This window comes from Pseudomonas sp. NBRC 111139 (assembly GCF_001753955.1).
GTDB classification, from domain to species: domain Bacteria; phylum Pseudomonadota; class Gammaproteobacteria; order Pseudomonadales; family Pseudomonadaceae; genus Aquipseudomonas; species Aquipseudomonas alloputida.
The window spans coordinates 1-57,671 of sequence record NZ_BCBP01000041.1 but is presented as its reverse complement, the minus strand read 5'-3'; the positions used below and the strand labels follow the sequence as shown (position 1 = coordinate 57,671).

At 64.1% G+C, this 57,671-nt stretch carries 46 protein-coding genes and 4 tRNA genes (1 of these 50 running past the window's edge); 20 read left to right on the top strand and 30 right to left on the bottom strand.

Annotation, left to right across the window (positions count from 1 at the left end):
- The 5 genes from mtlD to BJQ17_RS16770 form a co-directional block, all read left to right on the top strand.
- Window positions 1–953, top strand: partial view of a bifunctional mannitol-1-phosphate dehydrogenase/phosphatase gene (gene mtlD / locus BJQ17_RS16790; RefSeq protein ID WP_070096355.1) — the 3' portion only. The gene continues 1,192 nt to the left of window position 1, outside the view; the window shows 953 of its 2,145 coding nt (coding positions 1,193–2,145); the start codon falls outside the window, past its left edge; the stop codon is at window positions 951–953.
- 513 nt (window positions 954–1,466) lie between these two features.
- Window positions 1,467–2,249, top strand: coding sequence for an aldolase (locus BJQ17_RS16785; protein WP_004577435.1), 783 nt, complete (start codon window positions 1,467–1,469; stop codon window positions 2,247–2,249).
- A 44-nt stretch (window positions 2,250–2,293) separates the two neighbouring features.
- On the top strand, window positions 2,294–3,181 hold the full coding sequence (locus BJQ17_RS16780; protein ID WP_070096354.1) for a dihydrodipicolinate synthase family protein: 888 nt from the start codon (window positions 2,294–2,296) through the stop codon (window positions 3,179–3,181).
- 148 nt (window positions 3,182–3,329) lie between these two features.
- Window positions 3,330–4,544 (top strand): benzoate/H(+) symporter BenE family transporter, encoded by a 1,215-nt coding sequence (locus BJQ17_RS16775; protein WP_070096353.1) that lies wholly within the window; start codon window positions 3,330–3,332, stop codon window positions 4,542–4,544.
- Window positions 4,545–4,603: 59 nt separating this feature from the next.
- The gene (locus BJQ17_RS16770; RefSeq protein WP_070096352.1) at window positions 4,604–5,821 is read left to right on the top strand and encodes an MFS transporter; all 1,218 of its coding nucleotides are present in this window, start codon (window positions 4,604–4,606) and stop codon (window positions 5,819–5,821) included.
- 35 nt (window positions 5,822–5,856) lie between these two features.
- Here the strand turns inward: BJQ17_RS16770 and BJQ17_RS16765 are convergent, their stop codons facing one another.
- On the bottom strand, window positions 5,857–7,167 hold the full coding sequence (locus BJQ17_RS16765) for a DUF2235 domain-containing protein (protein WP_033725200.1): 1,311 nt from the start codon (window positions 7,165–7,167) through the stop codon (window positions 5,857–5,859).
- A gap of 227 nt (window positions 7,168–7,394) precedes the next feature.
- On the opposite strand from BJQ17_RS16765, the gene BJQ17_RS16760 reads away from it, so the two are divergent.
- From BJQ17_RS16760 to BJQ17_RS16720, 9 genes are all read left to right on the top strand, one after another.
- Entirely contained in the window at window positions 7,395–8,354 is a 960-nt protein-coding gene (locus tag BJQ17_RS16760; protein WP_003247242.1) for a MoxR family ATPase, read from the top strand.
- A 4-nt stretch (window positions 8,355–8,358) separates the two neighbouring features.
- Window positions 8,359–9,303 (top strand): DUF58 domain-containing protein, encoded by a 945-nt coding sequence (locus tag BJQ17_RS16755; protein ID WP_070096361.1) that lies wholly within the window; start codon window positions 8,359–8,361, stop codon window positions 9,301–9,303.
- The gene (locus BJQ17_RS16750; protein ID WP_003247240.1) at window positions 9,300–9,794 is read left to right on the top strand and encodes a DUF4381 domain-containing protein; all 495 of its coding nucleotides are present in this window, start codon (window positions 9,300–9,302) and stop codon (window positions 9,792–9,794) included. The genes BJQ17_RS16755 and BJQ17_RS16750 overlap by 4 nt, the downstream gene beginning before the upstream one ends.
- Window positions 9,787–10,863 carry a VWA domain-containing protein gene (locus BJQ17_RS16745; protein WP_070096351.1) on the top strand — a complete coding sequence of 359 codons (1,077 nt, stop codon included), beginning with the start codon at window positions 9,787–9,789 and terminating at the stop codon, window positions 10,861–10,863. Before BJQ17_RS16750 ends, BJQ17_RS16745 begins: the two co-directional genes overlap by 8 nt.
- On the top strand, window positions 10,860–12,578 hold the full coding sequence (locus tag BJQ17_RS16740; RefSeq protein ID WP_003247238.1) for a tetratricopeptide repeat protein: 1,719 nt from the start codon (window positions 10,860–10,862) through the stop codon (window positions 12,576–12,578). The genes BJQ17_RS16745 and BJQ17_RS16740 overlap by 4 nt, the downstream gene beginning before the upstream one ends.
- Window positions 12,575–14,206 (top strand): BatD family protein, encoded by a 1,632-nt coding sequence (locus BJQ17_RS16735; RefSeq protein WP_070096350.1) that lies wholly within the window; start codon window positions 12,575–12,577, stop codon window positions 14,204–14,206. Before BJQ17_RS16740 ends, BJQ17_RS16735 begins: the two co-directional genes overlap by 4 nt.
- Before the next feature lie 152 nt (window positions 14,207–14,358).
- A complete protein-coding gene (locus BJQ17_RS16730; RefSeq protein WP_003247235.1) occupies window positions 14,359–15,597 on the top strand; it encodes an exonuclease SbcCD subunit D C-terminal domain-containing protein in 1,239 nt (412 codons plus the stop codon).
- Window positions 15,594–19,238, top strand: coding sequence for an AAA family ATPase (locus BJQ17_RS16725; protein ID WP_070096349.1), 3,645 nt, complete (start codon window positions 15,594–15,596; stop codon window positions 19,236–19,238). Before BJQ17_RS16730 ends, BJQ17_RS16725 begins: the two co-directional genes overlap by 4 nt.
- Complete coding sequence (locus BJQ17_RS16720) at window positions 19,235–19,828, top strand: glutathione S-transferase (RefSeq protein ID WP_003247233.1); 594 nt, start codon at window positions 19,235–19,237, stop codon at window positions 19,826–19,828. Before BJQ17_RS16725 ends, BJQ17_RS16720 begins: the two co-directional genes overlap by 4 nt.
- A 72-nt stretch (window positions 19,829–19,900) precedes the next feature.
- Here the strand turns inward: BJQ17_RS16720 and BJQ17_RS31690 are convergent, their stop codons facing one another.
- The 11 genes from BJQ17_RS31690 to BJQ17_RS16670 all read right to left on the bottom strand — a co-directional run bounded on the left by BJQ17_RS31690 (window position 19,901) and on the right by BJQ17_RS16670 (window position 31,963).
- Window positions 19,901–20,077, bottom strand: coding sequence for a hypothetical protein (locus BJQ17_RS31690; RefSeq protein WP_003247232.1), 177 nt, complete (start codon window positions 20,075–20,077; stop codon window positions 19,901–19,903).
- 122 nt (window positions 20,078–20,199) lie between these two features.
- Window positions 20,200–21,330: a lactonase family protein gene (locus BJQ17_RS16715; RefSeq protein ID WP_256559769.1), complete on the bottom strand. Its 1,131-nt coding sequence runs from the start codon at window positions 21,328–21,330 to the stop codon at window positions 20,200–20,202.
- Window positions 21,296–21,586 (bottom strand): DUF5629 family protein, encoded by a 291-nt coding sequence (locus tag BJQ17_RS16710; RefSeq protein ID WP_003247229.1) that lies wholly within the window; start codon window positions 21,584–21,586, stop codon window positions 21,296–21,298. Before BJQ17_RS16710 ends, BJQ17_RS16715 begins: the two co-directional genes overlap by 35 nt.
- A gap of 151 nt (window positions 21,587–21,737) precedes the next feature.
- Window positions 21,738–24,137, bottom strand: coding sequence for an RND family transporter (locus BJQ17_RS16705; protein WP_003247228.1), 2,400 nt, complete (start codon window positions 24,135–24,137; stop codon window positions 21,738–21,740).
- Window positions 24,134–25,174, bottom strand: a complete 1,041-nt coding sequence (locus tag BJQ17_RS16700) for a YCF48-related protein (RefSeq protein WP_003247227.1) — start codon at window positions 25,172–25,174, stop codon at window positions 24,134–24,136. The genes BJQ17_RS16705 and BJQ17_RS16700 overlap by 4 nt, the downstream gene beginning before the upstream one ends.
- 271 nt (window positions 25,175–25,445) lie before the next feature.
- The gene (pepN, locus tag BJQ17_RS16695; RefSeq protein ID WP_003247226.1) at window positions 25,446–28,103 is read right to left on the bottom strand and encodes an aminopeptidase N; all 2,658 of its coding nucleotides are present in this window, start codon (window positions 28,101–28,103) and stop codon (window positions 25,446–25,448) included.
- A 13-nt stretch (window positions 28,104–28,116) separates the two neighbouring features.
- Window positions 28,117–28,947, bottom strand: a complete 831-nt coding sequence (locus BJQ17_RS16690; RefSeq protein ID WP_070096347.1) for a DUF2797 domain-containing protein — start codon at window positions 28,945–28,947, stop codon at window positions 28,117–28,119.
- A complete protein-coding gene (locus tag BJQ17_RS16685) occupies window positions 28,944–29,204 on the bottom strand; it encodes a YeaC family protein (RefSeq protein WP_003247224.1) in 261 nt (86 codons plus the stop codon). Before BJQ17_RS16685 ends, BJQ17_RS16690 begins: the two co-directional genes overlap by 4 nt.
- Before the next feature lie 13 nt (window positions 29,205–29,217).
- Complete coding sequence (locus tag BJQ17_RS16680; protein WP_003247223.1) at window positions 29,218–30,105, bottom strand: rhomboid family intramembrane serine protease; 888 nt, start codon at window positions 30,103–30,105, stop codon at window positions 29,218–29,220.
- Entirely contained in the window at window positions 30,102–31,073 is a 972-nt protein-coding gene (locus BJQ17_RS16675) for a metallophosphoesterase (protein WP_003247221.1), read from the bottom strand. The genes BJQ17_RS16680 and BJQ17_RS16675 overlap by 4 nt, the downstream gene beginning before the upstream one ends.
- Window positions 31,073–31,963 (bottom strand): NAD(+) kinase, encoded by an 891-nt coding sequence (locus tag BJQ17_RS16670; RefSeq protein ID WP_003247220.1) that lies wholly within the window; start codon window positions 31,961–31,963, stop codon window positions 31,073–31,075. Before BJQ17_RS16670 ends, BJQ17_RS16675 begins: the two co-directional genes overlap by 1 nt.
- Here BJQ17_RS16670 and BJQ17_RS16665 point away from each other — a divergent pair.
- Window positions 31,962–32,984, top strand: a complete 1,023-nt coding sequence (locus BJQ17_RS16665) for a DUF1853 family protein (RefSeq protein WP_070096346.1) — start codon at window positions 31,962–31,964, stop codon at window positions 32,982–32,984. The two genes, BJQ17_RS16670 and BJQ17_RS16665, sit on opposite strands and share 2 nt — an antisense overlap.
- 162 nt (window positions 32,985–33,146) lie before the next feature.
- Window positions 33,147–33,692 (top strand): cytochrome b, encoded by a 546-nt coding sequence (locus BJQ17_RS16660; protein ID WP_003247218.1) that lies wholly within the window; start codon window positions 33,147–33,149, stop codon window positions 33,690–33,692.
- Here BJQ17_RS16660 and BJQ17_RS16655 read toward each other — a convergent pair.
- Window positions 33,683–34,576 carry a 1-aminocyclopropane-1-carboxylate deaminase/D-cysteine desulfhydrase gene (locus BJQ17_RS16655; RefSeq protein WP_019752186.1) on the bottom strand — a complete coding sequence of 298 codons (894 nt, stop codon included), beginning with the start codon at window positions 34,574–34,576 and terminating at the stop codon, window positions 33,683–33,685. The two genes, BJQ17_RS16660 and BJQ17_RS16655, sit on opposite strands and share 10 nt — an antisense overlap.
- A 236-nt stretch (window positions 34,577–34,812) precedes the next feature.
- Window positions 34,813–36,849 carry an NADPH-dependent 2,4-dienoyl-CoA reductase gene (locus BJQ17_RS16650; protein ID WP_070096345.1) on the bottom strand — a complete coding sequence of 679 codons (2,037 nt, stop codon included), beginning with the start codon at window positions 36,847–36,849 and terminating at the stop codon, window positions 34,813–34,815.
- A 326-nt stretch (window positions 36,850–37,175) separates the two neighbouring features.
- Here BJQ17_RS16650 and BJQ17_RS16645 point away from each other — a divergent pair, with 326 nt between their 5' ends.
- The 4 genes from BJQ17_RS16645 to BJQ17_RS16630 all read left to right on the top strand — a co-directional run bounded on the left by BJQ17_RS16645 (window position 37,176) and on the right by BJQ17_RS16630 (window position 42,430).
- Window positions 37,176–38,408 carry a TULIP family P47-like protein gene (locus BJQ17_RS16645; protein ID WP_256559753.1) on the top strand — a complete coding sequence of 411 codons (1,233 nt, stop codon included), beginning with the start codon at window positions 37,176–37,178 and terminating at the stop codon, window positions 38,406–38,408.
- Between the two features lie 25 nt (window positions 38,409–38,433).
- Window positions 38,434–40,077, top strand: coding sequence for a TULIP family P47-like protein (locus tag BJQ17_RS16640; protein ID WP_003247214.1), 1,644 nt, complete (start codon window positions 38,434–38,436; stop codon window positions 40,075–40,077).
- 189 nt (window positions 40,078–40,266) lie between these two features.
- Window positions 40,267–41,385 (top strand): nitrilase-related carbon-nitrogen hydrolase, encoded by a 1,119-nt coding sequence (locus tag BJQ17_RS16635; RefSeq protein WP_003247213.1) that lies wholly within the window; start codon window positions 40,267–40,269, stop codon window positions 41,383–41,385.
- Window positions 41,386–41,389: 4 nt separating this feature from the next.
- Window positions 41,390–42,430: an AraC family transcriptional regulator gene (locus tag BJQ17_RS16630; RefSeq protein WP_070096343.1), complete on the top strand. Its 1,041-nt coding sequence runs from the start codon at window positions 41,390–41,392 to the stop codon at window positions 42,428–42,430.
- A gap of 290 nt (window positions 42,431–42,720) precedes the next feature.
- Here the strand turns inward: BJQ17_RS16630 and BJQ17_RS16625 are convergent, their stop codons facing one another.
- From BJQ17_RS16625 to BJQ17_RS16550, 16 genes are all read right to left on the bottom strand, one after another.
- A complete protein-coding gene (locus BJQ17_RS16625) occupies window positions 42,721–43,545 on the bottom strand; it encodes a DUF2242 domain-containing protein (RefSeq protein ID WP_047604529.1) in 825 nt (274 codons plus the stop codon).
- A gap of 200 nt (window positions 43,546–43,745) precedes the next feature.
- Window positions 43,746–43,822, bottom strand: a tRNA-Asp gene (locus BJQ17_RS16620).
- Between the two features lie 141 nt (window positions 43,823–43,963).
- Window positions 43,964–44,040: transfer RNA gene (locus tag BJQ17_RS16615), tRNA-Asp, on the bottom strand.
- A gap of 99 nt (window positions 44,041–44,139) precedes the next feature.
- Window positions 44,140–44,216, bottom strand: a tRNA-Asp gene (locus tag BJQ17_RS16610).
- Window positions 44,217–44,281: 65 nt separating this feature from the next.
- A tRNA-Val gene (locus BJQ17_RS16605) sits at window positions 44,282–44,357 on the bottom strand.
- Window positions 44,358–44,576: 219 nt separating this feature from the next.
- A complete protein-coding gene (locus BJQ17_RS16600; RefSeq protein WP_014859298.1) occupies window positions 44,577–45,350 on the bottom strand; it encodes an SDR family oxidoreductase in 774 nt (257 codons plus the stop codon).
- Entirely contained in the window at window positions 45,347–46,558 is a 1,212-nt protein-coding gene (locus tag BJQ17_RS16595; RefSeq protein ID WP_004574899.1) for an O-succinylhomoserine sulfhydrylase, read from the bottom strand. The genes BJQ17_RS16600 and BJQ17_RS16595 overlap by 4 nt, the downstream gene beginning before the upstream one ends.
- 16 nt (window positions 46,559–46,574) lie before the next feature.
- A complete protein-coding gene (gene purF / locus BJQ17_RS16590) occupies window positions 46,575–48,080 on the bottom strand; it encodes an amidophosphoribosyltransferase (RefSeq protein ID WP_003247207.1) in 1,506 nt (501 codons plus the stop codon).
- A 42-nt stretch (window positions 48,081–48,122) separates the two neighbouring features.
- Complete coding sequence (locus tag BJQ17_RS16585) at window positions 48,123–48,680, bottom strand: CvpA family protein (protein WP_003247206.1); 558 nt, start codon at window positions 48,678–48,680, stop codon at window positions 48,123–48,125.
- A 197-nt stretch (window positions 48,681–48,877) separates the two neighbouring features.
- Window positions 48,878–49,528, bottom strand: a complete 651-nt coding sequence (locus BJQ17_RS16580) for an SPOR domain-containing protein (RefSeq protein ID WP_054889705.1) — start codon at window positions 49,526–49,528, stop codon at window positions 48,878–48,880.
- Complete coding sequence (gene folC / locus BJQ17_RS16575) at window positions 49,512–50,819, bottom strand: bifunctional tetrahydrofolate synthase/dihydrofolate synthase (RefSeq protein WP_070096342.1); 1,308 nt, start codon at window positions 50,817–50,819, stop codon at window positions 49,512–49,514. Before folC ends, BJQ17_RS16580 begins: the two co-directional genes overlap by 17 nt.
- Window positions 50,819–51,712 carry an acetyl-CoA carboxylase, carboxyltransferase subunit beta gene (accD, locus tag BJQ17_RS16570; RefSeq protein ID WP_004574892.1) on the bottom strand — a complete coding sequence of 298 codons (894 nt, stop codon included), beginning with the start codon at window positions 51,710–51,712 and terminating at the stop codon, window positions 50,819–50,821. Before accD ends, folC begins: the two co-directional genes overlap by 1 nt.
- Before the next feature lie 220 nt (window positions 51,713–51,932).
- On the bottom strand, window positions 51,933–52,553 hold the full coding sequence (locus BJQ17_RS16565) for a phosphoribosylanthranilate isomerase (protein WP_003247201.1): 621 nt from the start codon (window positions 52,551–52,553) through the stop codon (window positions 51,933–51,935).
- A 61-nt stretch (window positions 52,554–52,614) separates the two neighbouring features.
- Window positions 52,615–53,475 (bottom strand): tRNA pseudouridine(38-40) synthase TruA, encoded by an 861-nt coding sequence (gene truA / locus BJQ17_RS16560; protein WP_033726402.1) that lies wholly within the window; start codon window positions 53,473–53,475, stop codon window positions 52,615–52,617.
- Window positions 53,476–53,612: 137 nt separating this feature from the next.
- On the bottom strand, window positions 53,613–56,342 hold the full coding sequence (locus BJQ17_RS16555; RefSeq protein WP_070096341.1) for a FimV/HubP family polar landmark protein: 2,730 nt from the start codon (window positions 56,340–56,342) through the stop codon (window positions 53,613–53,615).
- A gap of 71 nt (window positions 56,343–56,413) precedes the next feature.
- On the bottom strand, window positions 56,414–57,418 hold the full coding sequence (locus BJQ17_RS16550; protein ID WP_070096340.1) for an aspartate-semialdehyde dehydrogenase: 1,005 nt from the start codon (window positions 57,416–57,418) through the stop codon (window positions 56,414–56,416).
- Window positions 57,419–57,671: the final 253 nt, after the last annotated feature.

The following is a 57,671-nucleotide window of genomic DNA, read 5'->3' as shown; positions in this document are numbered from 1 at the left end:
TGCAAAAGACCCATTTCGCCGAAACGGTGGTCAGCCGCATCGTGTCCAAACTGGGCAATGACGCGCTGGTGCGGCAACTGCGCATCAAGTCGCAGATGTTCCAGAACAGCCTGGAAGACGAGCCCGCAAGCACCTGCAAACCTTCAACGCCGCTACCAGAGTACGAACGGCTGATCGGCCACTTCAGGCCCTTTGCACAGCCCAGCAGCGCCATGAGCCAGCTGCATCTGGTGCTGTTCAACAGCGAAGCCGACATGCCGCTTTACGCCGAACGCGGCAGCGATCTGCTCGAACGCCTGCGCCAGGTGAAGACAGTGCCAGACATCGCCCAGATCCAGATCATCAAGAACCGCCTGTGGAACGGCCCGCACGCCATCGTGGCCTGGTACGCCAGCCTGCTGGGCCATGCCTGGGTCGGCCAGGGCATGGGCGATGCGCGGGTGAGTGAACTGGCCGAGCGCCTGATTCGCCAGGAGGTCGCGCCCGCACTGGTGGCCGAATACCCACAGATGGCCGAGGTGGTCACCCGCTTTGCCGAGGCATTTCTCGAGCGCTGCAAAACCTCGTTCAAAGACCCGTGCGCCCGAGTAGGCCGCGACCCCTTGCGCAAGCTGCAACGCAACGAACGCATCCTCAGCAGCATCGACCTTGCCCGCAAGCACGGTATTGCAACCCCGGCCCTGGCGTTTGGCGCGGCCCTCGCCATTCACCATGCCCTGCAATGCGAGGACGACAAGGATCAGGAAGCCCGGGCGATCAGGCAGGTTTATCGGGATAACCACACCAGCGTTGAGGCCGTGCTTACGCATGACAGTGACTGTAATGGCAAGCGTTTTCCAGGGCTGGACCCGATCACGGATGCGCAGCTGATCACCGCCATTTCAGATGCTTTCCGGCAGTACCCGCAAAGGGATATGGCCACCCGACGGGATGACCTTTGCATAGGCGCATGAGGTACTGCATATGCCTGAAACCATCGCGGTGAATGGCACCGGCTCCGTCGATGTTTGCGGGGCAAGCCCGCGCCCAACTTGATCGCGCTAGCTTTCAGGTGTTGTGCAAGACCGTTGTCCCCACAGGTATTGCATCAGCCTCAAGCCTGCGCGATACCTGTAGGAACGGGCTTGCCCGCGAAGAATCCAGCGCGGTGAATGGCACCGGCTTCGCCGGTGTTCGCGGGGCAAGCCCGCGCCCAACTTGATCGCGCCAGGTTTCAGCATCTCGTGGTTTTGCTAACAGAACGTACCACGCATGCCTGCATGCCCGAATCCTGCATTCAACCTCTGCCGCAGCCGCTGCGGCATGGACAGCCTGAACACTCCATTCCCCATGACGCCTGCCGACCTTCACTTGATATGACACAAGGCTTGCTAATGACACAAGGTGTCATTAAGATCGCTGTGTGTCCTGGCAGCGCCATCACGACGATCAGCCAGCGCCCGCCCTTTTCCCTGCAGGTACCGCCCATGACGACCACCATGCACACCCCCAAGGACCAGCTTGTCAAACTCGCCCAGCAACAGATGCTGACGGCGCTGACCGACAACACCTACACCGTACGACAAAAGCTCGCCCTCACCTGCCGCATCCTGTTCGACGGCGGCCACGACTCTGGCCTGGCCGGGCAGATCACTGCGCGTGCGCAGGAACCTGGCACCTACTACACCCAACAACTGGGGCTTGGCTTCGACGAAATCGCTGCCTCCAACCTGCTGGTGGTGGACGAAGACCTGACGGTGCTGCAAGGCCGTGGCATGGCCAACCCGGCCAATCGCTTCCACAGCTGGCTGTACCGCGCCCGCCCCGACGTCAACTGCATCATCCACACCCACCCGCTGCACAGCGCCGCCTTGTCGATGCTGGAAGTTCCGCTGGCCATCTCGCACATGGACCTGTGCCCCCTGTTCGACGACTGTGCATTCCTCAAGGAATGGCCCGGTGTGCCGGTGGGCAACGAAGAAGGCGAAATCATCGCGAACGCGATTGGCGACAAGCGCGCAATCCTGCTTTCCCATCATGGCCTGCTGATCGCTGGGCGTTCGATCGAGGAAGCCTGCGTGCTCGCCCTGCTGTTCGAGCGCGCAGCAAAGATGCAACTGCTGGCCATGGGCGCCGGTGACATCCGCCCCATCCCCGAAGCACTGGGCAAAGAGGCCCACGACTGGATTTCCACCCCCAAACGTCACGGTGCCGCCTTCAGCTACTACGCGCGCCGAGCCTTGCGTGCCCATGGCGACTGCCTGGGCTGATCGAAGCTGTACTCTTCCCTCAACAACGGCAAAGGTGCCTGGTCATGTCTACACCTGTAATTCGCGGCGTTATCGGCTACACCATCACTCCCTTCACGGCAGACGGCTCACTCGACCTGGATGCCCTGGGCACGTCCATCGATAGCCTGATCGCAGACGGCGTGCACGCCATCGCGCCGCTGGGCAGCACCGGCGAAGGGGCTTACCTGTCCGACAGCGAATGGGAAACCGTGGTGCGCTTCAGCCAGGTACGCATTGCCGGGCGCGTACCCAGCGTGGTCAGCGTCTCCGACCTGACCACCGCCCGCACCGTGCAGCGTGCCCGCCTGGCACAGGCCTGCGGTGCTACGGCGGTGATGGTGCTGCCCATCTCTTACTGGAAGCTCACCGAAGCCGAAGTGATCGCCCACTACAAGGCGGTCGGCACCGCCATCGACATTCCGATCATGCTCTACAACAACCCGGGCACCAGCGGCACCGACCTGTCGGTGGAGCTGATCCTGCGTATCCTCGGCGAAGTGCCCACTGTGACCATGGTCAAGGAAAGCACCGGTGACATCCAGCGCATGCACCGCCTGTTCACGGCTACAGATGGTCAGGTGGCGTTCTACAACGGTTGCAACCCGCTGACCCTGGAAGCCTTGGTGGCCGGCGCCACGGGCTGGTGTACCGCCGCGCCCAACCTGATCCCTGCACTCAACCTGGCACTGTGGGACGCCGTACAACAAGGCGATCTGGCCGAAGCCCGTGCGTTGTTCTACCGCCAGTACGAGCTGCTGGAGTACATCACCCGCCGTGGCCTGCCGACCACCATCAAGGCCGGCCTGAAAATGCTCGGCCAGGAGGTCGGCGCCCCACGCCTGCCCCTGCAGCCGCTGGATGCGCAAGGCAGCAACCACCTGAAAAACCTGCTGGTGGCGCTGACCAACTGATGCACAAACCTGCCCGGCAGCCTGTCGCTGTCGGGCAGCCTTTTTTTCAGGAACAGCCTTGGGCTGCGAAAGGGCCAATGACGCTGCAGTCGGATTACCCCTTCGCCGCACAAAACTGCTCCTCATCTGACCATTACCAGAGGCAACCATGGACGCGCCTGCTCAAAGCTCTGCAACGCCGCTCAGGCTGACAGACATCCTTCACCCGGTGATTGCCGGAATCGTTTCGGTGATCGTCAACTACGGCGGCACGTTCATCCTGGTGTTCCAGGCGGCCAAAGTGGCCGGGCTGAGCCCGGAGCTGACGTCGTCGTGGGTCTGGGCGGTGTCGATCGGCGTCGGCCTCAGCGGCCTGGCACTGTCCTGGTACAGCCGGGAGCCGGTCATCACAGCCTGGTCCACGCCAGCCGCCGCCTTCCTGGTCACCGCCCTGGCCAGCGTGCCCTACAGCGAGGCCATAGGTGCCTACCTGCTGTCGGCCGCCGGCTTCGTGGTGCTGGGGCTGAGCGGGTGCTTCGAGCGCCTGGTGCGCGTCGTGCCCGGCGGCATTGCCGCCGGCCTGCTGGCCGGCATCCTGCTGCAGTTTGGCATCGGTGCCTTTGCCAGCCTGTCGGTCGACCCCTCCCTCGCCGGACTGCTGATTGCAGCCTATGTGGCCTTCAAACGCTTCACCGCCCGTTACGCCGTGGTCGCCATATTGCTGCTGGGCCTGGGCTACCTGTTGCTGCAGGGGCAAGTCGGCCTGACCACGTTGCGGCTGGAATTCGCCTCACCGGTTTTCACCGCGCCCACCTTCTCCCTCAACGCGGCCCTCAGCGTGGCCCTGCCATTGTTCCTGATCACCCTCACCGGCCAGTACATGCCCGGCATGCTGGTGCTGCGCAACGATGGTTTCAAGACCAGCGCCAACCCGATTGTCGCCGTCACCGGCATCGGCTCGTTGCTGATGGCGCCCTTCGGTTCACACGCGTTCAACATCGCTGCCATCACCGCGGCCATCTGCACCGGCAAGGAAGCCCATGAAAACCCGGACAAGCGCTGGGTGGCGGGCATCGCTGCCGGTGTCTGCTACATCCTCGTCGGGGTGTTCGGGGTCACGCTGGCGAGTGTCTTCATGGCCCTGCCGGGCACCTTTATCACCACCCTGGCGGGCCTTGCCCTGCTGGGCACCATCGGCGCCAGCCTGGCCAGCGCCCTGGCCGATGCCCGTTCACGCGAGTCAGCACTGATCACCTTCCTGGCGGCGGCGGCCAACATCAGCCTGCTGGGTATTGGCGGGGCCTTCTGGGGCCTGGTCATTGGTCTGCTGGCCCATGTTGTCCTGAACGGTCGCCTGCCCGGTTTGCGGGGCGCCTCCCGCTAAGCGGGCTTTCCACCACCTTGCCGTGCGCCAGGGGCGCACGCTGTTCAACAGGTATCGACATGCCCCACGCTGGCCCCAAGCTGCTGACCCAAATTGCTGCCGTGCACTTCGTCAGCCACGTGCACATCATGCTGATCCCGGCGCTACTGCCCGTGCTGCCCGGCCTGCTGGGCGTGGGCTTCGTAGAGCTGGGCGTAGCCCTGGCGGTGTTCAACATCGTCTCCGCGCTGGTACAGGCCCCGCTGGGTTACGCCGTCGACCACTATGGTGCACGTAAAGTGCTCAAGGCTGGGCTGTTGCTGGGCAGCCTCAGTTTCGTGCTACTGGCGGCCAGCCCCGGGTATGCGGTATTGCTGGTGGCGATGGCCATGGCGGGCCTGGCCAATGGTGTGTACCACCCGGCCGACTATGCGCTGCTGGCCAACGGCATCGAGCCCGCACGCCTGGGGCGGTCGTTCTCTATTCATACCTTTGCCGGCTTCCTCGGTTCAGCCGTTACCCCAGCCGTATTTCTCGGCATCGCCGCGGCGCTCGGCACGCGGGCAGCCCTGGCGGCGGGCGCGGTATTCGGGGTAGCCGCGCTACTGCTGATATCGATACCCGGCAGTGGCGTTTACCGGGTCGCCAGGCCTGCCAACAAACAAGACACAGGCCCGGCCGCAGCAAAAGGCCGCGTACGTTTGTTCACCCCCATGATCGGCGTGCTGACGGTGCTGTTCATCCTGCTCAACCTGAGCACCAGTGCCATCGAGAAGTTCTCCGTAGCCGCCCTGGTCCAGGGCCAAGGCCTGACACTGGCCTGGGCCAACGCCGCGCTCACCGCTTTCCTGCTGAGCAGCGCAGCCGGCGTGCTGTGCGGGGGCGCTTTGGCCGACCGTACCCGGCGCCATGGCCTGGTGGCGGCACTGGCCTTCGCGCTGGCGGCTGCGCTGACTGCACTGGTGGCGCTGGGGCTGCTGCAGGGCTGGGCATTGGTGGTCGTACTGGGTGCCATCGGCTTGCTCACCGGGGTCATCGCCCCATCACGGGACATGCTGGTCAAGGCGGCGGCGCCACCCGGGGCCGAGGGCAAAACCTTCGGCCTGGTGTCGACCGGGTTCAACATCGGTGGCGCCATCGGGCCGGTAGCGTTCGGCTGGATGCTCGATCAGCGCCTGCCCAACGGGATTTTCATCGCATCAGTGGTATTCATGCTGCTGACGGTGCTGCTGACCCTGGCACAGGAGACGTATTCAGCCAGAAGGCGCGCGACTGAACAGCTGGCGCGCGCCCTGTAGGCCCGGTGCAGCATTGCCAGGCCACGATCAATCACTCATTGCGCCGGGTTGGCATGCATCACTCGCCCGCCTGCCCCCGGCCGATTGACGAACAGCACATCCAGCACACTGTTGCGCAAGCCCTTCACTGCATTCCAGTTCGCTGACGCATGCACGTATCTGTCGCGCAACAGCCGCTGTTCTTCCTCGCTCAACCCCACCTGGCCAGTTTCCCCCAAGGCAAAGGCATGCAGTTTTCGGCTGATGCCCGACAACTCATCCGGCAGCCGATGCTCAGCCTGCGCCCCCAACGGCGCAAACGGCACACCCGCGCGCACCGCCAACGCCCGCATCACGCTCAGGTACACCCGGGACAAGTGCCCCGCCACTTGCCGCTCCCGGTACACCGCCGCATAGACCTGCTTTTGCGCCTCGTCCCGATGCCCACCGGCAATCGGCTCCTCCCAGGTCATCACGCGCGGCCTGGGTTCGCCCATGTCGGCAAACGCCGAAGCCAGCAAGGCGCTCACCTTGGCATGGACGCGGCACTGCTCGACACGCATGCCTGCGGGCACACGCTGGGACTGCGGCTTGCACAGCAGCACCTGCTCCAGGAGGGTCTCCGGGTAACCCCCCCCAATATTCGAGTGCACGCCCGGCAGCAGGATATCGTGGCCACTGCGCACCAGCGGGAAGTTATGCCGCCGCTCGTCCTCGGCCACCAGCTGCACCACGTGCCGGGCAATACCCGCCCCCAGGCCCAGGCGCAGGCCGCCGTGGCGGCCGTCTGCCGGGTCGAAGTCGCCCTGTAACGGCGCGATGATCGCCGCCACGGTGTCGAACAGGCCGATAAAGTTGATCGAGGTTTCGCACGCCACCGACAACAGCCCGCCCGCGCCCTCGTGCAGCAGGTTGGCCAGATGCCGCACCGCCGCCGCACCGCGGCTGAAACCGAAAAGATCGAACTCGACCCCTTCCAGCGTTGCCTGCGGATGCGCCCGGCGCCACGCCTGCAGTTGCTCGGCCATCGCCTGCAACGCCTCGGCAACCCGCGCCTCGGCCCCCGTGCGCCCATGCCCGGTGGCCGAGGCGTAGACATGGTCGGCTTCACCCGCCAGCGTGCCCACGCCTTCCACATAGTGCTTCAAGAACGCCTGCGGCCCCTCGGCATTGGCCGCCTCAGCCGGATACAACGCATGCAACAGGGCCACATTGCTCAAGGCGTTGCCATAGCTGCCGCCCTTGTCGCCCTGCTCACCCATCGTCATGGCATTGTGCTGGTTATTACCGGTGCCATCGAAGAAAACACCAAACCGCAAGGTGATCGGCGTAAGGTTTGGCGTGCTGGCGCTGCTCATTTTCATCATCGTGCCTTCTGCTTGTCCGAAAAGCACAAGCAGGCGCCAGCACGCCGTCACGGAACATCAGGCAATGGCCAGCCATACGTGGGACATTTCTTTGCCCGCATGCCCGGCTGCAACGATAAATTTACCCGCCGCCATTGGTGGTCGCCCCCCCGGATAGATTAAAGTATCCCCCCTTGCCAAGGCTGCTGCCTCACGCCGCCTCAGGCCCCTACCAGGAACCGTCGCCGATGGAACACCGTGAAGCGCTGATCGCGCTGCGCACTTTTCTTTCTACCCAGATCCTAGGCCAGGAGAAACTGGTCGAACGGCTGTTGATCGTGCTGCTGGCCGACGGCCACATGCTGGTCGAAGGGGCACCGGGCCTGGCCAAAACCAAAGCCATCAAAGAACTCGCAGAAGGCATCGAAGCGCAGTTCCATCGCATCCAGTTCACCCCCGACCTGCTCCCGGCCGACATCACCGGCACGGAGATTTACCGCCCGGAAACCGGCAGCTTCGTGTTCCAGCAGGGGCCTATCTTCCATAACCTGGTGCTGGCCGACGAAATCAACCGCGCACCGGCCAAGGTGCAGTCGGCGCTGCTCGAAGCCATGGCCGAGCGCCAGGTCAGCGTGGGCCGCAGCACCTATGACCTGTCGCCGCTGTTTCTGGTCATGGCCACACAGAACCCGATCGAGCAGGAAGGCACCTACCCGCTGCCCGAAGCCCAGCTCGACCGCTTCCTGATGCATGTAAAAATCGGCTTCCCCGACGCCGCCGTAGAGCGGCGTATCCTGGCGCAGGCCCGGGGTGAAGCCCTCGGCGGCGAGACCAAGCCTGAGCGCCGGGTCAGCCAGCAGGCCATCTTCGCCGCGCGCAAGGAAATCCTTGGCCTGTACATGGCCGACGCAGTGGAGGAATACCTGGTGCAGCTGGTCATGGCCACCCGCACCCCGGCCAAGTTCGACACCGAGCTGGCCGACTGGATCGCCTACGGCGCCAGCCCGCGTGGCTCCATCTCGCTGGACCGCTGCGCGCGTGCCCACGCCTGGCTGGCCGGGCGCGACTTCGTCAGCCCCGAAGACATCCAGGCCGTGCTGTTCGACGTCCTGCGCCACCGCATCATCCTCTCGTTCGAGGCCGAGGCGGCAGGGATCGACCAGGACCGCGTGGTCCAGCGCATCCTCGACGTCGTCGCCGTTGCCTGACCCCATGCCCACTGCGCAGCTGGCCGAACACGGCATCCGCATTGGCCTTGCCGAGCTGATCGACATGCGCCACCGCGTGCGCGAAATCCAGCTGTTTTCCAAGCCCGGCCAGCGCAGCCCGCTGGTCGGCCTGCACCATTCCAGGCTGCGCGGGCGCGGCGTGGACTTCGACCAAGTGCGCGTTTACCAGGCCGGCGACGATGTGCGCAACATCGACTGGCGTGTCACTGCGCGTACCCTGGAGCCGCACACCAAGCTGTTCCACGAAGAACGCGAGCGGCCGATCTTCATCCTCGTCGAACAAAGCCAACGGCTTTTCTTCGGTTCAGGGCTGATGTTCAAGTCCGTGCTGGCGGCCCAGGCGGCGGCGCTGTTCGGCTGGGCAGCGCTGGGCCACAACGACCGCATCGGCGGCTTGGTGTTCGGCGACAACGAACACCACGAGATCAAGCCCCGACGCAGCAAACAGAGCCTGCTGCAACTGCTCAACCGCTTGGCAAAGGTCAACCAGTCACTGCACACCGAAGCCATACCCGGGGCCGACAGCCTCGGTCTGGCCCTGCGCCGCGCCCGCGAAGTGCTACGCCCCGGCAGCCTGGCCATCGTGATCTGCGATGAGCGCTCGCTCAGCGCCCAGGTGGAACAGCACCTGGCCATGCTCTCACGGCATTGCGACCTGCTGTTGCTGCCGGTATCCGACCCACTCGACCACGCGTTGCCCGCCGCCGGCCTGCTGCGCTTCGCCCAGCGCAGCGCCCAGCTGGAGCTCGACACCCTCGACGCCAACCTGCGCCAGGCCTACCGCCAGCAGGCCGAGGCCCGCATCGAGCGCTGGGAGCTGATGGCGCAAAAGCTGAGGGTGGTGCTGATGCCACTGAGCACGCAAAGCGAAATGATCGAGCAACTGCGCGAGCACCTGAACGCCCAGCGGCCACGGAGCGCGTCATGAACCCGCTCGACCAGTTGCACCCACTGATCGCCCCGGCACCGGTCAGCCTGTGGCCACCCGCACCAGGCTGGTGGCTGCTGCTGGCCGTCCTGCCACTCCTGGGCTGGGGCCTGTGGCGGCTGCGCCGCTGGCGCCCGGGCAAACGCCGCATCGTGCGCGCCGAACAACCCCTGGACCCGGTACGCCTGGAGGCCTTGGCCGAGCTGGCCCGCCTGCCACGCCCGTATGACGGCGCCCCGGCCGGCGCCTGGCTGCAACAGATCAACGCCTTGCTCAAACGCCTGTGCCGCAACCACTACCCAGGCGCCAACAGTCACACCCTCAACGGCCGCCAGTGGCTGGCCTTTCTCGACAACCGCTGCCCGGCCGCCGGCCTGACCCGCTGGATGGTACTGGTCGAAGGCGCCTATAAACCCGAGTGCAAGCTCGATGACAAGGCCATCGCCGGGCTCAGCCAAGCCGTCGAAACCTGGATCCGCAAGCATGTTTGAACTGGCCTGGCCGTGGGTCTTCGCCCTGTTGCCGCTGCCATGGCTGGTGCGCCTGCTGCTGCCCGCCGCCGACAGCGGTGAACCGGTGCTCAAGGTGGGCTTCCTCAACGAGCTGGAAGGCCTGGCCGGGCGCCGCGCACGGCTCAACCTGCCCACCTGGCGCCAGCAGGCACCGTTCGTCGTCATCTGGCTGTTGCTGCTGTGCGCCGCCGCTCGCCCGCAATGGCTGGGCGAACCGGTGCCGATCGCCGCCAGCGGCCGCGACCTGCTGGTGGCGGTGGACGTGTCCGGGTCGATGGACTTCCCCGACATGCAGTGGAAGAACGAGGACATCAGCCGCCTCGACCTGGTCAAGGTGCTGATGGGCGACTTCCTGCAAGACCGTGAAGGCGACCGTGTGGGCCTGATCCTGTTCGGCAGCCAGGCCTACCTGCAGGCGCCGCTCACCTTTGACCGGCGCACCGTGCGCACCTTCCTCATCGAGGCGCAGATCGGCATCGCCGGCAAGAACACCGCCATCGGCGACGCCATTGGCCTGGCGGTCAAACGCCTGCGCGAACGCCCGGCACAAAGCCGGGTGCTGGTGCTGATCACGGACGGTGCCAACAACGGCGGGCAGATTCACCCGCTGACAGCCGCTCGCCTGGCGGCCCAGGAAGGCGTGCGCATCTACACCATCGGTATCGGCGCCAACCCCGAAGCCAGTGGCACCCCAGGCCTGCTCGGCCTCAACCCGAGCCTGGACCTGGACGAAGCCGCGCTCAAGGAAATTGCCGACATCACCCACGGCGCCTACTTCCGTGCCCATGACGGCGCCGAACTGGACGCTATCGGCGATACCCTCGACCAACTGGAGCCCGTGGCCCAGCAACCGACCCAGGCGCGCACAGCCCATGCCCTGTACGCCTGGCCCCTGGCGCTGGCGCTGCTGCTCAGCGTGTTGCTGGTGGTAGCCGTGCAGTGGCCCGACAACCTGTTGCAGCGCCTGCTGCGCAAGCCTCGCTTCCTGCAGCCGCACCCGGAATGGCGCCAGCGCTTGAAGCGCCTGCGTTTAAGGAGGCGGCGATGATCGACTTGTGGCCCCAATGGCTGCGCCCGCTCTGGCTGCTGGCGGTTCCCGTGCTCGGCTGGCTGCTGTACAAACTGTGGCACCGGCGCAAGCGTGCCGGGCGCTGGCAGATGATTCTGCCGCCCGCCTTCCATGGTGTACTGCTGGGTGGCGGCAGCGGCAGCACCAGCAAACTGCCGTGGGTGGCGCTGGGCCTCGCCTGGTTACTGGTGATCCTGGCGCTGCTCGGGCCCAGCTGGCAGCGGCTGGAAGAAAGCCGTCAGCGCCCGGCCGACCCCCTGGTGATCCTGCTTGAACTGACCCCGCAAATGCTCGCCGAGGACAGCCCGCCCAACCGCCTGGAACAGGCCCGGCGCAAGATCCTCGACCTGCTTGAACACCGCCGCGACAGCCAGACGGCGCTGGTGGTGTATGCCGGCTCCGCGCACACCCTGGTGCCGCTGTCCGACGACCTGGCCACCACCCGCAATTTGCTTGAGGCCATCGACCCGTCGATCATGCCAAAACCCGGCCAGCGTGCCGACCTGGCCGTGCAAAAAGGCCTGGCGCTGCTGGCCCAGAGCGGCCTCGGCCAAGGCCGCCTGCTGCTGGTAGGCTCGGCGCTCAGCGCCGCCGAGCGCCAGGGCATCACCCAGGCCCTCGGCCGCCAGGGCCCAAGCCTGCTGATGCTGGGCATCGGCAGCCGCGAAGGCGCCCCGGTGCGCCAGGCCAATGGCGAATACCTTAAAGACGACCAGGGCGGCATCCTCTTGCCTCGCCTGGACAGCGCCAGCCTGAAGGGTTTTATCAGCGGCACGGGCGGGCGCTACCGGCACGCCCGCATCGACGACCTCGACCTGCGTGGCCTGGGCCTGTTCGACAACCCGCGGAGCGGGCGCAATGACGGCCAGACCCTGCAACTGGACAGCTGGGCCGACCAAGGTTACTGGCTGCTGATTCCGTTGTTGCTGCTGGCCGCCTGCGCTGGCCGGCGCGGCTGGCTGTTCTGCCTGCCGCTGCTGCTGGCCTTGCCGCAGCCTAGCCAGGCTTTCGAGTTCAACGACCTGTGGCTGCGCCCCGACCAGCAAGGCCAGAAGCTGCTGGAGCAAAACCGCCCGGCCAGCGCTGCGCGTCACTTCCAGAACCCGCAATGGCGCGGCATGGCCCTGTACCAGGCCGGCGACTATGCCGGTGCCGCCGAGGCATTTTCCCAAGGCGACACTGCAGCAGCCCACTACAATCGAGGCAATGCCCTGGCCCACAGTGGCGAGCTGGACGCCGCCCTGGATGCCTACGAGCAAGCCCTGGAGCGCCAGCCCGACCTGCAGGCCGCGCTGGACAACCAGGCGCTGGTGCAGCAACTGCTGCAGCAACGTGAAGCCAAGGCCGAGGAACAACCGCCCGGCAGCGATGCCCAAGACACGCCCGGCAGCGAAACCGAAGGCAACAGCAGCTCGGCCAGCAGCCCGGCCCAAGGCACACCCGGCGACGACCAACAGGCCAGCCCCGAACAACCCGGCGAAAGCAGCAGCAACAGCCAGGCCGCCCCCGGCAACCAGGCCGGGGGTGACGACAGCGTCATCCAGCCGCCACAGCGCCCGGTGTCGACCAGCCTCGACGGCGAACAGCGCCAAGCCCTGGAGCAATGGCTGCGGGAAATTCCCGACAACCCGGCAGAGCTGCTGCGACGCAAATTCTGGTATGAACAGCAATTGCATCAGGAAAAATCACGATGAGTCGCTTCGGCGTCTTTCTCCTCACCCTGCTATGGGCCGTACTGGCCCACGCCGAGCCGCTGCTGCAGGCCAGCGTCGACCGCACCCGCCTGGAAGCGGGCGAAAGCCTGGAACTGACCCTGGAAAGCCAGGACGTCACCCAGTTCGGCAAGCCTGACCTGCGCGCCCTGGAAGGTGACTTCGAAGTGCGCGGCACGCGCCAGTTGAACAGCCTGCACACCCTGGACGGCGAAACCCGCGCCAGCACCCGCTGGATCATCACCCTGCTGCCACGGCGCAGCGGTAGCCTGCGCATTCCCGAGCTGCAGCTGGGCCAGTCGCACAGCCAGGCCATCGAATTGCAAGTGCTGCAGGCCGATGCCAGCCGCCAGGACAACGCTCAGGTCTTCATCGAAGCGACCCTCGACAGCCATGACGTCTATGTCCAGGCCCAAGCCGTGCTGACCCTGCGCATCTACCACTCGGTAGCGCTGTACGACGACAGCAGCCTCAGCCCACTGCAACTGGAGAACGCCAAGGTCGAGCCGCTGGGCGAGTCGCGCACGTATGAAAAGGAAATCAATGGTGTGCGTCATGGCGTGATCGAAACCCGCTATGCGGTATATGCCCAGCAAAGCGGCACCCTCGACATCCCGCCACTGACGTTCACCGCCACGGCAGCCGCCAGCAGCGACGAAGCAGCACAGGCCAATGGCACGGCCCACGCCGGCCACCAGGTGCAGGTCAGCTCGCTGCCCTTGCGCCTCACGGTACGGCCGATTCCGGCAGCCTGGCCGGCTGGCTTGCCGTGGTTGCCCGCCAGCAGCCTGACCCTGGAAGAGCACTGGAGCCCCGATCCGGGCAGCCAGCAGGTACAGATTGGCGACTCGCTGACGCGCAACATCACCTTGCGTGCCGAAGGCTTGTCCAGCACCCAACTGCCGCCGCTGCCGGCCACAGAAATCATCGGCCTGCGCCGCTACCCTGACCAGCCGCTGCTGCGCAACGAAATCAGCGAACGGGGCATGACCGCCAACCGCGAAGAGCGCGAGGCCCTGGTGCCCACCCACAGCGGCACGCTGGCCTTGCCGGCGCTGGAAGTGGCCTGGTGGAACACCCGCGAAGACCACCTGGAGCACAGCAGCCTGCCGGCGCGCACGCTGAACGTGCTGGACAACCCGGCACTGAGCGCCGACACCCCGGTGGGCGACAACAGCAGCGCCAGCACCCTGCTATGGCCCTGGCAGCTGTCCACACTGGTGTTCGCCCTGACCACCGTGCTGGGTCTTGCCCTGTGGTGGCGCGCCCGTTCGCGGCCAGCGGTACTGCGCACCGCGCAGAACGGGCCAAGCCCACGTACCTTGCTGGACGACCTCAAGCGCGCGTGCCAAGCCAACGACCCCCAGGCTACGCGCCAGGCGCTGGATGCCTGGGCCCGGCAGCAACCGGAAACCCTGGCCGAGATGGCGGCGCGCTTCGTGCCGTTGTCGGATGCGCTGGATGGTTTGAACGGTGCGTTGTACAGCGAGAGTGGCCAGTATTGGCAGGGGGAGGATTTGTGGCGGGCGATTGGTACCATTCCTCCGGCTGAGCAGGTGCTGCTGCCGGCGGGTGAGAATGGCAGCTTGCCACCGCTCTATCCCAAGTAGGCCAGCAGGAGGTCAGCAGGTGTTCGCCATAAGGTTTTCAGTGCCTGTGACGAACACATGCCCCCCAATCCCTCGCCCTGCACCCCGAACCCTGCTTGGGTTACCATACCGCCCTTTCTCCGCTTGCCCGACTCGACACCAACAGGTCATCCATGCGTCTGTTTCATACCTCCGACTGGCACCTGGGCCAAAGCCTGCACGGCCAGGAACGCGACTTCGAACACGCCTGCTTCCTCGACTGGCTGCTCGGCCAGCTGCGCCTGCGCCAGCCGGATGCGCTGCTGATTGCGGGCGACATCTTCGACACCGTCAACCCACCCGTCAAAGCCCAGGAACGCCTCTACGACTTCATCGTCCAGGCCCATGAGCAACAGCCCAAGCTGGACATTGTGATGATCGCCGGCAACCACGACTCCGGTTCCCGCATCGAGCTGCCCGCCGCACTCATGCGCCGCCTGCGCACCCATGCGTTGGGCCGTGTGCACTGGCTGGACGAGGGTCAGCTGGATGCCGAGCGCCTGTTGATTCCGTTGACCAACGGCCGGGGCAAGGTCGCTGCCTGGTGCCTGGCCCTGCCCTTCCTGCGGCCGGCCGAAGTCACCGGCCCGCAGCTGGGTGACGATTACCTGCAAGGCATCACCCAGGTGCACCAGCAACTGATCGCCGCCGCCCTGAAGAAACGCAAGAAAGACCAGGCGCTGATCGCCATCAGCCACGCGCACATGGCCGGTGGCGCGGTGTCGGAGGACTCCGAACGCAGCCTGATCATCGGCAACGCCGAGGCGCTGCCGGCCAAGCTGTTCGACAAGGCTATCAGCTACGTCGCCCTGGGCCATCTGCACAAACCGCAGAAGGTCAACCGCGAAGAACGCATCCGCTACAGCGGCTCGCCAATCCCGCTGTCGTTCGCCGAAATCAACTACCCGCACCAGGTCCTGGAAGTGGAGCTGGACGGCAACGGCCTGGTCAGCGTCGAGCCACGCCCCGTACCACGCGCCGTGGCCCTGCAACGGGTGGGCCCGGCACCGCTGGGCGAGCTGTTGCAGCAACTGGCCGACCTGCCCGTGGTCGACCTGCTTGAAGACCCCAACCGCCAGCCCTGGCTGGAGGTGCGGGTGATGCTCGACGAGCCGCAACCCGACCTGCGCCAGCAGATCGAAACCGCGCTTGAAGGCAAGGCGGTACGGCTGATCCGCATCAGCGCCGAGTACGCCGGCCGCAACAACGCCGAGGACGATGACTTGGCCTTTGTCGAACTGGCCCAGATGACCCCGCAAGACCTGTTCAGCCGCGCCTGGGAGCAAGCCTACGGCAACCCCGCCGACGAGCAGGCGCTGGCCGACTTCGCCCTGCTGTTGCAGGACGTGCAGCAGGAAGAGGAACAGCCATGAAGATTCTCGCCATCCGCCTGAAGAACCTGGCATCGCTGGCCGGCCCGATCGACATCGATTTCACCGCAGAACCGTTGGCCAGCGCTGGCCTGTTCGCCATCACCGGGCCTACCGGTGCGGGCAAGAGCACCTTGCTTGACGCCCTGTGCCTGGCGCTGTTCGGCACCGTGCCGCGCCTCAATGCCATTGGCCGTGAGGCCAAGGTGCCGGACGCCGACGGCGACATCCCCACCTCCGACCCGCGCAACCTGCTGCGCCGTGGCACCGGCAGCGGGTTTGCCGAGGTCGATTTCGTCGGCATCGACGGCCGCCGCTACCGCGCCCGCTGGGAAGCCAACCGCGCCCGCGACAAGGCCAACGGCAAACTGCAGCACAGCCGTCAAAGCTTCTACGACCTCGACAGCGAGCAAGTGCTCGGCAGTGGCAAGAACGAATACAAGCAACTGGTCGAAGCCCGTCTGGGCCTGAACTTCGAACAGTTCACCCGTGCGGTGATGCTGGCCCAGAGCGAGTTCGGCGCGTTCCTCAAGGCCGACGACAAAGACCGTAGCGAGTTGCTGGAAAAGCTCACCAACACCGCGATCTACACCCGCCTGGGCCAGCGTGCCTTCAGCAAGGCGCGCGAAGCCGGCGAGGCGCACAACGCCCTGAAAGAACGCGCCAGCCATCTACTGCCGATGGCTGCCGAGGCCCGTACCGAGCTCGACCAGCGCCTGGAGCAGGCACAACAGCAGTTCAAGGCCGACCAGGCCGGCGAGCGCCAACTGGAGCAGCAACGCAACTGGCTGAATGAACAACGCCAGCTACAGGCCCAACACACCGAAGCCAGCACCACGCTGCAGGCTGCCGAACTGGACTGGCAACAGCTGGCCGAACCACGCCTGGACCTGGCACGTCTGGAGCGCCTGGCCCCACAGCGTCACCAGTTCCACCGCCGACAGGCCCTGAGCGCACAGCTGGCGCCAGTGGCCGCGAAAATGGCCGAACAGCAACAGCAGCAAGCCGAACTGCAGGTGCGCACCCGCGAACTCGAACAGGCGCTGGACACTGCGCGCCAAGCGCTTGCCGACCGCCAGGCCCAGCACAGCGAGAACGCGCCGCGCCTGCGCCAGGCTTTTGCCGCGCAGGACAGTCTGGCACGCCTGGACCAGGAGCTGGCCGCCCAGCGCAGCATCAGCCAACAGGCCCAACAACAGGTCGCTGACGGCCAGCAGCAACTGCAGCAGCTGGAAGACAACCAGCAGCGCAGCGTGCAGCAACTGGCGCAGATCGACACCGCGCTTGCCGACAGCCAGCACCTGGCGGGCCTGGCCAATGCCTGGCACGCCTACCTGCCGCAACTGAAACAGGTGATGCTGATCGGTGGCCGCCTGACCAAGGGCCGAGAAGAGCTACCCGGCTTGCAGGCCCAGGCCAGCCAGGGCAATGCGCACCTGCAGGCCGAGCGCGACGCCTACGACCTGTTGTTCCGTGAAGCCAAGGCCGAACCCCAGGCCCTGGCCGAACAGATCGACCTGCTCGGCGGCATGCTGCAGGACAACCGCAAACAGCAGCGCGCCGTAGAAGAAATGTCACGCCTGCACGGCCGTGAACAGGAGCTGCGCCAGCAGCTGGATGCCCTGCGCGAACGGCAGCAGCAGGCCATGCTGCAACGCCAGCAACTGATTACCGAAGGCACCGCCGCCAAGGCCGAGCTGGAGGCCGCCGAGCAGGCGTTGATCCTCACCCGTCAACTGCTGGAACGGCAACGCCTGGCACGCAACACCAGCGTCGAAGAGCTGCGTGACCAACTGCGTGACGGCGAACCCTGCCCGGTCTGTGGCAGCGCCGAACACCCCTTCCATCAGCCAGAAGCGCTGCTGCAGAGCCTGGGTCGCCATGACCAGGCCGAAGAGCACGCCGCGCAGAAGCAGGTCGAAACGCTCAACAACAAGCTGGTGGAGCTGCGTACCCAGCTGGGTGTGGTCAATGCCCAGCTCAAGGACTTCCAGCAACAGCAGCAGCAACTGGGCGAACAGTTGCAACCGCTGGTGGCTCAGGTACAGGCACACAGCCTGTGGCCAGCCCTCGCCCCGCAGGACGACAAGGCCCGTAGCGCCTGGCTCGACAGCCAGCTGCGTCGCCTGGATGAAGAAATCAGCCAGGACGAGAAACGCCAGAGCGCCCTGCTGGCCCTGCAAAAAGACGCCGCCCGCCTGAACCAGCAATTGCAGGCGGCCCACGACGCCCAGCAACAGGCCCAACGCCATCTGGAGCAACAGCACCAGGCCCTGGCCAACGACGAACAGCTGTTGCAGCAAGGCCTGAACGACCTGGCCGGCGTACTGCCAGAGGAAGCGCTCAAGGCCCTCAACGACGACCCGGCCAATGCCTTCCTCGCCCTCGACCAGCAGATTGCCCAGCGCCTGCAGCAACTGGAACAGCGCAAGGACGAACAGGAAGAACAGCAAGCCCGGCAAGCCCAGCTGGACAAACTGCGCGATCAGCAACAGGCGCGCGTGCAAGGCCTGCAGCAGTTGCAACACACGCTCGCGGCCCTCGACGAACAGCGCCAGCAGGCCCAGGCGTCGCTCGGCGAGCTGCTAGGCGAACATGCCAGTGCCGAAGCCTGGCAGCAGCATATGGAAGCCACGCTGGAACAAGCCCGCGCCCTCGATGCCGACACCGCCCAGCGCCTGCAAGATCTGCGCACCCAAGGCGTGCAACTGGCCAGCGAGCTCAAGGCCAATACCCAGCAACAACAGGCACTGGATGCCGAATGCCAACAGTTGCAGGCCCAGATCGCCCAGTGGCGCAGCGAGCATCCGGAACTGGACGATGCCGGCCTCGATCGCCTGCTGGCCATGGATGACGCGCAAGTCAATGAATTGCGCCAGCGTTTGCAAGGCGCGGAAAAAGCCATCGAGCAGGGCCGCGTGCTGCTGCAGGAACGTGAGCAGCGCCTGCAACAACACGCCGCACAAATGACCGTGGACACCTCGGCCGAAGCCTTGGAACACGCCCTGACCGAGCTGCGCGGGCGGCTGGTCAACCATGAGCAGCAGTGCGCCGAATTGCGTGCACAACAGGCCGACGATCAGCGCCGCCAGCAGGCCCACCAGGCGCTGGCGGCAGAAATCGAACAGGCCCACCAGCAGTGGCAACGCTGGGCCCGCCTCAATGCCCTGATCGGTTCGGCCTCCGGTGATGTGTTCCGCAAGATCGCCCAAGGCTACAACCTTGATCTGCTGCTGCACCACGCCAACGCCCAGCTACGTCAGCTGGCCCGTCGCTACCGCCTCAAGCGCGGCGGCAGCGCCCTTGGCCTGCTGGTGCTGGACACCGAGATGGGCGACGAACTGCGTTCGGTGCACTCGTTGTCGGGCGGGGAAACCTTCCTGGTGTCGCTGGCCCTGGCGCTGGGCCTGGCGTCGATGGCGTCCAGCACCTTGCGTATCGAGTCGCTGTTCATCGACGAAGGCTTCGGCAGCCTCGACCCCGAGTCGCTGCAACTGGCAATGGACGCCCTCGACGGCTTGCAAGCCCAGGGCCGCAAAGTGGCGGTGATTTCCCACGTACAGGAAATGCACGAGCGCATCCCGGTCCAGATCCAGGTGCGGCGCCAGGGTAATGGCCTCAGTGACGTGGAGGTGTGCGGGTGATCCTCTACTCGTTCCGCCGCTGCCCGTGGGCCATGCGTGCGCGCCTGGCCCTGCGCTATGCCGGCTGCGAGGTGGAAATCTGCGAGGTGGCGATGAAGAACAAGCCGGCAGAGCTGCTGGCCTTGTCGCCCAAGGGCACGGTACCGGTGCTGGATACCGGTGCCGAGGTACTGGAAGAGAGCCTGGACATCATGCGCTGGGCGCTGACGCAAAACGACCCGCAGGATTGGCGGCTACAGGCCAACCCTGCGGCTGCGCAGCAGGCTGAAACACTGATTGCACGCAATGACACCACGTTCAAGGCGCACGTGAACCTGTACAAGTATGCCGAACGTTACCCGGAGCATTCCCGCGAGCATTACCGCCAGCAGGCCGAGGCCTGGCTGGCGGAGCTCGAAGGCTTGCTGGTGGGGCGGGCTTACCTGCTGGCCGACCACCCGAGCATGGCCGATGCCGCGTTGCTGCCCCTGATGCGCCAGTTTGCCGGGGTCGAACCGCAGTGGTTCGCCGAGGCGGCTTATCCGCGTGTGCGGAGCTGGCTGGAGGGGTGGCTGGCTTCGGAGCTGTTCAGGTCAGTGATGGCCAAATAAGTTCACGCGATACCTTGTAGGAGCGGCCTTGTGTCACGACAGGGGCCGCTCCTACAGGACACCGCACAAGGCTCAATGGTGGTGCTTGCCACTCAGGGCCGCATGGAAATTGGCGCTCTGGCGCAGGTACTGCTCGGTGTAGCTGTGGGTGGCAGAAGCCTTGCTGCTGTCGGCATGAGCATGCGCTGGCAGGACGACCGATGCGGAAATGGCGGATGCGGCAATAACCGGGAAGAGATTGAAGTTCATCTGGGCTGACCTCGACGGCGGTGGTTTGACGGTGGCCCTTTTGGGCCTTGGGTCAAACTTACGCCGCCGAGGCCGCACGCAAAAATTCATTGCGGCAGTACCGATTATCACGCTGATCGATATCACTCGATGAACTTGAGGTCCGAGGGTGCATCCTGCTTCAGCGTCTGCACCGTCTCCAGCAGCTTGCCACTGCGCGGATCGCGACGTATCACCACGATCTGGTTGCTCTTCTGGTTGGCCACCAGCAGGAAGTTGTCACTCGGGTCCAGGGCAAACTCCCGAGGGTGATCACCTTCTGCCGGGCGACGCTGCAGGAACGTCAACTGGCCGTCCTGCTTGCCCACGCTGAACGCCACAATTTCATTGGCTGTGCCACGGTTGCTCACGTACAGGAAGCGCCCGTCCGCCGACAGGTGCAAGCCACCTGCTGCCTTCGCTGCGGCCTCCTGGCGCTCGGTCAGGGGTAAGCGCTGGCGTTCAACCAGGTTGCCGTCCTGCACATCGAACATCACCACCTCGGCGTTCATTTCCAGGGTGAGGTAGGCGTGCCGGCCCTTGGCGTCGAACAGCAAGTGACGCGGACCGCTGCCCGGCGGCAAGGCCACGGACGCAGGTATCGCCGCTGTCAGCGGGTGGTCCGCACTGGCACCGTCGTAGCGGTAGATGAACACCTTGTCGGCACCCAGGTCGCTGGCATACAGGTGCTGGCCATCCGGCGACAGCACCAGCGAATGCACGTGGGCACCGGCCTGGCGTTCAGGGTTGACCCCGCTCGCCTTATGCCGGGCCTGTTGCACCACGGGCTTGAGCGTGCCGTCCTTGGCCACCGGGATCACCACCAGGCTGCCACCGGGGGCGGGGTTGACCGCGTAGTTGGCCACAAACAGGTAGCGCTGGTCACGGCTGAGGCTGGCGTGGGTGGGCTCGTCGCCCTGGGTGACCACTTGGTTGAGCGGCTTGATTTCGCCGTTGCTGCTGATGCTGAAACTGCTGGCATGGCCCTGCGGGGTCTCATTCACCGCGAACAGCTGACGCTGGTCGGCCGACAGCACCAGCCACGAAGGGCTGACGCTTTTCACCACCTGCAGGGGCGTGGGGCCGATTTGGCCGGCCTTGTCGTCGAAATGGTAGCGGTAGATACCCTGGCTGGCGCCATCGGTGTAGCTGCCCACCAGCAAGGTGGCGGCGTGGGCAGAGATTGTCAGGCTCATCAGGCTAGCGGTCAGCAGGCTCGTCCAGGTCCGGTTCATCTTGGTCATCATCCGGGGCACGAAAGGCACTCATACAGACTAGCCGATGCTCGCCGTTGGCATCGTTGAGTTGCCATTCATCGCCGGAGGCGATAGCGGCGGCGACTTGTTCGGGGGTGAAGGACCAGCGGCGAAGCTGGCGGCCGTCCATGCATTCGACGGTGAGACCGGATGCGTCGGCGGTGAAATCGAAGGCATGCAGGCCGTCAATCAGGAGCATGTCGCAGGACTGCAGGGCGGTAGCGAGGGGGGACATGGGGGTACCTGTGGAAGATGTGGCGGCATTATAACCCTGGTGCTGCTTTGCAGCCCAATCGCGACACAAGGCTGCCTCCACACGGGCACGCGAACCTAGTGGAGGAGCGGCCTTGTGTCGCGATTGGGCCGCAATGCGGCCCCCTTGCGATTCAATGGGCGAAAATCGAGCCCCCCTCCTTGCCCACCATCTTCTCCGGCTTGATCAGGAACCGTGCCAGCGCCGGCAGCAGCCACAGCGCGCCAAACATGTTCCACAGCAGCATGAAGGTCAGCATCAGCCCCATATCAGCCTGGAACTTGATTGCCGAGAAGATCCAGGTGCACACGCCGATGGCCAGGCACAAGCCAGTGAACAACACGGCTTTACCCGTCGAGCGCAGGGTCTGGTAATAGGCCTCCTGCAACGGCAGCCCCGCACGCAGGAAGCTTTCCAGGCGGCTGTAGATATAGATGCCATAGTCCACGCCAATGCCCACCCCCAACGCCACCACCGGCAAGGTCGCCACCTTCACCCCGATGCCCATGTAGGCCATCAGCGCATTGCCCAGCACCGAGGTCAGCACCAGGGGCAGCACGATGCACAGCGTGGCGGCGAACGAGCGGAAGGTGATCAGGCACATCACTGCCACGCAGATGTACACCAGGATCAGGATGGTCAGCTCGGCCGACTTGATCACTTCGTTGGTCGCTGCCTCGATACCGGCGTTGCCCGCCGCCAGCAGGAACTGCAGGCCTTCCTTGTCATGGCTGTCGGCAAACGCCTTGGCCACGGCGGTGACGCGCTCCAGCGTTTCAGCCTTGTGGTCATTGAGGAACACCAGCACGGGTGCCAATGAGCAGTCGCCGTTGTAAAGGCCGTCAGCCCGGGCGATGGAGTTGTTGAGGATGTCCGGGTTACGCGACAGGGTTTCCCATTTCAGGCTGCCCTCGTTCATGCCCTTGATCACCTGCTTGGAAACGGTGACCAGGGAAATCGCCGACTGCACGCCAGGGGTGTTTTCCATGGTCCACATCAGCTCGTCGATCGGCGCCATGGTCGAGTGGACCGAGCACTTCTCCGACGGCGTCTTGACCATGATCACCAGTACATCGGAACTGGTCGAGTAGTTGCTGATGATGAAGTTGTTGTCCTGGTTGTAGCGCGAGTCGGGGCGCAGCTCCGGTGCGCCCTGGTCGAGGTCGCCGATCTTCAGGTTCTGGCTGTACCACAAGCCCCCGGCGAAGGCGAGCAGCGCCAGCACCACCGACACCGGCGCCACCTTGGCACTGGCGAAGTTCGACAACAGGCGCCAGAACGGGTGCTCGCGGGTCGCGTCTTTCTTGCTGCGTTCGATGGCCTTCTTGCTGATGCCCACGTAGGAGATGGCCACCGGCAACAGGATCAGGTTGGTGAACACGATCACCGCCACGCCAATGGAAGCGCCAATGGCCAGTTCGCGAATCACCCCGATGTCGATGATCAGCAGGGTAATGAAGCCCACCGCGTCGGCAAGGATGGCGATCATTCCCGGCAGGAACAACTGACGGAAAGTGCGCCGGGCAGCGGTAAGGGCGTTGTCGGCGTCACTCGACTGCAGGGCGATGCCGTTGATCTTCTGCACCCCGTGGGAAATGCCGATGGCGAAGATCAGGAACGGCACCAGCATCGAGTACGGGTCCAGGCCAAAGCCCACCGCATGCATCAGCCCCAGCTGCCAGACCACCGCCACCAGCGTGGTGATGAGCACGGCGACAGTGCTGCGGATGCACCAGGTAAACCAGTACAACAGCACCCAGGTGATCACCAGGGCGACGCCGAAGAACATCGCCACCATCACCAGGCCATCGATCAGGTCACCGACCTTCTTGGCAAAGCCGACGATGTGGATTTTTACATTGGGGTTCTGCGCCTGGAACTTGTCACGGATCTTCTCTTCCAGCAGGTGAGAGAACTGCTGGTAGTCCAGCTTCACCTGTTTGCCCGGGTCCTGCGGGTCGGGGTAGCTCTCCAGCAGCGGCACGTCGACGATGCTGGACTTGAAGTTGTTGCCTACCAGGCGCCCCACCTGGCCTGACTTGAGCACGTTGTCGCGCAGGGTATCGAGGCTGTCCTGCGACCCGTTGTAGGTGTTAGGGATGACCTCACCACCGGAAAACCCCTCTTCGGTGACCTCGCTCCAGCGCACGCTGGGGCTCCACAGTGACTTCAGCCCGGCCCGATCGACACCCGGGATGTAGAACACTTCGTCATGGATCTGACGCAGGGTCTCCATGTAGTCCTTGTCGAAGATGTCACCGTTCACCGCCTCCACCGAGATGCGCACGGTGTTGCCGAGGTTGGCCAGGTCGTTGCGGTGCTCCATCATCTGCTCGATGAACGGATGCTGCAGTGGGATCATCTTCTCGAAGCTGGTGGAGGGGCGAATCTGCGTGGCCTGCCAGAACAGGAAAATGCTGACCAGCACGCACAGGGCGATGACCACTGGGCGGTTGTTGAAGATCAGACGTTCGAGCAGCGTGGCCTTGTCCTGGTGATGCGGGTGCATGGCAATGCTCTCCCTGCTGGTCATGGGCGCACCTCCCGGGCCGCCTGATCAGCCCCTTCGGCGCTGGCCAGGTGTACACCCCCCTGCCCCACCAGCAGCAGGCCGCCGTTGGCCAGGCCACTGACGCCGGCCAGGGCCAGGCGGTCGGCACGGTTGTACACGCTGAAGGTCTGGCCGTCGTCCGTGCTGCGCAGCACGCTGCCACCATTGCCGACCAGCACCAGGCTGCCATCATCGACAAGCGTAGCGCCTGCCAGGCCGAACTCCAGGGTACCGCGCGCGGCCTTGAGTTCGATCGGCTGCCAGCTGTCACCGAAGTCGCTGGAGCGGAACAGGTTGCCGCGAAGGCCGTAGGCCAGCAGGGTCTGCGGCCTGGCGGTGCCGATCACACCGAACAACGAGCCCTCGTAGGGGCCCTGGACCTTGGCCCAGGTCTGGCCGTTGTCGGTGGAGCGGAACATGCCGCCCTGCTCACCCACGATGAACAGGCCGGCATCGCGCACGTGGGCGATACCGTTCAGGTGCAGCTGGTCCGGGTTGTCCAGCCGCTCGGCCACATCCTGCCAGTGCTGCCCACCATCGGTGGTTTCCAGCAAGGCACCATAGGCCCCCACGGCAAAGCCGTGCTGGGCGTCAAGGAAGGTGACATCGAGCAAGGGCGCTTCACGGGCGAGGTCTTCGAACTGCTTGCTCCAGGTGGCGCCGCCGTCGCTGCTGGCGAGGATCTGCGCGTCATGGCCGACGGCCCAGCCACGCTTGTCGTCGAGGAAAAACACAGCAGTGAGCAATTGCCGGGTGGGTACCCGGGCCTGGGTCCAGGTACTGCCTTGGTCGTCGGAGAACAGAATGTGGCCGCGATCACCCACCACCACCAGGCGCTTGCCGGCATGGGTGGCGTCGATCAACAGGCTTTGGCTGGCCTTGGCCGATTCGGTGGAGTATTCGTCGGCGGCCGCGGCCTGGGCGCTGTCTGCCCACACCCCCAATGCCAATGCCAGCATCGCGCTGGCTGCCCATGGCCAGGCACCACGCCTGGCTGGCGTACGCAACTGTTCCCTCATGACTGCCCCCTTGTTGTGTTCTTTTTGGTGGGTCAATGCATTGCAGGCTTTGCAAAAAGCCTGATCTAGAGGCCTGCAATAGCTTGAGGGGATCGTAGCGGGGATGTTTGCGGGAAGACAACGGGCGGGGTGTTATGTTTTGTTGTCGGCCGGGGAAAGCCGGGGCCGCTGGGCGGCCCTTCGCGGGTAAACCCGCTCCTACAAGGTTACGCCCCCCTGTAGGAGCGGGTTCACCCGCGAAGGGCTGCAAAGCAGCCCCAATTCACAACAATTACGCCAGACTCTTGCTCACAACCTCATACACATCACTGGACAACTCACCCGAAGCCAGAATCCGCTCCAGCTCACCCTTCATCAGCGCCTGACGCGCATCGTCATACTTGCGCCAGCGTGTCAGCGGAGCCAGTTGCCGCGATGCAATCTGCGGATTCAGCGCATTCAGCTCGATCACCAGGTCCGCCAGGAAGCGATACCCGGAGCCATCGGCAGCATGGAAGTTGACCAGGTTCTGCCCGGCAAAGGCACCGATCAGCGCACGCACCTTGTTCGGGTTCTTCAGGGTGAAAGCCGGGTGCTGCATCAATGCCTTGACCCGCGCCAGCCCACCCGGCAGCGTGCTGGCCGCCTGCACGCTGAACCATTGGTCCATGACCAACGGGTTGTCCTTGAAGTGCTCGGCAAACGCCGCCAGCGCTTTGGCGCGCTCGGCCTCGAACGGCGAGTTGACCAGTACCGCCAGCGCGGTAAGGCGCTCGGTCATGTTGTCGCAGTGCTCGAACTGCTCCAGGGTCGCCTCCAGCACCTGTTGCTTACCACTCTGCATCAGGTACGACAGGGCAATGTTCTGCAGGCTGCGGCGGGCAAAGTGCTTGGCCTCGGCCACATAGGCAGTACTGCGCGACACTGCACGGTTGGCCTGGTAACGCGCCCACAGGGCGTCGAACAAGTGTTCGGCGATCTGCTGGCGTGCGAACTCGCGGGCGGCGTGGATGGCGTCGACGTCGGCCACCTGGCTGATCTCGGTAAGGTACGCCTCACCTGGCAGCGAGAGCATTTCGGCCACCATGGCAGGGTCCAGCGATTCGTTGCCCAGCACAGTGCCCAGGGCGGTGATCAGGCGCTGGTCGAGCTTCAGGGCTTCACCGCGCTGATGCTGGCCGATCAGTTCCTGCAGTACCTGCACCGACAGCTGCTGGCCCGCTTCCCAGCGGTTGAAGCCGTCGCTGTCGTGCTGCATCAGGAACATCAGCTGGTCGCGGTCATACGGGAAGCTCAGCTTCACCGGGGCGCTGAAGCCACGCAGCAGCGACGGCAGCGGCTTGGCCTGAATGCCCTGGAAGGTGAAGGTTTGCTCGGCCTCGGTCACCGACAACACGCGGCTGGTCCCTTGAGCGGCGTCTTCGCCCGCCAACTGCAGCGGCAGGTCATTGCCGGCGGCATCCAGCAGGCCGAGTTCCACCGGGATCACGAACGGCAGTTTCTCGGCCTTGTCCGGGGTCTGCGGGCAGCTCTGGCGGAACGTCAGGCTGTAGGTCTGCGCGGCGGCGTCATACGCCTCGCTGACCTCCAGACGCGGGGTACCCGCCTGGCTGTACCAGCGCTTGAACTGGGTAAAGTCGACGCCGTTGGCGTCTTCCATGGCCTTGATGAAGTCGTCGGTGGTTACCGCCTGGCCATCGTGACGTTCAAAGTACAGGTCACTGCCTTTACGGAAGCCTTCGGTACCCAGCAGGGTACGGACCATGCGCACCACTTCGGCGCCCTTCTCGTAGACGGTCAGGGTGTAGAAGTTGGAGATTTCGATGAAGCTGTCCGGGCGCACCGGGTGGGCCATGGGGCCGGCGTCTTCGGCGAACTGGTGGGTGCGCAGGTAGGCGACGTCTTCGATGCGCTTGACCGTGCGCGAGTTCATGTCGGCACTGAACTCGGCATCGCGGAACACCGTGAAGCCTTCCTTCAGCGACAGCTGGAACCAGTCACGGCAGGTGACACGGTTGCCCGACCAGTTGTGGAAGTACTCGTGAGCGACCACCCCTTCGACGCGCTGGTGCGCAGCATCGGTGGCGGTTTCGGCGCGGGCCAGCACACAGCTGGAGTTGAAGATGTTCAGGCCCTTGTTTTCCATGGCGCCCATGTTGAAGTCATTGACCGCAACAATCATGAAGATGTCCAGGTCGTACTCGCGGCCATAGACTTCTTCGTCCCAGCGCATGGACTTTTTCAGGCTGACCATGGCGTGGTCACACTTGTCGATGTTCTCGGGCTCGACGTAGATGCGCAGGGTCACCTCACGGCCGGACTGGCGGGTGAAGCTGTCTTCAACGCACCACAGGTCACCGGCCACCAGGGCGAACAGGTAGGCCGGCTTCATGAACGGGTCTTCCCAGGTCGCCCAGTGGCGGCCGTCTTCGGCCGGCCCGCTGCCGATCGGGTTGCCGTTCGACAGCAAGACCGGGTAGCGATGCTGCTCGGCGATGACCGTGGTGGTGAAGGTGCTCATCACGTCCGGGCGGTCGAGGTAGTAGGTGATCTTGCGGAAGCCCTCGGCCTCGCACTGGGTGCAGAACATCTTGCCCGACTTGTACAGGCCTTCCAGGGCGGTGTTGCTTTCCGGGTGGATCTTCACGCTGGTGTCGAGGGTGAAACGCTCGGCCTTGGGCTGAATGGTCAGGCTGTCGGCGTCGAGCCGGTAGTCGCCTGGCTGCAATTCCTGGTCATCCAGGGAGGCGCGCAGCAGTTCCAGCTGCTGGCCATCGAGTTCCAGTGGCGGCAGGCCGGCACCGCGTGCCGGGTTGCGGCGCATGACCAGTTGCGCGTGAACCAGCGTGTGGTCCTCGAACAGCTCGAAGGTCAGGTGCGTCTCGTCGATCAGGTACTCCGGCGCCTGGTAATCCTTGAGGTAGATCACTTGCGGTTGTTCGGTACGCATGTGCAGGTCCTTTTTACTGGAGCACGGCCAACTGGTAGGCCGTGTACTTGCGAATATTGATCACACCGGTGTCGAAGATCAGGTACTGGCCCTTGATGCCCAGCAGCGTGCCCTCGGCCACCGGGTCCTTGTCGAGGTTGAAGCTGACAATCTTCTTCGGGTACGCCTCGACCGGGTAGTTCATCTGCACCACTTCGGCGTCCGGCAGCGGCTGGATCGCCTGCAGGCCAAAGCGCCCCTGCAGTTCGCGCAGGCCGTCGGCGCAGGCTTCGAAGACCTGCTCCCGGATGGCCGGCAGGTCGAGCACCTCGGCATCGCCCTTGAGCAGCGTGCGCCAGTTGGTACGGTCCGGCACCTGGCTGCGCAGCACGTCTTCAACCAGGCCCGATTGCTGCCGGGTGGCCACGCGCATGATCGGCAACGCCTGGCTGGCGCCCTGGTCGAGCCAGCGGGTGGGCAGCTGGGTGGCACGGGTGATGCCGACCTTGATCCCCGACGAATTGGCCAGGTAGACGACGTGGTCGGTCATGCAGAACTGTTCGCCCCACGACGGCTCCCGGCAGGTGCCGGCGTCGTAGTGGCATTTTTCCGGGGCCATGATGCACACATCGCACTGGGCCAGCTTGGTCATGCACGGGTAGCAGTAACCCTGGCTGAAGCTGGTCTTGGTGCGCTTGCCGCAATGGCTGCAATGAATGGCGCCCAGGTATTCCAGGCGCAGGCGCTGGCCGATCATGGGGTTGACCGGCACCTGCGTGTCATCCAGGCGGAAGCTGTACTGCACCACCGGTGCCTGCAGGCTTACCGCCATCTTGCTCAACGAGCCACGTGCGAGTTCGATCAATGTACCGAGTCCGACTTGAACAGAATGTTGGCGATGGGCGCGGACTTCGACGCGCATTCCTGAGGGCCCATGTAGCCGGTGCGCTGGTCTTCAGGCAGGTTCTTCATCTCCCAGGCGATGACCGCCTGCAGCGACAGCTCTTTCTGCTCGGCGGTGAGCTTGCGGCCATCGGACCATTTGCCGATTTCCACGGCCAGTTTCAGGCTCTGGTAGATTTCCGGGGTAATGTTTTCAATCATTTGCGCGAAAGTGGACATAGTGTCTCCTGATTCAAGCCGACAGTTTACGCCGGGCCAGCGCCCCACCCAAGAGCCCGGTCAGGCATCCGATGAGCAGCCCGCCGACGTGGGCGGCATTGGCGATCTGGCCAAGGCCGAGCGTGCCGACCACGCCGGTCAGGCATACCACCAGCCAGATCAGCATCATCACCAGCACGCCCTTGGGCAGGTTGAAGTAACGGTCAGGCGCCAGCCACTGGTACAGCCAGATATGCCCGAGCAGGCCGTACAGCACGCCGGACAGACCGCCAAACAAGCTCGGCCCACTGGTGTAGTGCTGGGCCAGGTTGGACACCAGGCTGAACAGCAGGGTCAGGCCCAGCAACGCCCACGGGCCCTGGCGCAGTTCGATGCGTTTGCCCAGCTCCCAGTACCACAGGCTGTTCATGGCCAGGTGCAGCACGCCGAAATGCAGCAGCATGGGCGATACCAGGCGCCACCACTGGCCGTCATCCAGGGTTTGCGCCAGCGAGGTGAAGTACAGGTAGTCGCCCTGGACACGGAAGTCGAGGAAGGTGAACCAGCTGATGGTGGTGAAGTTGTCACCAAGCCCCGTAAGGCCGGCGACGATGAAGCACAGCAGCAGGATGAGGGTGGTGATTTTGCAGGCCTTGGCCTGGGCTGCCAGAGAAGGCTGTGTGGGGGCATTCGCGGGTGAACCCGCCCCTACAGGGTCGGCGCTGGCCGGCAGGTCGGCGTTGCCGTCGGGGTAGCGCTGGTAAAGCTGCAGCACATCTTCGGCCAGGGTGTCGGGTGCCCAGAGAACCTGGGCATCACCCTCCTCGCTGACCCGGTGCGGCACCTGCAGGCGTTGCAACAGGTGGACGAAGCCGCTGAGGTCGACCGACAGCGGCAGGCGCATCACTTCGATAATGTTCATTGGTTGGCCTGTGGGCGGTCGACGTCGACCCAGACGAACTTGTGTGGGTCGATACGGGTTTCATCATCCAGCCGGTAGGCGACCAGCTTGCCGTAGAGCACGGCGCTGTAGTCCAGGCAGGCCAGGTTGGCGCGGATCGGTGCCGGGCGGCCGCTGCGCCAGTAATGCCCGACGAACAGCATCGGCTGGTCTTCGTCATAGCGCAGCAAGGCGTTCTTCTGGCTGTGGCTGAGCGGGGTGCTGGCCACTTCCTCGGGCAGGGCATCGGGCTGGAACACGATGTCACCGTAGGTTTTCGGGTCTTCTTCCCAGAACTTGGTGCGGAAGAACGCGCGGGTCAGGCCGTCGCCGCCGGTCAGCGTCAGCCCGTCCGGCAGGCGCATGTCGGTACCGCGCAACAGGCGGTTGCACACCGTGTCGGCAAAACTGCCACTGACCGCCGAGGCCTGGATGAAGTGCTCATCGATGCGTCCGTCGGGGTATTGCCGGCGCAGCGGCTCGATCAGCCGCGGGTCCCAGCAGGCGTGCACCAGACGGAAGCGCCCTGCATCGATGAACAGCGGCAGCTGGTAGAACCAGTTGACGAAATCGTGCCAATCGCCGGGGTGTTGGGCAAACTGGGTCAGGGTTTCGTCGATCAGCCGGGCATGCCGCGGCGTGTGTTCGCGGACATAGGCCTTGCCGCTGCCAGGCAGCGCCGGGGTGACCCAGCCCAGGGCATTGTATTCGTGGTTGCCCATGATGCAGAACGCCTGGCCGGCTTCGACCATGTCGTGGACGATGTGCAGCGCCTCACGAATGCGTGGCCCGCGGTCGACGATGTCGCCAAGGAACAGCGCCTGACGTCGCGGGTGGCGCCACACGCCAGCCACGCGCTTGTATCCGAGGGCGTCGAGCAGGCGTTCAAGGGTCAGTGCACAGCCGTGCACGTCGCCGATGATGTCAAAACTTCGCGCCGGATCGAGCATCAGTCGTCACTGCTCCCCAGGCGGCTGCCCCAACCCAGTTTGGTGCGGCAGACCTCGTAGTAATTGTGGTCCAGCGGGTGGATCAGGCGCAGCTTTTGCGGCTTTTTGCTGACCGTGATGGTGTCGCCTGGGGCGCACGTGAAGTGGTTCTGGCCGTCACAGGACACCTGCGGGTAGATCTGCAGGTCCTTGGACACCACGATCTTCAGCTCGCTGTTGCCGTCAACCACGATCGGCCGGCCCGACAAGGTGTGCGGGTACATCGGCACGATGACGATGGCATCGAGCTTGGGGTGCATGATCGGGCCACCGGCCGACAGCGCATAGGCGGTGGAGCCGGTGGGGGTGGCGACGATCAGGCCGTCGGCCTTCTGGCTGCAGACGAACTGGCCGTCGATGTAGATCTCGAACTCGATCATGCGCGTGGACTTGCCTGGGTGCAGCACCACGTCGTTCAGCGCATCGCCCTGGCCGATGGCCTCATGGTGGCGACGCACCTCGGCCTGCAGCAGGAAACGGTTTTCTACCAGGTAGTGGCCGTCGAGCACTTCGGCGACCTTTTGTTCCAGCTCGTCGGGGCGGATGTCGGTGAGAAAACCCAGGTTGCCACGGTTGATACCCAGCACCGGAATGTTGTGCCGGGCCAGCGCGCGGGCAGCGCCCAGCAGGCTGCCGTCGCCGCCGACCACGATAACCAGGTCGCAGACCTCGCCCAGCAGCTTGCGGGTGGACGTCTGCAAGCCATGGCCGGGCAGCACTTCGGCAATGGTGTCCTCGAGGATCACGTGCAGGTGGCGATCGAGGAGGAATTTTTTCAGTCGGCGAATGGTGTCGAGCACCTGCGAGCTGCCAAGGCGACCGATGATACCGATATTGCGAAATTGCTCCATGGGGCTCCTGCGAGGCTCTGCGGCGGGTGACGATGCGCCGATTATGGGCGAAACCACCGGGCAGCGGCAAACCGGCTATGCTCGCAGGATGACGCCATTCGCCCAGCTTCACGACCTGCCCCGACAACTGCAGCACTCTACCGTGCGTGACCTGGCATGGGCCCTGTTGTCGCCGCCCCTGCTCAGCGCCCCGCCCTGCCCCCAGCGACACCCGCTGGCGGGCAGCCTGTGGGCGCAGCAGCCACAACGCCTTGAACAATGGTTGCGGGCCCTGGATGCCGATGACCGACCGTTGCGCGAGTGGCTGGCGCAATTGGGCAGCCGGCGCCTGGGGCATTACTACGAACGCCTGTGGCAATTTGCCCTGGGCCAGGCGCCAGGCATCGAGCTGCTGGCCGCCAACCTGGCGATTCGCGACGGCGGGCGCACCTTGGGCGAGCTCGACGTGGTGTTGCGCGACTGCGACGGCGTGCACCACCTGGAACTGGCGATCAAGCTGTACCTGGGCCCGGAAGGCGCCGGGCACGATCCCCATGCCTGGCTGGGGCCAGGTTGCCATGACCGGCTGGGGACCAAGCTTGCGCACCTGGCGGGGCACCAGTTGCCCATGTCCAAGGGGGCGCACAGCCGTCAGGCGCTGGCCCAGCTAGGGGTGGAGCAGGTGCAGGCGCAAATGTGGCTGGGTGGTTACCTGTTCTATCCACGGCCTGGGCATGCCGAGTCGCCGGAGGGCGCCAACCCGCAACATTTGCGCGGGCGCTGGCTTCGTCGGCGGGACTGGATGATGGCCGAAGGCGAGCGTTGGCAGCCGCTGCAGCGGCATGCCTGGCTGGCGCCGGCTAGGGTGGCGTCAGGTGAGTGCTGGCAGGCGGAGCAGTTTGCGGCGTGGCTGCATGTGCTGGAGCAGCAGGCACCGGCGCAGTTGCTGGTACGACTGGTGCCTGATGCCGAGGGCGCCTGGCAGGAGGCAGAGCGGGTGTTTCTGGTGGCTGATGACTGGCCGTATCTGCCCGGTAACTGATGTCGCCTGTTCCGGCCCCTTCGCGGGCCCGCCCGCGAAGAGGCCGGTGGCTGGCAACACAATTTTCACAGACCCAGCGCAAAGATTCGTTTCTGGTAACCATTACAATGGTGCCTGAGCGCCAGCAAGAGCGCCTTTCCGACCTGATGACGAGGACCGATCATGGTTTCATCCAACCCCGCGACCCATTACGCGCGCCTGTCCATCGCCCTGCATTGGCTGATGCTGGTGCTGCTGGCCGCTGTCTATGCACTCATCGAACTGCGTGGCCTGTTCCCCAAGGACAGCGTCGAACGCAACCTGATGAAGGACCTGCACTTCATGCTCGGGCTCAGCGTGTTCGTGCTGGTCTGGCTGCGCCTGGCCATGCGCCTGAGCCGCCCGACGCCGCCCATCGTGCCAAAACCACCGGCCTGGCAGACTGGCCTGGCGCACCTGATGCACCTGGCACTGTACCTGATGATGATCGGCCTGCCGCTGGCCGGCTGGCTGATCCTCAGCGCCGCCGACAAACCGGTGCCGTTCTTTGGCCTGGAGCTGCCCCATCTGATCGGCCCGAACCCGGACCAGGCCAAGTTCATCAAAGGCTGGCATGAGCGTATTGGCAGCTGGGGCTACTGGCTGATCGGCCTGCATGCACTGGCCGGGCTTTACCATCACTATGTGCAGCGCGACAACACGCTGTTGCGCATGCTGCCTTACAAGTAACCGCGTCGCCCCTGCAGGCCGCCTGTGTGCACGAAGATCAGGCGGCTGCCGGGCTTGAACAGCCCGGCAGCGACCTGATCACGCAAGGCCAGCAGAGCCTTGCCGGTATAGAGGGCTTCGAGCGGCACGTCAGTGTGCTGCTCGCAGTCGGCGATGAACGTCAGTAGCGCATCGTCGAATTTTCCGAAACCGCCACGGCAGGCGTCGTGTAGCTGGTAGCCGTGCGTGCCGGCCAATGCTGCCACCGTCTCCGGCACCCCATGATCCCTGGGTACGGCCAAGGCGCCGTGCACGGCATGCGCCCCTGCCTCCGCCATTACCAGCCCGGCCAAGGTAGTCCCCGTTCCGGCAGCCAACCACCAGGCGTCGTAGTCTGACCACCCCAAGGCCGAGATTTGCGCGCGCGCCTGCTGCATGATCAGCGCGCAGCCCTGCGCACCGGCCAGCCCGCCGCCCCCTTCGGGGATACAGTGCCAGCCTGGGTAGCGCGCCTGCCAGGAAACCCAAAAGCCTGGCTCATTACGCGCACGGTAGCCGCCGTAGCCTAGCCAATGCAGTTCCATGCCCAGCGCCTGCAGGTCACGCACGGTTGGCGTGTCCTGGGCATGGCCGCGTAACAGGCCGACGGTGGCGAAGCCGAAACGCTTGCCGGCAGCGGCCAAGGCGTGCAGATGGTTGGAGTGGTTGCCGCCAAGGCTGATCAGGCCTGGAGCATGGCTGGCGCCGGCCTGTTGCAGGTGGTGGCGTAGCTTGAACCACTTGTTGCCGCTGATCAGCGGGTCAATCAGGTCCAGGCGCAGAGTGGCGGCCTGGACCTGGGCTTGCCGCAGCCAGGGCAAGTCCAGAAACTGCAGGGGGGCTGGGGGGAGGTCGAATACATGCATGGATCGCAGTGTACAGGGTAATCCCGCAAGCGCTTGTAATCGATGAGTCACCCCCGCCGAGGCATCACAGTGCCAGGGTGGCTCGACACAGGCATCGATACCCCGGCACAGGCCGTCGTAGGAGCGGGTTCACCCGCGAACACCGGCAAAGCCGGTGCCATCCACCGCGTCACCTGTTTCGCGGGCATACCCATAGATTAAGGCGCAGGTGTCGGGTTCACGCAGCCCCAACGGCCTCAGAGCTCAGCCGCCAACCGCGAGCCTTGGTTGATCGCCCGCTTGGCATCCAGCTCGGCCGCCACATCCGCGCCACCAATCAGGTGCACCGACTGCCCCGCCGCCACCAGCCCTTCCTGCAGCTCGCGCAGCGGATCTTGCCCGGCACAGATCACCACGTTATCCACCGCCAGCACCTGCGGCTCGCCGCCGTCCACACGAATGTGCAGGCCGGCATCGTCGATAGCCAGATACTCGACACTGTTGAGCATCTGCACCCCCTTGTTCTTCAACCCGGTGCGGTGAATCCAGCCGGTCGTCTTGCCGAGCCCGTCACCCACCTTGGATTTCTTGCGCTGCAACAGGTACACCTGCCGCGCCGGGGCATGCGGCTCGGCCTTGATCCCGGCCACACCACCTCGCGCCTGAAGGTGGGTATCGATGCCCCACTCTTTCCAGAATGCCGCTCGGTCCTGGCTGGTGGCCACGCCCTCATGTACCAGGTACTCGGACACATCGAAGCCGATACCTCCCGCGCCAATCACGGCCACCGACTTGCCCACAGGCTTGCGCTCGAGCAGCACGTCCAGGTAGCTGAGCACCTTGGCATGCTCCACGCCCGCAATGGCCGGGGTACGCGGGGCGATGCCGGTAGCCAGGATGATTTCATCAAAGCCGCCGCCCACCAGTGCCTGCACATCCACGCGGGTATTCAGGTGCAGGTCGACGCCCGTGCTTTTGACCTTGTTGCGGAAGTAACGCAGCGTTTCGAAGAATTCTTCCTTGCCCGGCACCCGCTTGGCCACGTTGAACTGGCCACCGATTTCGCTGGCGGCGTCAAACAGGGTCACCGCGTGGCCCCGCTCGGCCGCCACGGTGGCCGCCGCCAGGCCAGCCGGGCCGGCGCCGACCACGGCAATGCGCTTCACCGTACGTACAGGCAGGTAGTTGAGTTCGGTCTCGTGGCAGGCACGCGGGTTGACCAGGCAACTGGTCAGTTTGCCGCCGAAGGTGTGGTCCAGGCAGGCCTGGTTGCAGCCGATGCAGGTGTTGATTTCATCCGCGCGACCGGCAGCGGCCTTGTTGACGAAGTCCGGGTCGGCGAGAAACGGTCGGGCCATCGAGACCATGTCCGCATCGCCCTCGGCCAGCACCGCCTCGGCCACCTCCGGGGTGTTGATGCGGTTGGTGGTGATCAGTGGAATGCTCACCACGCCCCGCAACTTGGCGGTGACTTTGCTGAAGGCCGCACGCGGCACTTTGGTGGCGATGGTCGGAATACGCGCCTCGTGCCAACCGATTCCGGTGTTGATCAAGGTAGCGCCGGCCTGCTCGATGGCCTTGGCCAGCAACTCGATCTCGTCCCAGGTGCTGCCACCCTCGACCAGGTCGAGCATCGACAGGCGGAAGATGATGATGAAGTTCGGCCCTACCGCGCCACGCACCCGGCTGACGATTTCCACTGCCAGGCGCATGCGGTTTTCATAACTGCCGCCCCAGCGGTCGGTGCGGTGGTTGGTGTGGGCGGCGAGGAACTGGTTGATGAAGTAGCCTTCCGAACCCATGATCTCGACACCGTCGTAACCGGCACGCTGGGCCAGCACGGCACAATTGACGAAGTCGGCAATCTGCTTCTCGATACCCTCCTCGTCCAGCGCCTTGGGCTTGAACGGGTTGATCGGCGCCTGGATCGCGCTAGGTGCCACCTGCCGTGGGCTGTAGGCGTAGCGCCCGGCATGCAGGATCTGCAGGCAGATCTTGCCACCGGCAGCGTGCACCGCCTCGGTGACGATGCGGTGCTTGTCGGCCTCTTCCTCGGTGCTGAGCTTTGCCGCACCGGAATACACCCCGCCTTCATCATTGGGCGCAATGCCGCCAGTGACCATCAGGCCAACGCCACCGCGGGCGCGCTCGGCAAAGTATGCAGCCATGCGCTCGAAGCCGCCGGGGCGCTCTTCAAGGCCAGTGTGCATCGAGCCCATCAGGGTGCGATTGCGCAAGGTGGTAAAGCCCAGGTCCAGCGGGGCAAGCAGGTGCGGGTAGCAGTCGGCGGCCATGGAAAGGTCCCCTGATGGCGTGATCACGGATTGCGGGCACCTCACTGGGTGGCGGGCCCCGTCGTTTGTCTGTCTGCGACATTAAACAGCCGTTTGAATTGCCTCAATGATCAAAACTGACAAGTTAATGATCGTGATGAACAGTAGAGGCAGCGACTGCCGGGAAGGCTCCAGAACTTCAGCGCTATAAGGTTCGCCTGGCTTGATCGCCAAACAGTCTCCTCGCGCATTTGCCAGACAACGCGGCTCTGCCAGACTCTTCAAGCACGTTTGATCATCCACCCATGGAACGTGGCGCCTACTCAGTGCGCCCGGAGGGTTCGCTCATGCTGACAAAAGGATGGGACACCATCAGCATCGTTCGCCAGGACAGCGTGAACAGTGACCTGGCAGCCAGCTGGAACAGCCTCGACCACGAATTTTCCTATACCTCGGATGAAGGCTACGCCTGCCACGGGGTGTTCGACTGCTGGTCGGTCATCAACGGTGGCGGCGGTCGCTTGCTGCGCCTGCGCATGCCTATACGCTCAGGTTTTTTCGAGGCCAGTGGCACCAGCCGCTCGCTGGCCGGCGCGGTTGCCATCATCGAGGTCACCCTGTCGCTGTTGCCACAAGGCAACGGCCAGGTGCAGTTGAAGTCGGCCTTCCTGCACAAGGCCGGAGACACTCAACCCCTGCAGGGCGACGAAGGCGGCTGGCTGCGCGGCATCACCCTGCAAGACCCCGACGGTTCACTAGGTCCTTTCGCCTCCGTGGTGTTGGACTGCATCTGCAACTACCTGGTCGAGCATCCCCGACAGTTCACCCATACCTTCGCGACCATCAACTTCAGCAAAGCCACTGCCCCGGAATGGGCCAGACCGCGAAAATGTACCTATGCGTACCTCGATACAGGTTTCCTGGCGATCATGGCCGTATGTACCGAACGCGACATCAGTGGGCTGCCACTGGATATCGATGTGTCGGGCATCAGCCAGGGTGGACAGTCGAGCTACGTGCTGTCTCCACGCATGGTCCTGGAGCATCTGGTACTGCCCGGGCTGCTTCAGCTTTACCAGGGTGCCACGGCGCAGGACTACCGCTTCGACAATACGCAAATGGTCAACATACCGACCTTGCGCATGAAGGCCATCAAATCAGGGGCGATCTGGTACACCCCCGTTGTCTTCGCCGGTCGCAACCCTGCACGAATGCTCGGTGACTTCATCACCGTCGACTATCAGGGCGACTGTGACCTGCACGCAGGTATCGACATGAAGTGGAACGGCTGGCTGAGGATGAAGCTGGTGCTCGATGGCAACACCATCAACTTCGTCAAGCAATCGTCCGACTTCAGAAAGGAAGTGCATATTCCCTGGTACCTGGCCTGGCTCTCGCCCATCGTCAGCCTGATCACCCACATCGTCGCCGCTGTGATCTCCGATGACCTGATCAGCGCCATTGCCGCGCGCGGCGGCTCGGTCAAGGCCGACACCATCGATTGCGTGTCCTGGAGCAACGACACCCATACCGCTTCGTCGAGCTACCTCGCCGAGGCCCTTGTCATCAACTACGTGTGACCCCACCAACACAAGGAGCCGTATCATGAGCAATGAAAGCAAGGTCATGCTGTCCGGGTTTGCCCAACCCATCTCGCTGCGCCTCGATCACCTCAATGAAACCGCGCGCCAGACCCTGCGCGAATCGCCCCTGTACCGCAACGCGGCGTTTGTACACAGTTCCGAAGACACCTTGCGCGCCGCGCAGCTACTGACCAATGCCGGAACACTGGCCAGTACGGTCACGACCAATGGCTGGGATACCGTGAGCATCTGCCGGGTCTCTGCGCTCAACCAGCGCATTGCCCTGGAAAAAACCTACCCCGCCAGCATAGACGCCGGGGTCGACAGCTTCTCGCTCAAGGCCGACTTCGACGCCTGGTCGATTACCACCGGCGGCGACGGACGCAACGTCAAGGTACGCATCCCCTTCGGCTCGGGGACATACAAAGGCCTGAATGGCAAAACCTACCAGGTCCAGGGAATGTCTGCGGATGTCTACGTCAAGCTCAGCTACTTCCCGGCGCCCAATCCAGTATCGGCTTCAGACGGGACGTATGAACTGCAAGTCAACACCCAGGCAACGGACCCGGATGACCCGATCGCTGCGGTGATTGCCCTGAGGGACCCGAACAACGTCTTGAGCGGCATTGACCAGAGCGTGATGCGCGGCGTACTCGAAGACTGGCTGAACCAGCCCGAGAACCTGAAGAAGTTCGACACCCTGTTCAGTACCGTACTGATCAACAACATGGGCAAGGAAAGCGAGGAATTCAAATGGCTGCGCGCCACCTCCATGAGCTATGCCTATACCGACAAGAACACTGAGGAAAGCAGCATCTTCGGGGTGCTGGCCATGACCAACGAGCGTGACTCCACGGGTTTGCCGAACCAGTTGCCTGCCGTGATGCTGGCTGCGGACAACAATGCCAACTTCCTCATCAGCCGGGAGATCTTCGTCAAGTACCAGTTGCTGGCGGCATTGCCGTTCATCTTCGAGGGTACCACCGCGGCCAACTTCACCCTGGATTCAGCGGGCACATCCATCACTGCCAACGACCTGAAGCTCGACAGCGTCAAGTTTGGGGCCATCACCTATCATCCCGTGGCCGAAAAGTTCGATATCAACTTCGACGAGTCCTATATCCGCACAGAATGCAAGGTACGCACCGATATCTCACCGGGTATCGTGGCCTATACCCGTATCGTCACCAAGCAGACGCTGCAACTGGGCGTCAACGACAAGGGCGAACAGGTGATGGTATATGCCATGGTCGGAGACCCGGATGTCCAAAACACGACAGACATCGCCACCTGGGTGGTCGTCACCGAAGCCATTCTAGGCGCGATTGCCGCCGTGGCCACCGCCGTGGCGGGTGGTGTGGGCGGCAAGGTGATGGCGTTGATCGTCGGCATCATCGCAGCGTTGGTGGTGGCCATTGTCAGTATCGTCATCCACGTGATCATCGAGCGCGTGGTGGCGGGTGGTGTAACCAACAACATTCCGTCCATAGCGCCCATGGTCAAGGTGGCGGCGAACCAGGTCAAATGGCCATTCAGTGAACCGGATGCCTTTGTCCTGACCGACATCACCTACTCCGGTGCGCTGATATTCGGTGGCTCGCTGAAGTTGCTCGAGAAATTCTGCATCCAGGACAAACGTCTCGCCCTGGCGACGCTGGCCGCCTGACCCTGCCAACACAACCCCGGGCCTCAACGCCCGGGGTTCCTTGCACGCCCATCGCCATTCCTTTGGTATGATCAAAAGTCGATTGTGCATGGATCCATGCAGTGCGCTGCTCAAACCGATCACAAGGCGCGAGGTTGCGGCTTCATCGTTCCGTATGGCCACTCCACTTTTAGCGAATACCCACGCTTGATGCGAAAACTCCTGGCAAGCGCCCTGGCGCTGGTGATGATCGCCGCCCTCTGCGGCTATGGCTTCTGGACCCAACAGCGCCCGGAAGGCCACTACCTGTCCGACCTGCGCATCGAACTGGCGCTTAACCATGGCGTCCCGGGCGAGCACGGCAACCTGCTCGGTGTCGAACCACTGCTGTACCCGGGCGACTATCAGAACTTGCAACGCCTGCACCGCAAGCTCGCAGCCTATCTGGAGCAAGCCCGCGCCCAAGGCCTGGTGAACCCGCGCACGGTGGTCGTGCTGCCGGAACACATCGGTACCTGGCTGTGGGCGCGCGGAGAGAAGAGCGAGCTGTATCAAGTTACCCAGAGCCGCGAAGCCCAACAATGGCTGGAACTGAGCAACCCGCTGCGCTATGGCCTCGCGGTTCTTGGCGCTGACGGCGACGACTGGCGCGCCGATGCGCACTTGCGCATGAAGGCCGAGCAGATGGCCGCAGACTACCAGCAGCTGTTCGGCGGCCTGGCCAAGGAATTTGGCGTCACCTTGGTGGCCGGTTCGATCGTGCTGCCCGAACCTTATGTGAAACAAGGCGTACTGCATACCGGCCGTGGCCCGCTGTTCAACAGCAGTGTGGTGTTTGCCGGTGACGGCTCGCTACTGGGGCAGCCCCAGCGTCAGCAATATCCCGACAGTGAAATGCGCCGCTACGTCCACGACGGCCGCCAGCACCCGCTGCAGGTCGTGCAGACCCCGGCCGGGCGCCTGGGGATACTGGTGGGCAGTGACAGCTGGTACCCGGAAAACCACCAGCAACTGACTGAACAAGCCGTACAACTGATCGCCAACCCAGCGTTTCTCAGTGGCAAGGGCAGCTGGCAAGCACCCTGGCGGGGAAATCGCCACCAGGATGCCAGCGCCGGGCTGGCCTTGCAGCGCGGCGAAGTCAGTGAACAGGCGGCTTGGCAACGCCTGACCGAAGTGGCCGGAACCGACATCAGCAGTATGAGCGTGTTCATGCGCGGGCAGTTCTGGGAACAGGGCAGCGATGGCCAGGGCTTTGCCCGCCAGTCGGGAGCGTTGCTTGCCGCCCCTCCCAGCCCAGGTGCCCGCCTGCTGAATGTGTGGCTGTAAGCCCATGGCCCGCCCCCGCGTGCGCCTGGGCGAACTGTCGGTGGGTTTTGTCCAGCCTTTGAGCGAAGCCCTGCGCGAGCTGGGCCACGACCCTGAACCATTGCTGCGCCGCTACGGCCTGGACGCGACACGCCTGGGCGAAGCCGGCGCACGCCTGTCCATCCCCCGCTACATGCATCTGGGCCACGCGGCAATCGAAATGAGCGGCGAGGCTGCTCTAGGCCTGCGTATGGGGCGCCTGAGCCGTCTGGCGCATGCTGGCCTGGCCGGGGTCACCGCGGCCCAGGCCCCCACCTTGGGTGAGGCGGCGCGCACCCTGCTGCGCTTCGAGCCGCTTTACGCGGCCAACTACCGTGGCCATTCCTGCTTTGTGGAAGATGCCCAGGGCGCCTGGCTGCGCTTCTACTCCATCAGCCCGTATAACGACTACAACCGCTTTGTGGTCGACTCACTGCTGGCCGGCTGGCTGGCCCAGTTGACCGACCTTGCCGGCACCCCAGTGCAGGCCGAACGCCTGGACATCGAGTTTGCCGCGCCCTCCTATGCCGCGCGCTATCAACCGCTCTGCAGCACGCCTGTGCAGTTCGCTGCCGACGGCAATCAGCTACGTCTGACCCGCGCCACCTTGCAACTGGCCAACCCAGCGCATTGCCCAAGTACCTGGCAGCACCTGTTGCAGTTGTGCGAAGCAGAGCTGCTGCAGCGCACGCGGGTGCGTAGCCTGGGTGAGCGCATTACTCACCTGCTGGGCCCGCTGCTCAATGGCGGCCGTGAACCGGACCTGGAAGAAGTGGCGCTGCACCTGCAACTGCCAACCTGGACCTTGCGCCGCAAGCTCGCCGAGGAAGGCACGCGTTTTCGCGACCTGCTCAACGAAACACGGCGCGACCTGGCCGAGACCTACATCCGTGACACGGCGCTGGCCTTTGGCGAGATTGCCTATCTGTTGGGGTTTGCTTCGGCCGAGGCCTTCCAGCGCGCATTCAAGCGCTGGACGGGCCTCACGCCGGGGGAGTTCCGCCGCAGCCAGCGGCAGCCGGGCTAGAGTTCGGTGGCGTCGTCGGCCGGTTCCGGGGTGTCCAGTTCGTAAGCCTGGGTTTCGAGTAGTTCTTCCTGGTATTCATCCATTGCCCTGCGTCCTCTTTGCTCATTTTGCCTTTGTAGGTATCGCCTTCAGCCTAAGCAGGTGGGATGAAGGGATGATGACAAGCTTATGAGTGGTAAACGTAGCAGGTGTTCAGGAAGTTATCGCGGGGCGTCTGTAACAGGGGATGTTTACAGCCTGAACCGGCCCTTTCGCGGGCTGCCGGCGAAAAGGCCGGTTCAGGCGACCCATCAAAGGGAGGGGGCGGCGGCTTCGACCGGCTGGGCATCCTGCTGCACCTGAATGGGTGCAGCTTCCGCCGGCGGGGCCACAGGCTGCGAACCCTGGCTGTCATCCACCACCGGCGCCGCTGCCGCCTCGCTGGCCGGGGCTACCCCCGCAGGTGCAGGCGTCGCCTCAACCAACGGTGCAGCTGCCGGGGCCGGCGCCACCGGGTTTGCCGCCGCTTGCTCCGGAAGCCCAAGGTCAGCCGCCGGTTTTTCAACCTTCGGCGCTGGCTCTTCGACCTTGGCCTTGCTCACTTTTTTCGGCTTGGGCAGGTAGCTCTCCACCAAGGCGAAATAGCGGTCATAGAACTGCGCTGCGGTCACCGTCTCACTGGCCACCTTGACCATCGAGTCGTCACTGGAGCCGATCGGCATCGACACCGAACCCAGCACCCCCACGCCCAGGCTGGCGGAGGTGTTGGACTTTTTCAGCGCATAGCGGTCCTGGAGGGCGTTGGCGAACATGGTCGAGCGCTGATCGTCGCTCACGTCCGGCGCACAGGTGACATTGAAGCTGATCTGCAGGTGGTTCTCGCTGTTTTGCTGAAAGCTCTTGTTACCCACCACCTGGTTGGCGCCGCTGCTGGTGATGATGTATCCCTGGCTAAGCAAAGCACGCCGGGCGGCCTCGCAAGAGCCAGCATCGCTCACCGGAAAGCTGCGCGAGAAGGTACCCGAGTCATCGAAGTTCTCGTGCTCGTAGACGGCCGCTTTTTTCGAGGAACAACCGGTCACGCCCGCCAGCACCAGGGCCAGCCCGAGCGCACCAAAGACGGAAGATCTGGTCATTGCGAATTCCGGGTATGTCGGGAAAGTGCCTATTGTGCAACACAGCAGGCAGGCACAGGAACCGCTGGTCGGTGAAGAATCTGTCAGGCTGGTGTAAATCTGGGTAAAGGCAGGCACTTGCCGGGCGCACCAACGAAAAAAGCGACCCGAAGGTCGCTTTAACGTTGCTTCAAGGCGTTCATGGGGCCTTGAAGCGAAGATGGCGCAGCGGACGGGACTCGAACCCGCGACCCCCGGCGTGACAGGCCGGTATTCTAACCGACTGAACTACCGCTGCGTATCATTCAGGCTTGCGCCCGATTGAAACCTGGGTCTACCCTTCCGGCGCGATGGCCTCAGGGCAGGCACAAAAAAAGCGATAACACGATCGCTTCTCTTGTGTTTGCTTCAAGGTGTTCTAGGGACCTTGAAGCGAAGATGGCGCAGCGGACGGGACTCGAACCCGCGACCCCCGGCGTGACAGGCCGGTATTCTAACCGACTGAACTACCGCTGCGTATCGTTCAGGCTTGCGCCCGATTGAAACTGGGATCAGCCCAAGGCGTGTGCCTTGTGGCTTCAGACCGGTGCCAGACACCCATCTGTTACTGAAAAATGGCGCAGCGGACGGGACTCGAACCCGCGACCCCCGGCGTGACAGGCCGGTATTCTAACCGACTGAACTACCGCTGCGCAGTGCGTTCCTCTCTGGCTATCGGCTTCTTGCGAATCCGATGCTCCAGGAACATCTCAGGAAGTGGTGGGTGATGACGGGATCGAACCGCCGACCCTCTGCTTGTAAGGCAGATGCTCTCCCGGCTGAGCTAATCACCCTCGCGATGTTGCTTGTTGCGTTTGCTTCGCTGAGGCCGCGAAATTTACGCAGGTGGCGAAGCTAAGTCAATAGCCCCATTGAATTTTTTTCAAAAAGGCAACGTGAGGTTATTGCCTGTGCCGGCCTCTTCGCGGGTAAACCCGCTCCTACAGTCGGACATTAACCATTGTAGGAGCGGGTTTACCCGCGAAGAGGCCGGCGCAGTTTAAACAAGGTGCTCAGCTATAGATCATCTTGCGGGTCATGCCGCCATCGACCACAAACTCCTGGCCGGTGACAAATGCCGCCTGGCGTGACAGCAACCAGGCAACCATGGCCGCTACATCTTCCACAGTCCCTACCCTGCCCGCTGGGTGCTGGGCATGGTCAGCTTCGCTTAACGGCTCGGCACGGCGCTGCGACGGATCACGGGCATCGATCCAGCCCGGGCTCACCGCATTGACGCGAATCTCCGGGCCCAGGCTCATGGCCAGGGCATGGGTCAAAGCCACCAGGCCGCCCTTGCTTGCCGCGTAAGCCTCGGTGTCGGGTTCGGACTGCCGAGCACGGGTAGAGGTCAGGTTGACGATCGCCCCATTGTGCGCACGCAGGTACGGCGCACAATGCTTGGCCAGCAGCATGGGCCCGCTGAGGTTGACCGCCAGCACCCGATTCCATTGGGCCAGGCTCAGGCTTTCCAGCGTCTGGTTGTGCGGGTTGGCAATGGCCGCATTGCACACCAGCGCGTCCAGCCGGCCGAACTGCCCGAGTACTTCGGACACGCCGGCACTGACCTGGGCCTCGTCGGCAACGTCCATGGTGATGAACCAGGCGTTGTCGCCCAACGCCTTGGCCACTTTGGTACCACGCTGGCGGTCCAGATCACTCAGCACCACTTGCCAGCCTTCGCAGATCAGCCATGCGGCAATGCCAAGACCGATGCCGCGGGCCGCGCCCGTGACCAAGGCTACCCGGCCATTGTGGCCCGGGGTGCTGCCGCTGATTTCGATCACAATGCCGCCAGCCCGCGCGCCAGGTCAGCCTGCAGGTCGGCCACGTCTTCCAGGCCCACGGCAACGCGGATCAGGCTGTCGCGGATACCCGCCGCTTCACGCTCCTGCGGCGACAGGCGACCGTGTGAGGTGGTCGCCGGATGAGCGATGGTGGTTTTGCTGTCACCCAGGTTGGTAGTGATGGAAATCACTCGGGTAGCGTCGATGAAACGCCACGCGCCCTCTTTGCCACCCTTGACCTCGAAGCTGACCACTGCACCAAAACCGCTCATCTGGCGCTTGGCCAGTTCGTGCTGCGGGTGGCTGGGCAGGCCGGCGTAATGCACCTTTTCCACGCCGTCCTGCTGCTCCAGCCATTCGGCCAGGGCCTGAGCGCTTTCGCAGTGTGCACGCATACGCAGGCGCAGCGTTTCCAGGCCCTTGGTGAAGATCCAGGCGTTGAACGGGCTGAGGGTTGGACCTGCGGTTCGCAGGAAACCCACCACTTCTTTCATTTGCTCGGCACGGCCGGCAACCACACCGCCCATGCAGCGGCCCTGGCCGTCGATGAACTTGGTGGCCGAGTGGAACACAATGTCGGCACCCAGCTTCAGCGGCTGCTGCAACGCCGGGGTACTGAAACAGTTGTCCACCACCAGCATGGCACCCTGAGCATGGGCGATTTCGCTGAGCGCAGTGATATCGACCAACTCGGCCAGCGGGTTGGAAGGCGATTCGACGATCAGCAGCTTGGTGTTGGCCTTGATGGCCTTTTCCCAACCGGTGAGGTCGACCAGTGGCACGTAGTCCACCTGTAGACCAAAGCGCTTGAAGTACTTCTCGAACAGGCTGATGGTAGAGCCGAATACGCTCTGCGACACCAGCACATGGTCACCGGCGCTGCACAGCGACATGACCACGGCCAGGATCGCCGCCATGCCGGTGGACGTACCCACGGCCTGCTCGGCACCTTCCATGGCCGCCAGGCGCTCCTCGAAGGCACGCACGGATGGGTTGGTGTAGCGCGAATAGACGTTGCCCGGCGTTTCGCCGGCAAAGCGCGCAGCAGCATCGGCTGCCGTGCGGAACACATAGCTGGAGGTCAGGAACAGCGCTTCGCTGTGCTCGCCTTCCGGGGTACGGTTTTGACCAGCGCGAACCGCCAGGGTGTCGAAACCGACACCCTCGAGGTCACTGTCCAGTCGCCCGGCATCCCATTGATCCGTCATGCCGTCGCTCCCAAAATCAGTTGTTGTAAAGGTCGATGATCGCGCTGACGGCCTGGTTCTTGACCTTGGCCAGGTCATTACGGGCCTGCTCGATGCGGTCGAGGTAGGCTTCGTCAATATCGCCAGTGACGTATTCGCCGTTGAACACCGCGCAATCGAACTGCTCGATCTTGATCTTGCCGCCGCCGACCGAATCGATCAGGTCTGGCAGGTCCTGATAGACCAGCCAATCGGCGCCAATCAACTCACCCACCTGTTCGGTGGTGCGGTTGTGGGCGATCAGTTCGTGAACACTCGGCATGTCGATGCCGTAGACGTTGGGGTAGCGTACTGCAGGGGCCGCGGAGCAGAAGTAGACATTCTTGGCGCCAGCTTCGCGGGCCATCTGGATGATCTGCTTGCAGGTGGTGCCGCGCACGATCGAGTCGTCCACCAGCATCACATTCTTGCCGCGGAACTCCAGCTCGATGGCGTTGAGCTTCTGACGCACCGACTTCTTGCGCGCGGCCTGGCCGGGCATGATGAAGGTACGGCCGATGTAACGGTTCTTGACGAAACCTTCGCGGAACTTGACGCCCAGCCGGTTGGCCAGTTCCAGCGCGGCAGTGCGACTGGTATCCGGGATCGGGATGACCACGTCGATATCATGATCGGGGCGCTCGCGCATGATCTTGTCGGCCAGCTTTTCACCCATGCGCAGACGCGCCTTGTACACCGAGACCCCATCGATGATCGAGTCCGGGCGCGCCAGGTAGACGTGCTCGAAGATGCACGGCTGCAACTTTGGCGATTCAGCGCACTGCTTGGTGAACAACTGGCCTTCTTCGGTGATGTACACCGCTTCGCCCGGTGCCAGGTCGCGGATCAGGGTGAAGCCGAGCACGTCCAGGGCGACGCTTTCCGACGCGATCATGTATTCCACACCTTCGTCGGTGTGACGCTGACCGAACACCACCGGGCGAATGCCATGGGGGTCGCGGAAGCCTACGATGCCGTAGCCGGTGATCATGGCCACGACGGCGTAACCGCCAACGCAGCGGCTGTGCACATGGGAGACCGCAGCGAACACGTCTTCTTCGGTCGGCTGCAACTTGCCGCGCACCGCCAGCTCATGGGCGAACACGTTCAGCAGCACTTCCGAGTCGGAGTTGGTGTTGACGTGGCGCAGGTCGGACTCGTAGATCTCCTTGGCCAACTGCTCGACGTTGGTCAGGTTGCCGTTGTGAGCCAGGGTTATGCCGTAAGGCGAGTTGACGTAGAACGGCTGGGCCTCGGCCGAGGTCGAGCTGCCCGCAGTGGGGTAGCGCACGTGGCCGATGCCGATGTTGCCTACCAGGCGCTGCATGTGGCGCTGCTGGAACACGTCGCGCACCAGGCCATTATCCTTGCGCAGGAACAACCGGCCGTCATGGCTGGTCACGATACCGGCAGCGTCCTGGCCGCGGTGCTGGAGGACCGTAAGCGCGTCATACAGCGCCTGATTGACGTTCGACTTACCGACGATACCGACGATGCCACACATGCGACGCAACCCCTACTTTGATGAAACTTGAGTGAATAGCGCTCAGGGCTTGGACGGCCCGAGCAACTGTTCCTTGAACGGAAGATCAGCCGGAGTGCTGATCAGCCCACTGGGCGTCCATTGGCCGGTGAAACCCAGAATCAGGTTTTTCGACCAGTCGGCGACCAAGAGAAATTGTGGTATCAGGCGTGATTCCTGCCACCAGGTGTCTTGTTGAACCGGCCCCAGGCTGATCAGGCCTATGGCCACCACTACCAGCAAGGCCCCGCGCGCAGCACCAAAGGCCATGCCCAGGAAACGATCGGTGCCGGACAGCCCGGTCACGCGGATCAGCTCACCGACAAGGAAGTTGACCATGGCCCCCACCAGCAAGGTGGCGACGAAAAGAATGGCGCAGCCAGCGATGACGCGCATCGATGGCGTCTGGATATAGCTCTCAAGATACACCGAGAGCGAACCGCCGAACATCCAGGCAACCGCACCGGCAATGATCCAGATGAGCAAGGACAAGGCCTCCTTGACGAAGCCGCGCTTGAGACTGATCAGTGTGGAGACGGCGATGATCGCAATGATCGCCCAATCAACCAAGGTAAATGCCACGGTGCTGCCTGCAGACGTTTGAGGCGGCGCATTTTACCAGAGCGGCGGGCCGGGAGTAAGCGGAATGTCAGCTGGATTGGTGTTGGGCCATTGGCAGGCAAACCCGCCCCCAACTGGTTCTGGCTGAGCCTTGCAGCGGCGCAGTACCTGCAGGCGCGGGCTCACCCGCGAATGGGCGGCCTAGCCGCCCCGGGGAATCAGCTGCGCTCAGGCTGGAAGCGCACCACAAAGCCCTTGAGGCTGTTCTGACGGTTGATGGCGTCACGCACGCGCTCGGCTTCGGCGCGCTCGATCAACGGCCCCACGTACACGCGGTTCATGCCACCCGCCGTACGGATATAGGCGTTGTAACCCTGGCTACGCAGGGTTTGCTGCAGCTTTTCGGCACCGGCGCGGTTGGACAGGCTGGCCAGCTGGATCGACCAACTGACGGGCAGGCCATTGGCGTCGATCTTCGATGGCGCGGCAGGCGCTGGTGTTGCAGCAGCCTTGGCCTCCACCTTGGGCGCGGGCGCGGGCGCCTGCGGCTTGGGCGGCTGAACCTGCGCCTGGGTCTGCGGCGACGGGGTGATTGGCTGGCTGGGCGTACTCGCCGGCGCAGTGGCCTCGTCGATCACCACCGGCGCCGGCTGCGCCTCCTGCGCAATAACCTGTGGCTCCGGCACGGCAACCGGCTCCACCTTCACTTCCGGTAGGCTGGGCATGGCCGGTGCCTGCGGGGCTTCGACGTGCACCTGGCGCATCTCGTCCTCGCGGGTAAACAGCATCGGCAGGAAGATAACCGCCAGCGCCACCAGCACCAGCGCACCCACCATGCGCTGTTTCATCCCTTTATCCAGCACAGCCATCTATTCCACCCTCCTGGGCGTGCCGCTCCAGCCATTCCAGCGCCTGGGCGACACAGAAAAACGAACCGAACAGCAGGATCTGATCATCCGCCGTCGCCTGCGCACATTGCCCTTCAAGGGCGGCGTCGACGCTGGCATAAGACTTCACCGTGGCACCGAGGTTCGCCAAGGACGAGGCCAGTTCTGCGGCCGGGCGACTGCGCGGGGTATCCAGCGGCGCCACCGCCCAGTCGTCGATGAGGCCCTGCAGCGGCGCGATAACGCCCTCCAGATCCTTGTCGGCGAGCAGGCCAAACACCGCGAGGCGGCGCCCCTTGAGCGGCCGGGCCGCCAGGCGCCTGGCCAGGTACTGCGCCGCATGCGGGTTATGCCCGACATCCAGCAGCAACGCTACCGGCTTACCCTGCCAGTTCAACAGACGGAGGTCGAGACGCCCAGTGATACGGGTATCCAGCAACGCCTGGCGAACTTGCACCGCGTCCCACGACAGCCCCATCAGCAGGTAAGCCTGCAAGGCCAGCGTGGCGTTTTCCATGGGCAGGTCTAGCAAAGGCAGGTCACGCAGCTCGACCTGCGCACCATCGGCGGCAGTACCACGCCAGCTCCAGCAGCCTTCGGCGCTGGTCAGGTCGAATTCCCGACCACGCAGGAACAGTGGCGCGGCCAGTTCGGCGGCCTTGTCCAGCAACGGCCCGGGCGGATCCAGATCACCGCACAGGGCCGGCTTGCCCGGGCGGAAGATGCCAGCCTTCTCGAAGGCCACCAGCTCGCGGGTATCACCCAGGTAATCAACATGGTCGACACCGATGCTGGTCACCAGGGCGAAGTCGGCATCCACTACGTTGACGGTATCCAGGCGGCCACCCAGGCCCACCTCCAGCACCACCGCATCCAGCTGCGACTGGTAGAACAACCAGAACGCGGCCAACGTCCCCATCTCGAAGTAGGTCAGGGAAATATCGCCCCGCGCCGCCTCGACGGCGGCGAAGGCTTCGCACAGGCGCTCATCGCTGGCCTCTTGGCCATCGATCACCACCCGCTCGTTGTAACGTAGCAGGTGCGGCGAACTGTACACACCGACCTTGAGCCCCTGGGCACGCAGCAACGACGCCACAAAGGCGCAGGTCGAACCCTTGCCGTTGGTGCCGGTTACTGTCACCACGCGCGGCGCCAGCTTGCCCAGCGCCAAGCGGGCAAGCACCTTCTGCGACCGCTCCAGGCCCATGTCGATGGCCGAGGGGTGCAACTGCTCGAGGTAGGCGAGCCATTCGCCCAGGGATCGTTGTTTCATCACGCGACGGCAGCCGCCTCACGCGCTTCTTCCGGCGTTTGCTGACCGGTCATCTGCGCCAGCAGGCGGGCCAGACGCGGGCGCAATTCGCCACGGGAGATGATCAGGTCGATGGCACCGTGCTCCAGCAGGAACTCGCTGCGCTGGAAGCCTTCAGGCAGCTTCTCGCGTACGGTCTGCTCGATCACGCGTGGGCCGGCGAAACCGATCAGGGCCTTCGGCTCACCGACGATGACGTCGCCGAGCATGGCCAGGCTGGCGGAAACACCGCCATACACCGGGTCGGTCAGGACCGAGATGAACGGGATGCCTTCTTCGCGCAGGCGCGCCAGCACGGCAGAGGTCTTGGCCATCTGCATCAGCGAGATCAGCGCTTCCTGCATGCGCGCACCGCCCGAAGCGGAGAAGCAAACCATTGGGCAGCGGTTTTCCAGGGCATAGTTGGCCGCGCGGACGAAGCGCTCGCCGACGATGGCACCCATGGAGCCGCCCATGAACGAGAACTCGAAGGCGCTAACCACGATCGGCATGCCCATCAGGGTGCCGCTCATGGAGATCAGCGCGTCTTTTTCGCCAGTCTGCTTCTGCGCAGCGGTCAGGCGGTCCTTGTACTTCTTGCCATCACGGAACTTCAGGCGGTCTACCGGTTCCAGGTCAGCGCCCAGTTCGGCCCGGCCTTCGGCGTCAAGGAAGATGTCGATGCGCGCACGTGCGCCGATGCGCATGTGGTGATTGCACTTGGGGCAGACATCCAGGGTCTTTTCCAGCTCCGGACGATACAGCACGGCCTCGCAGGACGGGCACTTGTGCCACAGGCCCTCAGGCACCGAGCTCTTTTTCACCTCGGAACGCATGATCGAAGGGATCAGTTTGTCGACTAACCAGTTGCTCATGCTTTCTTTCTCCAGTATTGGCAGGCGGGGGACGGCGTCACCGACCCTACCCTGCCCTTGAGCTCAAAATCTTTTATGAAACGATGGTGGACCGGCCGCCGGGGTTTCCAGCGCGCCACTCCACCGCTAATGTGTTGTTTGCCACCACAGGTGCTGGCAGCGGCCCGCAGGGCTGCGAAAGCTATGGACGATGGCGCGCAGCCAGCCGTCACATCTGCCATCAAGCCTGTTTCACCGCACGCATGAAGGCCTCGATCTTCGCCGCGTCCTTGATGCCCTTGGCCTGTTCGACGCCACCACTGACATCCACCGCATAAGGCTTTACCCGGGCAATGGCCTGGCCAACGTTATCGGCCGACAGCCCACCCGCGAGAATGATCGGCTTGCCAAGACGCGCCGGTACCAATGACCAGTCGAACGCCTCGCCGGTTCCCCCTGGCACGCCTGGCACATAGGTGTCCAACAAAATGCCGCGGGCACCCGCGTAACGCTGACAGGCCGCCTCCAGGTCATCGCCAGGGCGCACACGCAGGGCCTTGATCCAGGGGCGGTGGTAGCCTTCACAGTCCTGCGGGGTTTCATCGCCGTGAAACTGTAGCAGGTCCAGCGGAACCACTTCGAGGATCTCGTTCAGCTCACAGCGCGAGGCATTGACGAACAGCCCGACCGTGGTCACGAACGGCGGCAGCTCGGCAATGATCGCCCGCGCCTGGCGCACGTCCACCGCCCGCGGGCTCTTGGCATAGAAGACGAAGCCGATGGCATCGGCCCCCGCTTCGGCAGCGGCCAGTGCGTCTTCGATGCGGGTAATCCCGCAGATCTTGCTGCGAACATTGCTCATGGAACAAGAACCCTGATTGTTGCGGCGAAAGGGCGGATGTTAGCAAATGGCTTTTCGCTCGTCAGTCTGCCAACGCCTCGTAACCACTCAAAAAGTGTGGACCGATGTAACGCTTGGGCAACGCAAACGCTTCGGGGTACTCCACCTGCACCAGGTAAAGCCCGTATGGGTGGGCCGTTACCCCACCTTCACGGCGGTTGCGCCCTTCCAGCACCTCGCGCGCCCAGGCAACCGGACGCTCGCCGGCGCCGATGGCCATCAGCACACCGGCAATGTTACGCACCATGTGGTGCAGGAAGGCGGTGGCACGCACGTCCAGCACGATCATCTGGCCATGGCGGGTAACACGCAGGTGGTAGATGTGCTTGATCGGTGATTTGGCCTGACACTGGCTGGCACGGAAGGCGCTGAAGTCGTGGGTACCCAGCAGGAACTGCGCCGCCTCGGCCATGCGATCGACGTCCAGCGGACGGTGGTTCCAGGTCACCTCTTCGGCCAGGTGCGCCGGGCGAATCGGGTCGTTGTAGATGACGTAGCGGTAGCGCCGGGCGCAAGCCTTGAAGCGGGCATGAAAGTCGGCCGGCATTGGCCGCGACCAGACCACACTGATGTCGTGCGGCAGGTTGAAGTTGGTGCCCATGGTCCAGGCGCGCTCGTCACGCACGGCACGGGTATCGAAGTGCACGACCTGCCCGCAGCCGTGAACGCCGGCGTCGGTACGCCCGGCGCAGACCACCGAAATCGGCTCGTTGGCGACCTTGGACAGCGCTTGCTCCAGGGCTTGCTGGACACTCGGCACGCCGCTGGCCTGACGTTGCCAGCCGCGGTAGCGCGCGCCTTTGTATTCCACGCCCAGGGCGATGCGGGAGTAGCCTTCGGCCGCGGATTCGGCGGTAGCGGTGTCGATGATGTCCAAGAGCATGAAACCTGTGGGGTGTACGGAATGGCGGGGATTATAACGACAACGGCAGCCTCGTAGGGCTGCCGGTGGTTGCGCACTGCATGTGCGGGCCTCTTCGCGGGCGCGGTCAGCCCGCCAAGAGGCCTGACCTGCTTGCATCAGACCAGCCGGGAGAGCATGTCCTCGGCTTCCTGACGCTGGCTGTCGTCGCCATCCTTGACCACTTCGTCGAGGATGTCACGCGCGCCCTGGCTGTCACCCATGTCGATATAGGCACGGGCCAGGTCGAGCTTGGTGGCGACTTCGTCACTGCCGGAGAAGAAGTCGAAGTCCAGGTCTTCCAAAGGCTCGGGCTCGGGCTGCGCCACCGCGTCTTCGCTGGTGAAGTGCGGCTCCAGCGATGGCGTTTCGAGGCTCTGCGACAGCTTGTCCAGCTCGGCGTTGACGTCATTGAGCTCCGAGGCAAAGCTCTTGGCGGCCGGCGAATCGTCTTCCAGCGACAGGGACAAGTCGAAGTCCGATGGCAGGTCGAACTCGGAGACCGGGTCAAACTCCGGCTCGCTGTCGAAAGCAGCCAGTTCGGACGCGACATCCAGCGGATCTTGCTCCAGCGCCTCCGGGGCAGCCGGGGCAACCGGCTCACTGACGTCGAGGTCGAAATCAGACAGGTCCACGGCAGGCTGAGGCTCGGCCTGAGCCAGCATGGCCTCGAAATCAGCGTCGGCGTCGGCTTGCAGCTCGGCATCCACGGCAAAGGGCTGTTCTTCTGGCTGAGCTTCTTCCTGTACGGGCTCATCCAGCACAGGCTCAGCGATTACCAGCTCGTCGGGTACGCCCCCCTGTGCGATCGGCTCTTCCAGCACGGACGCGGCCAGCGGGTCTTGATCGGCCAGGTCTTCACCCAGGCTCAGGTCGAAGGCGCTGTCCAGATCCTGCTCGGCCAGGTCCGTTGCATCGAGCGTTGGCACTTCATCGAAGGCGTCCAGCTCAGCGTCAGGCTCTGCTTGCGCGACAGCCTCTGGCTCAGCCTCCACGTGCGGCTCGAACCCAGACAACTCGTCAGGCACCACATCGGCAACCACCGGCGCTTCGGGCTCATCGTGCAGCAGCTCTTGCACGTACTGCTCATCCATTTCGGCAGCCAGCGCCGCCGCACCCAGGCCGGCAGCAGCCAGGCCGAGCATGGCGGGGTAACGCTCTTTCAGGCTGGCGACTTCAGCAACGTTCTGCTCGCTGGCCGGCAACTGACGCTCCTGTTCAGCGAACGCGCTCTGGTCACCCTGACGGGCGTACACGTCCATCAGCTTCAGGCGCAGGTCGTCACGCTCCGGCGCGGCGGCCACGGCGGGCTCCAGCAGCTCGGCAGCACGATTAAGGCGGCCTTCGGCCAGGCATTGGTCAACTTGCGCCAGCAGCGCGGCGTGCGGGTCTGCTTGCGGCTCAGGCTCGGGTTCTGCCTCAGCGACCGGTTCTGCCACTTTTTCCGCAGCGACGGCAGCAGCAGCCGAAGCGGCAACCACAGCCGGCGACAGGGTTACGCCAGGCTCCCGGGCTTCGACGCCGTCGAAGCTCTCGGTATCGCTGTCGAAACCTGCGCCCTGCTCTTCTTCCAGCGCCCGCGCCATGCGCAGGTGCTTCTCGGCTTCTTGCTGGGCTTTGCGCTTGCGCGCCAGCAGCCACAGCAGCAGTGCCAGCACCAGAATGCTGGAACCGGCAATCACCCCCAAAAGCCACGGGTTGCCCAGGACCGAATCGAGCGTACCCTTCGGCTGGCTGACGGATGCTGGCTGGGCGTCCGGCACAGGCTTGGGTGCGGTATCGGCAGCAGCAGGTGCCGGATTGACCACGGGCTGCTCCGGGATAGCGGCAGCCGACGCGGCTGCGCCCTGGCCTTCCAGGCGTGCCAACTGGTTGTTCTTCAGCTCGATCAGGCGCTGCAGCTTGTCCAGCTGGCTCTGCAGGTCGGCCATGCGGCTTTTCAGTTCTTCGTTGTCGCGACGGCTGGTGTCCAGGCTTTCCTGGGCCATGGCCAGCTCGTCATTCAACGCCTTGGCCTGGCCTGCACCGGCCTGCTTGCCCGGGCTGACCAGGCGCAGGTTGTCGCCCTGGGCGATACGCGACGGCGCAGCTTCGGCGGCGCCACGGCGGGTGGCATCCAGCTGGCGGGCACGCGGCCCCAGGCGACGGCCTTCACGCCAGGCCGCATACTGCTCGGCCACCTCGCGGTTCGCTTCGCCCTGGGCGATGCTCTGGATCTGCTGCTGGTCGGGCAGGCGCAGTACCTGGCCAACCTTCAGCTGGTTGATGTTGTTGCCGATGAAGGCGTCCGGGTTCAATGCCTGGATCGCGATCATGGTCTGCTGGATCGACCCTCCCTGGGCGTTACGCGCGGCAATCTGCCACAAGGTGTCGCGACGCTGGGTGGTGTAGTTGCTGGCACCGGTCATGGCCGGTGTGACATTGCCTGCCGCCGGCTTGTCGCCCTGCGCCTTGGCCTGGTCGAGCAGCACACTATAGTCACGCAGCAGACGGCCCTGCGGCCACATCACCTGCACCAGGAACTTGACCACCGGACCTGGCAGCGGCTGACTGGACGTCACGCGCAGCACACTTTTGCCGTTGGGGTTGATCACCGGTGTGAAGGTCAGGTCTTCGAGGTAGGTCGGAAACGCCACCCCGGCCTTGCTGAACTCTTCCGGTGGCGCCAGGCTCGGCGCCACCTCGGCGGCTTTGAGGTCGCGCACGTCGAGCAATTCGATCTCGGCGTCCAGCGGCTGATTCTGTGCCGACTTCAGGGTCAGCTCCCCCAGGCCCAGCGCATTCGCCATGCCAGACGACAGCGCGGATGCTGCAGCCATGGCCAGAACCAGTTTGCGAATTCGAAGCATGACCTCTTCCCTTGTATGAATCGTCCCGAAACCTGCATGCGGAGCAGGACAAAAGTGCTCGCCAGTATCTTTTACGGCATGTGTTTAATCAACAATTGCGCCACTTGCACGGCATTGAGCGCGGCGCCTTTGCGCACGTTGTCAGTGGTTAGCCAGAGGTTGAGTTGCTGGTCTTCATCGACACCGTGACGTACACGTCCAACATAGACCACGTCTTGACCCACTGCGTCACCTACCGGGGTCGGATAATCATCGTTTTCCACCCGCTCGATGCTGTCGGCTGCCTCCAGGGCCTGGTTGACCGCTGCCAGGTCTACCGGGCGACGGCTTTGCACGGCCACACTGAAGCTATCGCCGAAAAACACCGGGACTTGAACACAGCTCACGGAAATCTTCAGTTCAGGCAGGCCCAGCAGCACGCGCAGTTCGCTGACCAGGCGGCGCTCCAGCGCGGTATGGCCCTGCTCGTCGGCAGCACCGACCTGGGCCAGCAGGTTGAATGCCACCTGGCGGTCGAAGAAGCGCGGCTCCAGCGGGCGGGCATTGAGCAGTTCGGCGGTTTGCCGGGCCAGCTCGCTGACCGCTTCACGGCCTTGCGCCGACACCGCCAACGCGGCCATCACTTGTACCCGCTCGATGTCCAGCAGGCCTTTGAGCGGCGCCAGCGCGACGGCCAGGGCTACTGCGGCTGAGCATGGGCTGACAATGCGCGCTGGCAACGACAGGCTGGCCAGGCGTTCGGCGTTGGCTTCCGGCACCAGGGCCAGGGCGTCGTCCAGGCCGCCGGACAGGTCGATGACCGTGCAGCCCGCCTGCAGCGCCTTGCTGGCAAAGCTGCGGCTGACGGCGGCGCCGGTGGCGAAGAAGGCCAGCTTGACCTGGGCGAAGTCGAAGCTGTCGACTTCGCGCACCTTCAGTTTCTTGCCAGCGAACATCACGCTGCTGCCCGCCGATTCCATGCTGGCCAGCAGGTGCAGGGTGGCAACCGGGAATGCCAGTTCCTCGAGGATCTGCACCAAGGCTTCACCGACGCTGCCGGTGGCGCCGACGACGGCGATATCCAAAGGGTGTGTCATGGAAGGGATCCTTTTGCTGTAAACGGCGGGGGCGGCACTTTACTCGGATTGTAGGGTTTTGTCTGTGCTCACCCGGCGCTGCTGTTGCTGTTGCTCGATTGCGTCTTGCTTCTTGGATGTGCGCACTCACACCGAGTAGGCATTCATTCGCGCAGGTGGCGCATCGTCACCTTTCCGCCCTTACGGCGGGTTACTTTGGTCGTGGCCAAAGTAACCAAAGCCGTCGGCTCCCATCATCCGGCCCCTGCGCTGC

Bases quoted from the DNA above. Each gene is read 5' to 3' on its own strand.
- BJQ17_RS16785 (WP_004577435.1), top strand. From the start codon at position 1,467: ATGACGACCACCATGCACACCCCCAAGGACCAGCTTGTCAAACTCGCC.
- BJQ17_RS16780 (WP_070096354.1), top strand. From the start codon at position 2,294: ATGTCTACACCTGTAATTCGCGGCGTTATCGGCTACACCATCACTCCC.
- BJQ17_RS16775 (WP_070096353.1), top strand. From the start codon at position 3,330: ATGGACGCGCCTGCTCAAAGCTCTGCAACGCCGCTCAGGCTGACAGAC.
- BJQ17_RS16770 (WP_070096352.1), top strand. From the start codon at position 4,604: ATGCCCCACGCTGGCCCCAAGCTGCTGACCCAAATTGCTGCCGTGCAC.
- BJQ17_RS16765 (WP_033725200.1), bottom strand. From the start codon at position 7,167: ATGATGAAAATGAGCAGCGCCAGCACGCCAAACCTTACGCCGATCACC.
- BJQ17_RS16760 (WP_003247242.1), top strand. From the start codon at position 7,395: ATGGAACACCGTGAAGCGCTGATCGCGCTGCGCACTTTTCTTTCTACC.
- BJQ17_RS16755 (WP_070096361.1), top strand. From the start codon at position 8,359: ATGCCCACTGCGCAGCTGGCCGAACACGGCATCCGCATTGGCCTTGCC.
- BJQ17_RS16750 (WP_003247240.1), top strand. From the start codon at position 9,300: ATGAACCCGCTCGACCAGTTGCACCCACTGATCGCCCCGGCACCGGTC.
- BJQ17_RS16745 (WP_070096351.1), top strand. From the start codon at position 9,787: ATGTTTGAACTGGCCTGGCCGTGGGTCTTCGCCCTGTTGCCGCTGCCA.
- BJQ17_RS16740 (WP_003247238.1), top strand. From the start codon at position 10,860: ATGATCGACTTGTGGCCCCAATGGCTGCGCCCGCTCTGGCTGCTGGCG.
- BJQ17_RS16735 (WP_070096350.1), top strand. From the start codon at position 12,575: ATGAGTCGCTTCGGCGTCTTTCTCCTCACCCTGCTATGGGCCGTACTG.
- BJQ17_RS16730 (WP_003247235.1), top strand. From the start codon at position 14,359: ATGCGTCTGTTTCATACCTCCGACTGGCACCTGGGCCAAAGCCTGCAC.
- BJQ17_RS16725 (WP_070096349.1), top strand. From the start codon at position 15,594: ATGAAGATTCTCGCCATCCGCCTGAAGAACCTGGCATCGCTGGCCGGC.
- BJQ17_RS31690 (WP_003247232.1), bottom strand. From the start codon at position 20,077: ATGAACTTCAATCTCTTCCCGGTTATTGCCGCATCCGCCATTTCCGCA.
- BJQ17_RS16715 (WP_256559769.1), bottom strand. From the start codon at position 21,330: ATGAACCGGACCTGGACGAGCCTGCTGACCGCTAGCCTGATGAGCCTG.
- BJQ17_RS16710 (WP_003247229.1), bottom strand. From the start codon at position 21,586: ATGTCCCCCCTCGCTACCGCCCTGCAGTCCTGCGACATGCTCCTGATT.
- BJQ17_RS16705 (WP_003247228.1), bottom strand. From the start codon at position 24,137: ATGACCAGCAGGGAGAGCATTGCCATGCACCCGCATCACCAGGACAAG.
- BJQ17_RS16700 (WP_003247227.1), bottom strand. From the start codon at position 25,174: ATGAGGGAACAGTTGCGTACGCCAGCCAGGCGTGGTGCCTGGCCATGG.
- pepN (WP_003247226.1), bottom strand. From the start codon at position 28,103: ATGCGTACCGAACAACCGCAAGTGATCTACCTCAAGGATTACCAGGCG.
- BJQ17_RS16685 (WP_003247224.1), bottom strand. From the start codon at position 29,204: ATGTCCACTTTCGCGCAAATGATTGAAAACATTACCCCGGAAATCTAC.
- BJQ17_RS16680 (WP_003247223.1), bottom strand. From the start codon at position 30,105: ATGAACATTATCGAAGTGATGCGCCTGCCGCTGTCGGTCGACCTCAGC.
- BJQ17_RS16675 (WP_003247221.1), bottom strand. From the start codon at position 31,073: ATGCTCGATCCGGCGCGAAGTTTTGACATCATCGGCGACGTGCACGGC.
- BJQ17_RS16665 (WP_070096346.1), top strand. From the start codon at position 31,962: ATGGGGCTCCTGCGAGGCTCTGCGGCGGGTGACGATGCGCCGATTATG.
- BJQ17_RS16670 (WP_003247220.1), bottom strand. From the start codon at position 31,963: ATGGAGCAATTTCGCAATATCGGTATCATCGGTCGCCTTGGCAGCTCG.
- BJQ17_RS16660 (WP_003247218.1), top strand. From the start codon at position 33,147: ATGGTTTCATCCAACCCCGCGACCCATTACGCGCGCCTGTCCATCGCC.
- BJQ17_RS16655 (WP_019752186.1), bottom strand. From the start codon at position 34,576: ATGCATGTATTCGACCTCCCCCCAGCCCCCCTGCAGTTTCTGGACTTG.
- BJQ17_RS16650 (WP_070096345.1), bottom strand. From the start codon at position 36,849: ATGGCCGCCGACTGCTACCCGCACCTGCTTGCCCCGCTGGACCTGGGC.
- BJQ17_RS16645 (WP_256559753.1), top strand. From the start codon at position 37,176: ATGCTGACAAAAGGATGGGACACCATCAGCATCGTTCGCCAGGACAGC.
- BJQ17_RS16640 (WP_003247214.1), top strand. From the start codon at position 38,434: ATGAGCAATGAAAGCAAGGTCATGCTGTCCGGGTTTGCCCAACCCATC.
- BJQ17_RS16635 (WP_003247213.1), top strand. From the start codon at position 40,267: ATGCGAAAACTCCTGGCAAGCGCCCTGGCGCTGGTGATGATCGCCGCC.
- BJQ17_RS16630 (WP_070096343.1), top strand. From the start codon at position 41,390: ATGGCCCGCCCCCGCGTGCGCCTGGGCGAACTGTCGGTGGGTTTTGTC.
- BJQ17_RS16625 (WP_047604529.1), bottom strand. From the start codon at position 43,545: ATGACCAGATCTTCCGTCTTTGGTGCGCTCGGGCTGGCCCTGGTGCTG.
- BJQ17_RS16595 (WP_004574899.1), bottom strand. From the start codon at position 46,558: ATGACGGATCAATGGGATGCCGGGCGACTGGACAGTGACCTCGAGGGT.
- purF (WP_003247207.1), bottom strand. From the start codon at position 48,080: ATGTGTGGCATCGTCGGTATCGTCGGTAAGTCGAACGTCAATCAGGCG.
- BJQ17_RS16580 (WP_054889705.1), bottom strand. From the start codon at position 49,528: ATGGCTGTGCTGGATAAAGGGATGAAACAGCGCATGGTGGGTGCGCTG.
- folC (WP_070096342.1), bottom strand. From the start codon at position 50,819: ATGAAACAACGATCCCTGGGCGAATGGCTCGCCTACCTCGAGCAGTTG.
- accD (WP_004574892.1), bottom strand. From the start codon at position 51,712: ATGAGCAACTGGTTAGTCGACAAACTGATCCCTTCGATCATGCGTTCC.
- BJQ17_RS16565 (WP_003247201.1), bottom strand. From the start codon at position 52,553: ATGAGCAATGTTCGCAGCAAGATCTGCGGGATTACCCGCATCGAAGAC.
- truA (WP_033726402.1), bottom strand. From the start codon at position 53,475: ATGCTCTTGGACATCATCGACACCGCTACCGCCGAATCCGCGGCCGAA.
- BJQ17_RS16555 (WP_070096341.1), bottom strand. From the start codon at position 56,342: ATGCTTCGAATTCGCAAACTGGTTCTGGCCATGGCTGCAGCATCCGCG.
- BJQ17_RS16550 (WP_070096340.1), bottom strand. From the start codon at position 57,418: ATGACACACCCTTTGGATATCGCCGTCGTCGGCGCCACCGGCAGCGTC.